The following is a 41,365-nucleotide window of genomic DNA, read 5'->3' as shown; positions in this document are numbered from 1 at the left end:
AGCTAAAGTAGAACTGGCAAAAATTGATAAAACAAAAATTAAAGCACAATTAGCAAAAGCTAAAGCAAAAATAAAAGAAATGAAATTTAATTTTCATACAAAAGGGTCAGATAAATTAATTATTAATGGTAAAGAAATTAAAATTAAAAAAAGACTTGAAATTAAAGTGCCTAAAAAAGCAACTTTCGATTTAAATACACGTCACTGTAAAGTAAAATTACCCAATACAGTTGCTTCCGGAAACGTTAAATACGGTTCTTTTAATGCAAATGATTTGGCTGGCGGAAGATTAACTGTAGATTATTCTCCAGTTACAATCAACAGTTTAAATGCTTGTACACTATTTCTAAACAATGTAACTGATGCAAAAATTGCATCAGTTACAAATACATCCTTAACAAACAATTCTTCTGGAGTTAAAATTGTAAGAATTAATCAGAATGTAAATCTTACAGATAAGTTTGGTGAGTTGTTAATTGAAAGCTTTCACCCAAATTTTGGTGAATTTGTAATCAATTTAAGTCAATCTAATGCTACATTATTGATGGGAAATACCAAAACAAATTTTAAATACAAGGTAAACAAGATTAAACTCGATAATAAGAATGTGGTTCGCATTACTAAAAATGCTCCAAAAAATAATTTGATAAAAGTAAATGGCGAATATAGTAGCCTAGTTATTAAATAATGTTGCTTTTATTATTACCAAACTTCTAACACTTTCCATTTCGCTATTCGCTGCAAAGTGCCTATATTTATCGCCTGTAAATAGTCACTTTTTTAATGGAACTCTACAAAGAAAATCAACTTAAAGTATACAATTCTCTTAGCAAAACGAAAGAGGATTTTAACCCCATAACAGACGGATATGTAGGTATGTACGTATGCGGTCCAACTGTATATAGCAATGCACATTTGGGTAATGTAAGAACGTTTATGTTCTTTGATGTAGTGTACAGATATTTATTACATTTGGGTTATAAAGTACGTTATGTACGTAATATAACAGATGCTGGTCATTTAGAAAATGATGCAGAACAAGGAGAAGACAAAATTGCCAAAAAAGCTCGTTTAGAACAAATAGAACCTATGGAAGTGGTTCAAATGTACACTGTAGATTTTCATAACGTCTTAAAAAACTACAATTTTTTACCTCCAAGTATAGAACCCACTGCAACTGGTCATATTGTTGAGCAGATAGAAATGATTAAAGAAATCATAGAAAGAGGGTTTGCATACGAAGTAAATGGTTCTGTCTATTTCGATGTTCATGAATACAATAAAAAAGAAAATTACGGAATTCTTTCAGGAAGAAAAGTAGAAGATTTAATACATAATACAAGAACTTTAGACGGACAATCAGATAAGAAAAATCCACAAGATTTTGCACTTTGGAAAAAAGCAGACGATAGACATATTATGCGTTGGCCATCTCCTTGGAGTGATGGTTTTCCTGGTTGGCACTTAGAGTGTTCTGTGATGAGTACCAAGTATTTGGGCGAACAGTTTGATATTCACGGTGGTGGAATGGATTTAAAATTTCCACATCATGAGTGTGAAATTGCTCAATCACAAACTTGTTCTGGTGTAAAGCCTGTAAATTATTGGATGCATACCAATATGCTGTCTTTAAACGGTCAGCGAATGGCAAAATCTACAGGTAATTATATTTTACCAAATCAGATTTTAACAGGAGAAAATACAGTACTACCAAAACCATTTTCAGCGTCAGTAGTTCGTTTTTTTAACATGCAAGCCAATTACAGAAGTATTTTAGATTTTTCTGGTGATGCCTTAGAAGCTTCAGAAAAAGGGCATTCTAAATTGATGGAAGCTGTCAACTTTTTATCGAAGTTAGAGGTAGGAAAAACGTCAACCTTTGATGTACAACAATGGAAAGCAGATTGTTATGCTGCCATGAATGATGATTTTAACACTCCAATTTTAATATCTCATTTATTTGAAGCGGTTAAAGTGATCAACCAAATTAGAGAGCACAAAGCAAGTTTAACTGCCGAGGATTTAGAGGAGCTTAAAACAACAATAAACGTATTTGTTTTTGATGTTTTAGGATTGATGAATGAAGCAACTCAAGACAATTCTGAAAAAATTAGTGGAGTTGTGGAGTTGTTAATTAAACTAAGAAAAGAGGCAAGAGAAAATAAAGATTGGGCATTGTCAGATCAAATTAGAGATGAATTGGTTGCATTAGGAATTCAACTAAAAGATGGCAAAGAAGGAACAACTTTTTCAATCAATTAAATTGAAAAAAATCTTGTCATATCCATTTATTTTGTTGGTTCGTTTTTATCAAACAGCAATTTCGCCTTTTACACCAGCAACTTGTAGATATAGTCCAACTTGTTCGCATTATACTATTGAGGCATTACAAAAACATGGTTTATTTTCTGGGGGATGGTTGGCATTAAAAAGAATTTTTAGTTGTCATCCCTGGGGAGGAAGTGGTTATGATCCTGTTCCAGAAAAAAAGAAATAATTAACGTCATTACCAAGAAGAATCATGAAGTAATCTTCTTATAATAAAAATTGCTTCATTACATTCGCAATGACAAGAAATACATAAAATATGAGCTTTTTAGCAATCACTTGGGATCCTTCATTAGGAATAGATCTAGGATTTTTTACCATTCGTTGGTATAGTTTAATGTTTGTAGCTGCCTTTTTATTAGGCTTACGATTGATGAAAAAAATCTATATTGAAGATAAAATTCCACTTGAGAAGTTAGACACAATTTTTATGTATGTTTTTGTTTCTATGCTAATTGGTATGCGTTTAGGAGATGTTTTCTTTTATAGTTGGGATTATTATCAAAACCATTTATTAGAAATTATTTTACCATTTAAACAAGTTAATGGTTCTTGGAAGTTTACTGGATTTACTGGTTTCGCAAGTCATGGGGCTGCAATAGCAATTCCTATTGCAATGTATTTTTATGCTAAGAAACACTTACACAAACCATGGTTATTTATTTTAGATCGATTAGGGATTATGGTTGCATTAGCAGGTTTCTTTATCCGTTTTGGAAACTTTTTCAATTCAGAGATTTACGGAAAAGAAACTGGTTCTAACTTTGGAGTAATTTTTAAAGCAGCAGGAGAAACTGTTCCAAGACATCCAACACAATTATACGAAGCATTTAGTTATTTAGCGTTGTTTTTTGCAATGTGGTATTTATATTGGAAAACGGATAAAAAGAATCAAACAGGTTTCTTATTTGGTTTGTTTATGGTGGTACTTTGGTCGTTACGATTTGTAATTGAATTTCTAAAAGAGCCTCAAGTGCAACAACGTGGTGAAGAATGGTTTTTTAGTCCGTTAAATACAGGGCAAGTTTTAAGTATTCCATTAGTTTTAATAGGAATTTGGTTAATGTTTAGAACATCAAAAAAAGAAGCATAAAAATTAATGGAAAAACTAAAAAAACGTTGGGGAATAGAAAGTAATTGGGCAATCTTTTTTATTTTTTGCGCATTTGCTGTCAATGGTTCTTTTGCAGCTTGGGTTGCAAAGCCAATTACTAATTTTTTAGGCTTAAACCCAGAAACAATTTCTGGTTGGATTTATTGGCCCTTAAGAATTTTACTTATTTTTCCAATATACCAATTAACGTTACCTATTGTAGGTTGGGTATTTGGTCAGTTTAAATTCTTTTGGGGGTTTGAAAAGAAGTTTTTATCGAGATTGGGTTTAGGTTTCTTGTTTAAAAAATAAGGTTAATTTCCTACAATTTCTTGAACTCTTTCTTTGTTAATAATGTAGGTGTAAATCCACATAATTGTAAAGGTTGGTACAATATCAGAAAATGGAATAATTTCTTCGATTAAACTTACAATACCTGCAATTTTCCCTTCTTTTCCTTTGTACATTTTAGTCATAATATAACCAGAAAAAGGTGCCCAAATCACATCAAAAAAAGGAATCGGAACCAGGCCAATGGCATCTAAAACCAAACTTAAAGCTAATTTTTTATATTTTTTACTCATCTTTTTTTTATTAGTTGGATTAAATCAAAATTCTTACCAAATAATGGGTATTTTAAAAGTGGATTCATAAGTTTGTTAAAAATAAATTTTTCTCGTGAATTTTAATGATTTTACACAAAAAATTAAGCAATTAGAAAAAACTAAATTAGGTGGGTTAGATGTGCAATTTAAAATGGCACCCAAATTACGCTTAAGATATGATGCTGATAAAATTAGAGCAAATAATCCCAGAAAAGCAGCAGTTTTGGTGCTTTTTTATCCGAACAATAAAAACGAAACAACTTTTTTATTAACTCAAAGAGCAAGTTATAAAGGAACACATTCTGCACAAATTAGTTTTCCAGGAGGTAAAATAGAAAAAAAAGATAAAAATTTAAAAGAAACTGCACTAAGAGAAGCTTTTGAGGAAGTAGCAATTCACCCCAAATCTGTTCAAGTTTTTAAAGAACTGACAGACGTTTATATTCCACCTAGTAATTTTTTAGCAACACCATTTTTAGGATTTGTTAATGAAGAACCTCAGTTTTTATCCAATCATGAAGTAGAAACATTAATAAAAGTCAGATTGTCTGATTTATTAAACGATGCATCATTAACAACGGTTACCATGAACACTTCTTATATGAAAAATGCAAAAGTGCCTTGTTTTAAATTAAATGATTATATTGTATGGGGTGCAACAGCTATGATGCTTTCTGAAATTAAAGAATTAATTCAGTCTAACTTTTCTAAATAGTTTTGTAATTTAGCCCTCAAACCAAGTAAAACAATAACTAAATGCCCTTATTTAAAAGGAATCCATTTGGACACTATTTAATTCTTAAAAAGTGGCTCATAAGAATACTAGGAATTATATCTCATAGTAGATATAGAAGTTTTAATAGCTTACAAATAGAAGGTTCTGAAATCTTAAGAAACTTACCAGATAAAAAAGTATTGTTTATCTCTAATCATCAGACCTATTTTGCAGATGTTGCAGCAATGTTACATGTGTTTAATGCTTCATTAAAAGGGAGAGATGATAACATTAAAAATGTAGGTTACATTTGGAATCCAAAATTAAATGTTTACTATGTTGCTGCTGGAGAAACAATGCGTTCTGGTTTATTGCCCAAAATATTTGCCTATACAGGCTCTGTTTCTATTGATAGAACATGGAGAGCAGCAGGTAAAAATGTAAACAGACAAGTTAAAAACTCAGATATTTCTAATATTGGTAAAGCTATTGATGATGGTTGGGTAATAACTTTTCCGCAAGGAACAACAACACCGTTTAAACCTATTAGAAGAGGTACAGCTCACTTAATAAAAACCTATAAGCCTATAGTAGTTCCTATTGTAATAGATGGTTTCAGACGTTCTTTTGATAAAAAAGGTTTAAATATTAAAAGAAAAAATGTTTTACAATCTATGGTGATTAAAGAGCCTTTGGATATTGATTATGAAAACGAAGATATTGCAGCTATTGTTACTAAAATAGAATACGCTATAGAACAACATCCTTCTTTTTTAAAAGTACTTTCTCCTAAAGAAGCAGAAGAATATATAAAAGAAGAAGAAAAACTCAATAAAAAACGTGAGTTTTGGAGTTAAAAAACAAAACCTCGAATTTCTTCGAGGTTTTTATATTTTTATCCTTTTGTCTTATTTTTAAAGTCTTCAAACTTATTGGTTTGTTTTTTAGGCCAACTATTATTAGATAAATCTACATCAGCAGTTTCTAAGTTAGGATCTACAACAATACTTTTAATTTCTTTTGTTGAAGAAAAAACTCTTTTAACACTTTTATCATTCTTCATCCAAATTTGTGCAGGAAAGGTTTGTTTTTCTGTAGTTCCATCTGCATAAGTCAATTCAACAATTAAAGGCATTACTAGACCTCCTGGTTTTTCAAATTCTACTGCATAGATATAGCTAGGAATTTCAGTGCCAGCATCAACATATTTATCCATAGCTTTAGGATTTGCTTCTTCTTTTTTATCAGTGATGTAAACTAAATCTCCTAAATTATCAAAATATTGTTTGTATTGTTTTTTAAGTTTTGAAACTCTTTCACTTGGCTTGTCTGTTAAGTACAATGGTTTAACACTTTTAATACCAATATCTGTTACATCAGTTGTGTAAAACCAACCTCTCCAAAACCAATCTAAATCCATTGCAGAAGCATCTTCCATAGATCTAAAGAAATCTGAAGGAGTAGGGTGTTTAAACATCCATCTTTTTGAATACGTTCTAAAAGCATGGTCAAATAATTCAGGTCCCATAATAGTATGACGTAACATATATAAACCAGCTGCAGGTTTTGTATAAGCATTTGGTCCAAATTGTTTTACATAATCTCCTTGAGACATTATTGGAGATAAATTACTCTGATCTCCTCCCATGTAACGTACAATTTTTTTAGGCAAACCTCTTAAAGGATGTTTAGGGTCATAATCTTCTTCTGCTAACATTTCAACAAAAGAATTTAAACCTTCATCCATCCATGTCCATTGTCTTTCATCAGAATTTACAATCATAGGAAAAAAGTTGTGACCTACTTCATGAGTAATTACACCAATCATTCCATATTTTACTCTATCAGAATAAGTTCCGTCTTCGTTAGGTCTACCATAGTTAAAACAAATCATCGGGTATTCCATTCCTTGTCTTTTAGCATGAACAGAAACGGCTTTTGGATAAGGATAATCGAATGTAATTTTAGAATACTCTTCTAAAGTATTGGCAACCACTCTTGTTGAATGTTTTTCCCATAAAGGATTTCCTTCTTTAGGATATAAAGAAGTAGCCATAACAGTTTTTCCGTTAATATTTACAGCCATAGCATCCCAAATGTATTTTCTAGAAGTAGCAAAAGCAAAATCTCTAACCATATCTGCTTTAAAATGCCAAGTTTTTGTTTTTGTAGTACTACCTTTTTCGTTCTTTTCAGCTTCTTCTTGAGTAACAATTAACACAGGATCTTTAAAAGAATTTCTCGCTTTTTCATAACGCTTGCGTTGTTCTTTAGTTAGTACGTTTCGTTCATTTTGTAACTCGCCAGAAGCTTCCATAATATGATCTGCAGGAACAGTTATTTTTACATCATAGTCACCAAATTCTAAAGCCCATTCTGAACGTCCCCAGAATTGCATATTTTGCCACCCTTCTACATTATCATATACTGCTAATCTTGGAAAAAACTGAGCAATGGTATAGTTTTTGTTTCCATCAGGAAAATCTTCAAAACCAGATCTACCACCATCTTTTACAGAATTGTTGATTTTGTAGTTCCATTTAATTCTAAATTTAAATTTAGCCCCAGGTTTTAATGGACTTGGTAAATCTACACGCATCATTGTTCTGTTAATAAAATATTTTAAGGGTCTTCCATTTGTTTTAACCTCCTCAATATTAAAACCAAAACCTTTACCTTCTTTTAAATATGTACTTTTAAAGTTTTTTGGAGTTAAGTAAGCAGAAACATTTTTAGAAGGTTTTGTTAAAGGTGTCTTAGAGTCATCAGCTCTCATATTCTGATCTAATTGTACCCATAAATAATCTAAAACATCTTTAGAATTATTATGGTACGTGATTTCTTCATCACCATATATTTTGTTTGTACTTTCTTCCAAACGAATATCCATTATATAATCCACTTTTTGTTGCGTGTATTGGTGACCAGGAGCTCCAGAAGCTGTTCTTTGATCGTTTGGTGTAGCCAAAACATCTTTCATTTGTCGAAATTTGTTATGGTCTGTGTGTCCTTTTTGCGTTTCTTTCTTCTGTTTTTCTTGCGAAAAAGAAACAAATGTCAAACTAATTGACATTGCTATAAGAATAATTTTTCTCATGAATTGAATTGAATTTATTTTGGTATAAAATTAAAGATATTTAAGAAAATTCTGTTAAAAGTTTGATAGTTTTAACAAACCTTTACAAAAAAAGCAGTAATTTTTTAAATTACTGCTTTTTTTGATTATTGGTGTTTATTATCCTTTAACTTTCTGTTTGAATTTTTCGAACTTATTTTTAGTTTGTTTTGGCCAACTATTATTAGAAGTATCTACATCAGCAGTTTCTTGATTAGGGTCTATTGTAATTTTAGAAACCTCTTTAGATGAAGAAAAAACTTTAGTAACTTCTTTATCATTATACCTCCATATTTGAGCTGGATATACTTTTCGCTCACTTGTACCATCTGTATAATCAAAGTTTACAATAATTGGCATTACTAATCCGCCTGGTTTGTTGTAGGTGATTTCATAGTGATACTTAGACTCTTTTGTTTTGTCTTTTCCAAAAGATAAACCTGGAGTGGTATCTTCTATAAAATTAACTCTATCTCCATTTTCTTTGGTATAAAACTTCTTTACATCTTTAATACCTATGTCTGTTACATCTGTAGTGTAAAACCATCCTCTCCAAAACCAATCTAAGTCAACCCCAGAAGCATCTTCCATAGTTCTAAAGAAATCTGCAGGAGTAGGGTGTTTAAACATCCATCTTTGAGAGTATGTTTTAAAAGCATGGTCAAATAATTCTTTACCCATAATGGTTTCTCTTAAAATCCAAAGCGCGGTTGCAGGTTTACCATATGCGTTGTTACCAAAACTATAAACATTATCACCTTTAGACATGATAGGAGCAATTCTAGATTGATCACCAGCCATATATCTTACAATATTTTTAGGATATCCTCTTGTAATTGGAAAGTTAGGGTCGTAGTCTAATTCTGCTAACATTTCCATGTATGAGTTTAATCCTTCATCCATCCAAGTCCATTGTCTTTCATCAGAATTTACAATCATAGGGAAAAAGTTATGTCCAACTTCGTGAATTGTAACTTTTATCATCCTATATTTTGTTCTATCTGAATAGGTACCATCAGGATTTGGTCTTCCAGGATTAAAGCAAATTTGTGGGTATTCCATACCCATTTGTCCATCAACAGAGATTGCTTTATGGTAAGGATAATCAAAAGTGTATTTAGAATACGTTTTTAAGGTTTGGGCTACTGCTCTTGTAGAATGATCGCCATATAATGGATTTGCCTCTTTAGAATATAGAGAATATGCCATTACATTTTTACCATTAATATCTACAGCCATGGCATCCCAAATAAACTTTCTAGAGGTAGCAAAAGCATAATCTCTAACATTAGTTGCTTTGAATTTCCAGGTTTTAGTTTTCTTAGATTTTGTTTTTTCTAATTTAATAGCTTCTTTTTGAGTTCTAATAACAACTGGATTATCGTACGTTTTTCTTGCTTTTTTTAATCGTCTTAATTCAGTTTTAGATAAAACTTCTTTTTCATTTTGTAAAACTCCTGTTGCACCCAACATGTGGTCTGCTGGTACTGTAATGTTCACGTCAAAGTCTCCGAATTCTAAAGCAAATTCACTTCTTCCCCAAAATTGGTCGTTTTGCCATCCTTCTACATTATCATACACACACATTCTTGGATAGAATTGAGCAATTACATAATTGTTGTTTCCATTCTCTGCAAAATGCTCAAAACCAGAACGACCTCCTTGAGTTCTGTGATTATTAATGTTATACCACCATTTTACATTAAATGAAAAAGTTTCTCCAGATGCTAAAGGTTGTGGTAAATTAATACGCATCATGGTTTGATTGATTGTATGAGACAACTCACTACCATTTGTATTGGTTACACTTGTAATGTTAAATCCACCATCAAATTTTTCTTTAGGATAACTTCTTTCAAATCTACTTTTAGACAAACTTTTTCTAATTTTTCCTGAACTAATGTCTGGAGTTTTAGAATCTTTAGCTCTCATATTTTGGTCTAACTGAACCCACAAATACGCTAATTCGTCTTTAGAGTTATTATGATAGATTATTGTTTCACTACCAGAAATTCTTTGTTTGTCATCATCTAAAATAATATTCATTTTGTAATCTACCTTTTGTTGTGTGTAGTTTACACCAGGTGCACCAGATGCTGTACGTTGACTATTAGGTGTAGCTAACTCTTGTTTAAGTTGTCTAAACTTATTTTGGTTAGTGTGACCTTGTTTGGTTATATTTTTATCCTGAGCAAACCCGCTTGCAATGATAAAAAATATAGAAAAAAGGAATAAAGAGAATTTTTTCATTTGTACTTAATTTGAATTTGTAAGCAAATTAAGGATAAGTGAGTAAAAAAGTTAAAATTAGTTAAAATTTTAACAAACCTTTATCAGTTTTAGCTGTTAACAAAATACTTTTATGTTTTTTTCCAGCTTTTAGCTTAATAAGATTCTGTTGGTCTGGAAAATGATGCATTAAAATTGTATTCTTAATTTCAAGGGTTTCAATATTTTCTATATTTTGAATTTCTAAATAGAAAAAAACTAAATCTCCATCATATTCTTTGCCAATGTAAGTAAAGGTTTTAGGGATGTTATTAATTTTTAAATGAAGTTTTTGATTTAAATATTTTTTAAAATAAACATCATTATTTTGCAATTCTTTTTTTGTAGTAAGTTGTAGATCAATATTGTAATCTTTATTCAGTGCTGTTTCAATATCATCCATAAAAACATTGATTATTATTTGTACAGATTTAGATTCACTTTTAAAGTTAATATCAGTGAGACTCAAATAATATTTATGTGATACAAAGGACAATAGCGGTAATACAAAAAGAAAAAGCCAAAGTTTAGATACTTTCATAGTGGATTATGCTCAATTACTGCGCCAAATTACTCTTTTTTAATGATTTTAAGATAATCGATACTTTCTTGTCTAAATATTTTTATGATTTCTAGTAAGTTTTTTTCTTTATGAAGTTTTTCAATCCCTAAAGGATTACAGTAATCTAAAAAATGAAAGTATTTTTCTATAGGTATTTTTAGTTCTTCAAAAAAGAATTTCTCTCCTAATTCTGACATGATTTTATAAGGGAATGCTTTTTTTCTAGCCAATTCTTTTCTTAATGCCCATAATTTTTCTGAGTATCTAAAAGGCATAATTGCTGTTGCACCAGCACCTGCAAATGCAGCAGTTGGATCTGTGTTATTAATTGGTGGTCTAACTCTTTTATCTATATAATCATCAGCTTCTACTACTTTCATGTTTACTTTAGAAAAATCCATAGTTCTTCTTAAAAGGGAGTCTTTTTTGTTGTTACGAACATCATTAATATCTATACCTAACCTACCAAATAGGTTGTGTCTTTTTAAATCAAATTCATCTAAAACGTAAGTGGTTGCTCCAAGTTTGACGTTGATCGTTTTGTCTGCGATTATTTTTTCATCAATAACAATTTTTTTTGTGATGTGTTGAATCGATGAAATTTGCAAAGAATCTCCTATCGAAACAAAAATTCGAAAGGTACCATCATCAGAAGAAAAAGTACCTTGTCTGTTTTTTAAATTGATAATATGTGCATTTTTCACAGTACTTAAAGAGTCTGTTATTTTACCAGAAATGATAATGTTTTTTTTCTGAGAAAAAATAGTTATTGAAGTAAACAAGAAGAAAAATAGGAATAATTTTAATTTCATTTAGTAATATTATTTCTTAGTTAATAAGCTATCCTCTTTTACTATTTTGTGAGGGTAAAGTTTACTTTCATTAATTAAAAGTTGAGTTAAATTGATCATATTATCTCTTTTAAAAATACGGATTATATTTTTATCTATACAATCATTTAAAAATAAATTGATGTATTCTTTTTTTATTTTTAAATCTGTAATAAAGAAATCATCAGTAAATAGTTTTCTGATTTTTTTTAGTTCATCATCTTCATCTGCTAATTTTTTTAATAATTTTTCTCTTCTATTATTTCCATTTAAAGAGTTTATTAAATTATCTAAATTAACAATGCCACCAGACCTTAATTTTACAATAGATTTGTCTTTTTTTGCTTTAGTATTGGCATAAGGTAATTTTAAGGTTTTTGCATTAATAGTAATGGGAGGAACCATTTGCGGATCTAAATAAAAAATACTTTTAGGTTTCTATAAAACAAATTCCTCTAAAGCATAAGTTTGTTCTTTAAGTGTGATGATTGAGTTCTTGTTTTTAAGATGTTTTTGAGTTATAATAATTAATTTCTCTTGAAGATTTATGTGAGAAAAATAAATACTGTCTCCTAAGGTAACAGGAATTTTAAACCAACCTTTATCATTAGAAATTGTGCCTTTATTGTTGTTTTTATTAAGAATATGGACATCATTTTGAGGAATCTTATTAATAATTATTTTACCAGAAAAAGAAATTGATTTTTCCTGACCAAACGATAATGTAGCGTAAAAAAAGCAGCAAAAAAGTATTTGATATCTCATGTCAACAAAGAAAGTAAGGAAGCTTCTTAAAAATGTATTAACAGATTTGTAAACTTGTGTTAAACAAATTTTAGTGTCAATCTCTATTTTTTATTTTTTTTAAGTAAGAAATACTCTTGTCTTCTAATATTTGTATTACTTCTAACAGCCTTCCTTTTAGATATAATTTTTCTATTTCTAAAAGATTACAGTACTCTAAAAAATCTTGGTATTTTTCTTTGGGTATTTTAAGTTTTTCAAAAAAGTAAGCTTCTCCCAATTCAGCTTTAATTTTTTTAGGGAAATTACTATTAAATATATTTATTTCTTTGTTTTTCTTGGGTTTCTTTTTTTTCTTAAGTTTTATTCGAGATAATAAAGCCATAAAATTAAACCCTTCAAATTTGGTGTTAGGATCTACTTTTACTTCTGGAGGTGTTGCTCTTATGTTCTCATCAATAGTAACATCAATATGATTAAAATTAATATTAGAAAAATCCATAGTTATTTTTAACAAAGAATCTTTTTTATTTTTGGGTACAGATTTAGAATCTATACTTAATCTACCACTAAGATTGTGTCTTTTTAAATTAAAAGAATCTAAAGTGTAAGTCTTAAATTTTAATTGAATTAGAATAATTTTATTCTTATAATTCAAATCATTAATTCTAAAAAAATTTGTTTGATGTTGAATGCTTGAAATTTGTAAGGAATCTCCCATAGATGCATAAATTTCAAATGTTCCAATATCAGAAGACGAGGTTCCCTGTTTACTGTTTATATTAACAATATTAGCATTTTTTATAACACCTGTAGAATCTATTAGCTTTCCTTTTATGATTTTTTTTTGTTCTTGTGAAAATACAGAAAGTGAAAGTAGCAGAAGAAGTAAAATAAATTTTTTCATTCTAACAGAGTTTGTACATTATTAAAATTTAAAGAACTTCTTTTTTGATGTAATAAAAAAAAACATAAAAACTAGTTTGGTTGACGGTTTATCATTACAAAGAAAGATAGATGTTGTCCTAAAACTTTACCAAAAGAATTATAAATTGTTGTTAAAGATTAAATACTAATTTTAATAGTTAAAACTAATTATTCTATTTTTGAACTATGAAAAAAATGATAATTGCCAGTACATCAACGGTTCATGGAAGTGAATATTTATCTTATTTGTTGCCTGTTTTAAAAGAGCACTTTAAAAAAGTTAAAACACTTTTATTTATTCCTTATGCAAGACCTGGAGGTATTACTTACGATGCTTATACAGCTATTGCAAAAAAGGGTTTTTCTGATATTGGAATAGCTGTAAAAGGTATTCATGAATTTGATAATCCTACAGAAGCATTAAAAAATGCAGAAGGTATTTTTACAGGAGGAGGAAATACGTTTGAATTGGTAAATCAATTGTATAAGAATAATGTATTACCAATTTTAAAAGAAGTAATTGAAAGCGGAACTCCTTATTTAGGTACAAGTGCAGGAAGTAATATTTGTGGAGTTACAATGATGAATACGAATGATATGCCAATTGTTTATCCACCAAGTTTTACAACCATGGGATGTATTCCTTTTAACATTAATGCACATTATTTAGACCCTGTTAAAGGTTCTACTCATATGGGAGAAACTAGAGAAACTAGAATAAAAGAATACCATGTCTTTAATGAAATTGCTGTTTTAGGTTTGCGTGAAGGCAGTTGGTTAGAGGTTTTTGGAGATACTGTTAAGTTAAAAGGTAATTTAACTGCACGTCTATTTCAAAAGGATAAAAAACCTACTGAATTGGAAAGTGGAGTAGAGGTGATTCTTTAAATTTTAAAAGCGTAAGTGTGACTTTAACAAAATTAAAATCACACTTTTCGATTTAAGATTTAATATTGAACGTAATCTACAATTTCAAGACCATAACCAATCATACCAACACGTTTGGTTTGTTTAGAATTTGTGATGAGTTTTAATTTACTAATATTTAGGTCGTGTAAAATTTGTGCTCCAATACCAAAATCTTTGTTATCCATTTTAATTTCTGGAGCTTTAATTATTCCATTTTCTTGATTTTCTCTTAGCTTAGATAATCTACTTAATAAGTTTTGAGAAGGACTTTGTTGATTTACAAAAATGATAGCTCCTTTACCTTCTTTGTTAATGACTTTAAACATTTGATCTAATTTTGTATCTGCATCATTAGTTAGTGTTCCTAAAATATCATTATTTACAGATGTAGAATTTACTCTGGTTAAAATTGCTTCGTCTTTAGTCCAAGATCCTTTGGTTAATGAAATATGGATTTGATTATTTGTGGTTTGTTGATATGCTCTTAATCTAAAATCTCCAAATCGTGTTTTAATATCAAAATCTTCTTTGATTTCAATTAAAGAATCATGTTCCATTCTATAAGCTACCAAATCTTCAATCGAAACAATTTTAATATCAAATTTCTTAGCAACTTCTAATAATTGAGGTAAACGTGCCATTGTTCCGTCTTCATTCATAATTTCTACAATAACACCAGCAGGTTCTAAACCAGCTAAACGTGCAAAATCTATGGCAGCTTCTGTATGACCTGTTCTTCGTAAAACACCACCTTCTTTGGCTTTTAAAGGAAAAATATGTCCAGGTCTAGCCAAGTCAAAAGGTTTAGTTCCTTTTTCTATTAAAGATTTTATGGTTAATGCTCTGTCTGATGCTGAAATTCCTGTGGTAACTCCTTTTCCTCTTAAATCTACAGAAACAGTAAATGCAGTTTCCATAGGGTCTGTATTATTATTGACCATCATTCCTAGTTCCAGTTCTTTACATCTAGTTTCAGTAAGTGGTGCGCAAATAAGTCCTCTACCATGAGTGGCCATAAAGTTGATCATTTCTGGAGTCACTTTTTCTGCAGCGGCAAGAAAATCACCTTCATTTTCTCTATTTTCATCATCCACAACAATAATAACTTTACCATTTCTGATATCTTCTATAGCTGTTTCTATAGCATCTAATTGTGTCTTTTTTGTTTTTGGTTCTACTGTCATTATTGTTGAATGTCTTTTTTTGAAAATATTTTTTTAAAGAAATTTGTAATTGGAAGAATTACTGCATCTGTATTAAAAATGCCTTTGTCTTTTGTAGCTCTTCGGGTTAATAAAATTCCTAAAGGTACCATGACAATTGCAGCAACCCAAGATCCTAAAAATGCTGAAACAGAACTTTCTTCTGCCAAGTTTTTACCAAATGTATTTCCAAAGAAATAGATAACATATATGGCTATGGCTAAAATCATGGGTAAACCAAAACCTCCTTTTCTAATAATAGAACCTAATGGTGCACCTATAAAAAATAATATTAAACAAGATAATGAAAATGAAATTCTATTGTAATACTCTGTGTCAAAAAAATTAAGAGTTTTGCGTTTATATTTAATTGACTTTATATTATTTTTTACAGAATTTAAAGCTCTATTGGCTTTAGTAACTGCAGAGTTTAAAATACTAATTTTATTTGTTAAATCGAAGTTTTCTAAAATATCTGGATTCGTATCTTTAGTTTTTAAAGAATCAGGATAAAAGTGTAGGTCTTTGGCACTTGTAGTATTGTACAAGTTTTTAGACTTAATTTTAAGCAATTCATCGTAGTTGTTTTTTAAGTCTGGTATTGTGTCTCCTAATTGTTTAAGACTTAGCATCATATGATTTTTGGTGTGACGTGTTTCATCTAATCCATCATCACCAGATACACTTGAAATATCTATGTTAAACTCATATTCATCAAAATAAGCATTTGATGCAGCCATTTTTTTTCTTTGTAATTGTGTTTTTGCAGATTTAGAATGTTCTTCATAATAATAGCCATCATAAAGCACAAAAGTCATATAACGACTTCCTTCTTCAGTAACAATTTTACCTCTTTCTGCTGTGATTACTTTTAAATTTCCTTTTTTACCAGAAACATCATAGATCAATACTTTCTTTAATAAATTTTTTTCTTCTCCATATTTTTCCTCGAACTTTATTTGATACCCAGGTAAATCACTATTAAAACTACCTGGAACTAAGGCTAGTGCAGGTTTTTTCTTTTTTATGTTTAAATAGAGGTTTTTTTGCTTTAGGGTTGCATAAGGATAAACGTTGTTGAGAAATAAAAAGTTAACTCCACTAAGAAAAATAGTTAATATTACCATAGGTCTTACCAATCGTGGTAGCGATACCCCTGCAGATTTTGCTGCGGCAAACTCATAATTTTCACCTAAATTACCTAATGCCATTATCGATGACAATAAGACCCCAATAGGCAAGGCTTGTGGAATAACTAAGAGTACTGTATAGTATAAAAATTTTAGAATGAAAGGCAAACTAATGCCTTTGCCTGCAATGTTTTCAAACGCTTGCCAAACCAATTGCATCACCAAAACAAACAACACAATTAAAAATGTTGCTACAAAAGGTCTTAAGAATGTTTTTAAGATGTATTTATCTAAAATTTTCATCTTGGCAAAAGTAGTTTCTTCCTAACAAAGATGCTACTAATTTTCTGTTAATTGAAAGATTTAATCAATGAGGTAATTTTGGTCTTTGTATTTTTTCTCATTAAACTTAAAAAAGTTGTCTGATAAACTTTGATTACTCTTAAAATTAGTAATTGTGAGTTTTGTTTTGGCACTGTTTGCACCAGTTTGTATTAACTGATAAATGTGTTTTGTTTTGGCATCTATACCCAATTCTACTTTTATAATTTCAGAATCACTATCTATTGGGTTTAGTGTAATAAATTGAATTTTTTTACCATTAATTGTCTGTAATTTTCCCATTTCAAAATTGTATCCTTCTTTGTAAAAAGTCAATAATTTAGAGGGATATATAAAACCACCATCTTCACTTAAATCATCTTCATTAATACTAATTTCCTTGTCATCATGATTGATGATATATAATTTTTTACCATCGTAAATAAAAGTATTTCCAAGGTAATCAAGGTTGTATTTTTCTCCCTGAAGTGTTATTTTACCTCTAATTGGAGGTTCGTCATTTTCATTAATACCTGCTTCTGGATTGCTTAGTGAAGTACTAAATTGAATAACCATGTTTTTATATGTACCCATTTTAGTAGATACTTCATCTAAAAGAGATTTTGCTTTTGCAGCGTTTTGTGAAAAAGCAATTGTAGAGATAAATACACTTAAAAATAAAATTCCAATTTTCTTCATAATTCTAATCTTTGTTCTCCTAGTTTTAGAAGAGAAACTATATGTTTTTTTCGTTTTCTAATAACTGTTCTAAAGCTATTAAATCTGATACAAGTACTTGTCTTGCTTTACTACCTTCAAATCCACCAACAATTCCTGCTGCTTCTAATTGATCTATTAATCTACCAGCTCTATTGTATCCTAACTTTAATTTTCTTTGCAATAGAGAAGCAGATCCTTGTTGTGCAGTAACAATAATTTCTGCAGCATCTTTAAAGAGTTTGTCTCTATCAGCAATATCAATATCAATACTTGTGCCACTTTCGTCATCAATATATTCAGGTAATTGATAAGCTTCTGCATAGGCTTTTTGCGAGCCAATAAAATCAGTTATTTTTTCAACTTCTGGTGTATCTACAAAGGCACATTGAATCCTTGTAATATCATTTCCTCCAGAATATAATAAATCTCCACGACCAATTAATTGATCTGCTCCAGGAGCATCTAAAATGGTTCTTGAATCTATTTTAGAAGTTACTCTAAACGCAATTCTAGACGGAAAGTTTGCTTTAATAATCCCAGTAATTACGTTTACAGAAGGTCTTTGTGTTGCTACTATTAGGTGAATTCCAATAGCTCTTGCTAACTGCGCTAAACGTGCAATTGGAGTTTCTACCTCTTTACCGGCAGTCATAATTAAATCAGCAAACTCATCAATAACCAAAACAATATATGGCAAAAATTGATGACCATCATTCGGATTCAATTTACGCTTTTTAAACTTAGCATTGTATTCTTTAATGTTTCTAACCATTGCAGCTTTTAACAAATCGTAACGGTTGTCCATTTCGATACATAAAGAGTTTAATGTGGTTACCACTTTTGATGTATCTGTGATAATTGCTTCTTCTTCTCCTGGTAGTTTTGCCAAATAATGACGCTCTATTTTATTAAAAAGAGTCAATTCTACTTTCTTAGGATCTACTAAAATAAACTTTACCTCAGCAGGATGTTTTTTGTAAAGTAATGATGTTAATACTGCATTCAATCCAACAGATTTTCCTTGGCCAGTAGCACCTGCCATTAGCAAGTGAGGCATTTTTGCTAAATCTACCACAAAAGTTTCGTTAGAAATAGTTTTACCTAAAGCAATAGGTAACTCCATTCTAGATTCTTGAAATTTCTTAGAAGAAATGGCAGAATGCATTGAAACTATGGTCGATTTTTTATTAGGTACTTCAATACCAATAGTTCCTTTTCCAGGAATAGGAGCGATGATTCGGATTCCTAAAGCAGATAAAGAAAGTGCAATATCATCTTCTAAATTTTTAATTTTAGAAATTCTAATTCCAGCATCAGGAACAATTTCATAGAGTGTAATTGTTGGCCCTACAGTTGCTTTAATTTCAGAAATACCAATTTTGTAGTTGTTAAGTGTTTCTACAATTCTATTTTTATTCGCCTCTAATTCTTCTGGATCAATAGAAATACTTTCGTTGTATTGCTTTAATAAATTAAAGGTTGGAAACTTAAAGTTTGATAATTCTAAAGTAGGATCAAACTCACCAAAGTCTTTTACTATTTTATCGGATAAGTTTTCTGTAGAGTGTTCTTCTTCAGCCACCTGTTCAACATCAATTTCTACTGATTTTTCTTCTTCTGTAACCTCATTTTTTGAAGTAGGTTCAAGGTTTTCTTCTACTTTAAGTTTAATTTCTTCTTTTTTATCAGAAACTTCAGAATGTTTAGAAATGGTAGGTTTTAGATTTTCTAACGAAAGTTCAAATTCAGATTTTTCTTTTTTATCAGAAGATATTTTTACAGTTTCTGATACTTTTTTGGTATCTTCTTGACTTTCTTTTTCAGCAACTTCATTTTCAGCATCAATAATTTCTTGCGCTCTTCTTTTTTCTCTTTTTAATTTTAGGTTATCTAAATAGTTATCAAATGTAACCTTGTATCTAGTAACTAAATACACAAGAAATAAAAAGACTAAAACAATAAACAAGCCAGTTTTACCGATAAAAGTCTGTAAATAATTATTGATTTCAAAACCAATAATACCAGAGAGTAGAGCATATTTTTTATGTAAAAAGCCTAATGAAACAGAAAACCATAAAGTGGCTAATAAACACCAATTCCATGAGATTATAATTTTGGCAAACTTCTTTTTTAAGAGAATATAAGCACCCGTTAAAAAGACTTGAAAAGCAATTAAAAAAGCACCTAAACCAAAACTTTTATATATAAAAAAATGACTTAAGTTAGCACCAATTTTACCTAATAGGTTTTTGCTTTTAACGGTTTTGTCTGTTAATTTGGTAAGTGTACTTTGATCATCTTGCCAATTAAAAAAGAACGAAATAAACGCAATACATAAAAAAGCAGCAAATAAAATTAAGAAAGTTCCTAAAATAGTTTGAGTCTGTCTTGATTTTAAAAAAGCAATAATATCCGGTTTTTTATCCGAAGAAATAATTGCTTTTTTTGTGCTTTGTTTCCTTTTAGCCATTAATTTTTTTGGTAGATTTTAGCAGTAAATATACATATTTACTTAGAAAAGTAATAGTATTTTAGGAATGTAAATAAAACTCGCAATAATCAAGGAGATTAAAGTAGCAAAGGTTGGTATGCCAGCACCTATATCTTTAATGAGCCCAATTTTTTTATGATATTCTGGGTGTATAAAATCGGCAACAGCTTCAATTGCTGTGTTGGCAGCTTCTGCAGTTAAAACCAATCCAATAGCCAAGAATTGAAACATCCATTCTGAATTGGAAATATCAAAAACAAATCCTAAAATAGTAGCAATACAAGCAACAAATAATTGCACTTTAATACTGTCTTCTGTAGTAACTAATATCCAAAGACCTTTAAATGCATATTTTACACTACGCATTCTTCCTCTTAGAAAGCTATCATTAGGATTCTTCATAAAATTACAACGAATTTAAAGCAGCTTCATAATTTGGTTCGTCTACAATTTCAGCAACTTGCTCAGTGTAAGTTACCTTACCATTTTCATCAACAATTACAATTGCTCTTGAGTGTAAATGAGCTAAAGGTCCGTTTTCGATTTCTAACTGATAAGATTTTCCAAAGTTACCATCAGCAAAATCAGATAACATTACTACATTCTCAATTCCTTCTGCACCACAAAAACGTTTTTGAGCAAAAGGTAAATCTTTAGAAATACACAAAACTACAGTGTTTTCTAAATCAGCTGCTTTTTTATTAAATTCTCTAACAGACATTGCACAAGTTCCAGTATCTATACTTGGAAAAATATTTAAAATCACTTTTTTTCCTGAAAAATCAGTTAAAGATTTGTGAGATAAATCTGTTGTAGTTAGTGTAAAATTAGGTGCTTTAGAACCTACTTCTGGTAAGTTTCCTATTGTGCTAATTGCATTTCCTTTTAGTGTGATGTTTGCCATTTTTAATAAATTTTTTGAGAAATTCAAAAATACATTATTTCAACGAAATGAAACTGTTTATCTTTTGTTAATGTTGTTTTTGATTTTATAAATATCTTCGCAGATTGTAAAACGATTTATCTTTGAACATTTCTCAATATACATCAGAATTTAAATACAATTGGCAACTGGCAGCCCCAGTAATGTTAGGAATGTTAGGACACACTTTTGTGAGTTTTATTGATAATATTATGGTTGGGCAAATTGGTACTGCTGAATTGGCTGCTGTTTCTTTAGGAAATAGTTTTATGTTTATTGCTATGTCTATTGGTATTGGCTTTTCTACTGCTATTACACCATTAATTGCTGAAGCAGATTCTTCAGACAATTTAAAGCAAGCAAGATCTTCTTACAAGCATGGTTTGTTTTTGTGTACGGTTTTAGGAATTGCATTGTTTTTAGGGGTTTATTTTTCTAAACCTTTAATGTATTTAATGCAACAACCCAAAGAAGTGGTTGCTTTAGCAATTCCGTATTTAGATTTGGTTGCTTTTTCATTGATTCCTTTGGTGATTTTTCAAGCCATCAAACAATTTAGTGACGGAATGTCAATGACCAAATACCCAATGTATGCTACCTTACTTGCCAATATTGTAAATGTAATTTTAAACTACATTTTAATTTTTGGGAAATTCGGTTTTCCTGAAATGGGGATTGTTGGAGCAGCCTACGGAACTTTAGCTTCTCGTATTATTATGGTGATTTATTTATGGACTTTATTACGATTTAAAGAACGTTCTGCGAGGATTGTAAAAAACATTAAACTTTTTGTATTGGATATTTTGATGATAAAAAGAATCATCAATTTAGGATCTTTAAGTGCAATGCAAATGTTTTTTGAAGTTGCCATTTTTACAGCTGCCATTTGGTTAAGTGGTTTGTTGGGTAAAAATCCACAAGCAGCAAATCAGATTGCATTAAACTTGTCTTCTATGACCTTTATGGTAGCCATGGGATTAAGTGTTGCTTCTATGATTAGAGTAGGGAACCAGAAAGGATTACGTAACTTTAAAGAGTTGCGAAGAATTGCTTTTTCTATCTTTTTGTTAGGCGTATTGTTTGCTGTTTTCTTTGCCAGTATTTTCTTTATTTTTCATAAAAGCTTGCCTAATATTTATGTAGATTTAAATGATACAGTGAATTATGCAGACAATATGGAAGTAATTTCAATAGCTTCAAAACTACTATTAGCAGCTGCATTTTTCCAAATTTCTGATAGTATTCAAGTTGTAGTTCTAGGAGCTTTACGAGGTTTACAAGACGTAAAAATACCCACTATATTAACCTTTGTCTCTTATTGGGTAGTAGGTTTTCCTGTGTCGTATTTCTTAGGAACTAAAGAAATGTATGGAAGTTTTGGTATTTGGCTTGGACTTTTAGCAGGATTAACTACAGCATCCATTTTATTATTTATTCGATTTAATTCATTAACTTTAAAACTCATTAAACAAAAAAATGAACTTACCTAAATTTTTATTAGCAGATAATAGCAATTATCCAGAAGATATTTTTGTATTGCATACAGAATTCCCACGTTTTATGATTAACTTAAAGGATGATGAAGTAGAATGGTTTGAAGATTTAGCAGGAGAAAAAGAAGATGATATTGCTAACGAATTAGAAGGTTTAATAGAACAAGCAAGTGCTTTTTATGATACTGAAATGGAAGGTTATGAATAGGTTTCGATAAAGGTTTTGTGTATGTTTCAGTTGCTTGGTTAAAGCACTAAAACTAGTAAATAATTACTGAATGAAAAATCCGCCAGGATTTTTCAAAGTAGGCTATAAGCAAGCAATTGAATATACACGTTTTAAGTTAGGCAAAGATTTTATTCTAATTAGGATTCTTATATAAATATGTTATTCTTTTATTCGTTCTTCCAGAAACTTTAGATTCAACTTCAATAGTCATTCGTTCTTCATTAATTTCTATAATTCTTTCTATATAAAATTCAAAATCTATTTGGTCAGATACAGATGTATCATTTGTACCATTTATTATGACTTCTGTATTTTCTTTATTTCCGTAAGTAATTTCATTTCCATTCAAATAATATGTATTACTTAGTTCTTTAATATCAAATGTTTGCATACTACAATTTTCATTCAAAGAAAAACGATGTTTATATTCATTATTCTCTCCATATATTTTGAAATTATCTGTCACGCATTTTTCTCTGTTATACCACTTTCCATAAAATAATGAAGTATCTATCAAATCTTCACTTTCTGTTTCAGAGCAAGAATAAATAGAACAAAAAATAATAAATAAATAGGTGAATCGTGTATAAATTTTTCGGTTTTTTCTCATTTTTTTTAATTTTTGCCTAACTATTTTTGGATATGTAGTGTTTTAATTCATTAAACTCAAAGTTAACGAATTTAGTTTTTTGTTGAGAAGAAAGTCAATATTTAAAAACACATCCAAATAAGAAAACATTATTCTTTTGTGATTTTTCATCTAAAACTTTAAGGCTACTTTACTTAATTACTTATTAACATCAAAATATCATTTTGTTTAAATTAAACAATATCTCATCTACATAAAAAAGCACGATTAAAAAAGTAATTTAGAGTGTTTCTATATAGTTTTTCGTGTAACATTTGTTACAATTTATCAAGTGTTAAGTCAGTAAATTTAACTGTCTATTTAAGGTAATATTAAATAGTTGTAAAATATTTTTTGTAATTAAAAATGATAATAAAATGAGCAAATTAAATTCACTTGCCATTAGTGATAATGGTTTTATTTTTAAGCCTTCTACTGGAGAATCATTTACTACAAATGAAATAGGTTTAATAATTATCAATCTCTTAAAAGAAGAAAAATCTGCTGATGAAATCATTAATAAAATTACAGAAGAGTTTGATATTGATGCTATTTCTGCAGGTAGAGATTTGTATGAGTATTTAGATTTTCTTAAAAGAGAAAAAATGTTAGACTGATATGAACAATCCAAAAACAATAACTGTAGCGGTAACTGGGCTTAATAATATAGATAGCCCTGGACCTGGAGTTTCTGTAATTCGCGGTATAAAAGATTCTGAATTAAATGTTAGAATTATAGGTTTAGCATATGAAAATTTAGAACCTGGTATTTATATGCCTGGGTTGGTAGATAAAACCTATTTAATCCCATTTCCATCTACTGGAAGTGAAGCTTTTTTAAGTCGTTTGGCATATATAAATGAAAAGGAAGATTTAGATCTTATCATTCCTAATTTTGATTCAGAATTGTATTTGTTTATTAAATATAGCGATGAATTATTAAAAATGGGTATTCATACTTTTTTACCAACATTAGATCAATTTGAAGAACGTCACAAAAATAATTTACCTGAATATGGTAAAAAGTACGGAATTAAAATGCCTGTAAGTCAGGCTGTTTTAAATAGTAAAGAACTTTCTAATTTGCCAAAACCTTTATCATATCCTTATTACATCAAAGGAAAATTTTATGAAGCTTATAAGGTAAATACTATTAATGAAGGAGTTGCTTATTTTAATAAACTTTCTGCAAAATGGGGATTACCAGTTGTGGTGCAACAATCAATTACTGGTACAGAAGTAAATGTAATAGTTTTGGGTGATGGAGAAGGAAACACCATTTCTGCGGTGGCAATGCGTAAACAATACATTACAGATAAAGGAAAAGCTTGGGGCGGAATTACTATAAATGATGAAAGATTAATTGAAATTACACATGATATTGTAAGAAAAACAAAATGGCGTGGAGCTATGGAATTAGAAATGATAAAAACGGATGAAGGTGAATATCATTTAATTGAAATTAATCCAAGAATTCCAGCGTGGGTGTATTTAGCAGTAGGAGCAGGACAAAACATCCCAGAAATGGTATGTCGTTTAGCAATGGGAGAGAAAGTAACTGCTTTAACAGACTATGAATATGGTAAAATGTTTATTAGATATTCTTGGGATTTAATTGGTGATATTTCAGATTTTGAAAAAATAATAATTTTTGGTGAACTTTAAAAAGAAAAAAAATGAGCAAAAAAATATATGAACGTCCGGTTTTACGAAAAGTAGTTGAGGGAATTCCAAATAAATTTGGAAGTTTAAAAAGATTACAACCCATTTCTACAATTGATTCTGTAGAAATAGATAGTATAATTGAAGATTATGGTTCACCAGTTTTTGTACTTTCAGAAAGTACTATCAGACAAACCTATAGAACAGCTTATCGTGCATTTTCTACAAGGTATCCAAAAGTACAATTCGCATGGTCCTATAAAACAAATTATTTAGATTCTGTGTGTCGAATTTTTCATCAAGAAGGAGCTTGGGCAGAGGTGGTTTCTGGTTTCGAGTATGAAAAAGCATTAGATAATGGAACTTCTGGAACTCAAATTATTTTTAATGGTCCAGACAAAAGTGAAGAAGATTTAATTAGAGCTATTAATAACAAATCATTAATTCATATTGATCATTTTGATGAATTATATACCATTTTAGGGTTAACTGATAAGTTAAATGAAAGACCACAAGTTGCTATTCGTGTAAATATGGATACAGGTATTATTCCTCAATGGGATCGTTTTGGTTTTAATTATGAAAACGGTGAAGCTTGGAATGCGATTAATCGTCTTCTTTCTGGTGGAACTGTAGATTTAATAGGTTTACATATTCATATAGGTACTTATATTTCCATGTCTAAAGCCTATGCAACAGCTGTAAAAAAATTAGCTGCTTTGGCAAATAAAACGTTCGATCGTTTTAATACAATTATTGGTTATATAGATGTAGGAGGTGGTTTTGCTTCACAAAACACCTTGCAAGGTGCTTATATGCCTGCAACTGATACAACTCCGAGTTTTGATGATTATGCACATTCAATTTCTACTGCAATGATTGAAGCTGATTTTCCTAATAATGAATCACCAATGTTAATTTTAGAAACAGGTAGAGCATTAATAGATGATGCAGGTTGGTTAGCAGGAACCGTTATAGCAAACAAACGTTTAGCAGATGGAAGAAAGTCTATGGTAATTGATGCAGGTGTCAATTTAATGTTTACAGCTTTTTGGTACAATCATGAAATTTATCCTGTTCATGAATCTAGTTTTCAGTCTGAACCAACCACCATTTATGGGCCTTTATGTATGAATATTGATGTGATTAGAAAAAATATTGATTTCCCAATGTTAAATAAAGGAGATCATTTTGTAATAAAAAGAGTAGGGGCGTACACCATGACACAATGGATGCAATTTATTACCTATAGGCCAAATATTGTAATGATAGATAAAGAAAGTAACGTGCATTTGATTAGAAAAGCAGAAGATAAAGAAGTTTTTAGAAGACAAGAATTAGTGCCAGAACACCTTTCATAAACATGAAAAATGACCTGTTAAAAAAAAGTAATTTTATTTTTGAAGCTACATTATCGAGCTATTCTCAAATTTTTTTCACCAACAATAAAATTTTAGCCTTTATATTACTAATGGTTAGTTTTATGAATTGGTGGACAGGTATTAGTGGCTTAATTGCGGTTTTTACAGCAATTGGATTATCGCAACTCTTTGGGTATTCAGAAACACTTACAAAAAATGGATCATATAGTTTTAATGCGTTACTGGTAGGTTTAGGTATTGGTACTTATTTTTCTCCAGGTTTAGAGGTTGTATTGTTAATTTTTTCTGGAGCAGCAATCGCTTTTTTTAGCACAGTGTTCTTAATAGGGCTTTTTACAAAATATGGTTTGCCTTTTTTAAGTATTCCTTTTTTAATAGGAATGTGGGTTTTGCTATTAGCATTTCCTACGTTTTCTAGTATTTCTTTAAATTTAGAAACCTTGTATCCTTCTAATATGTATTTTAAAATAGGAGGTAATGTACTTGTTACTATTGTAGATGGTTTAAATGCTTTTTTTACGGATACTGGTTTTGATACTTATTTTTTGTCTCTAGGGGCTATTTTTTTTCAGTTTAATTTATTGGCAGGTGTGTTAATTTCAATAGGGTTATTAGTTCACTCTAGGGTAAATTTTTTATTATCAATATTAGGCTTTTTTATTGCTTATTGGATGTACTCGTTTTTAGGAATGTATTCAGGATCTTTAAATTACACATATTATGGTTTTAATTTTATACTTTCTACCATAGCAATTGGAGGCTATTTCTTAATTCCATCTAGAACCTCATTTTTTTGGAGTTTATTGTTAATTCCAGTTTTGGTGATCACCACAATAGGTTCAGATAGATTATTTTCCTTTTTTGAATTATCAGCTTTTTCATTACCCTTTAATGTAATTTTATTAGGTTTCTTGTATGCTTTAAAAATTAGATATGATCAAACAAAATCACCTATTCTAACACTTGTTCATCAGAAAAACCCCGAGACAAATGCATACTTATATGATAGTCAACCCGCTAAAAAGTATGTGGCTTTTACAACTTCAATACGTTTACCTTTTATGGGAAAGTGGACAGTTAATCAGGCTCATAATGGTATGTATACTCATAAAGGTTTTTTTAGTTTTGCTTGGGATTTTATAATTAAAGATAGTGCAACAGATAAGGAGTTTTCTGGAGATGGTTATGTAGTTACAGACTATTTTTGCTATGACAAACCTATAATTGCTCCAGCATTAGGCACAGTTGTTTCTGTGTTAAATAACGTTGAAGATAATTTGATAGGAGAAACAAATACACTTCAAAATTGGGGAAATACGGTAGTCATAAAACATGAAGAATATTTGTATTCTAAAATGAGCCATTTAAAAAAAGATTCTATAAAAGTAAATGTTGGAGATGTTGTTGTTGAGGGACAAGCTATAGGTAAATGTGGTAATTCTGGACGCTCACCTTATCCGCATTTACATTTTCAATTACAAAGTACTCCAACAATAGGAGCTGCCACTATTTTTTGGCCAATTTCTGAATATTTAATTGGCAATGATTTGAAGTTAGATTTTGTAGAAAAAGGGATTCCAAATAATCAAGAAACGTTATCAAATATTTCTACTTCACCAATTTTACAATCTGCATTTAAATGGAACCCAGGAGATGAGTTTATTTTAACAATAACTAAAGAGAACAATAATGAAAACATTTTTGCTATAAGAAATGAAATTGATATTTATAATCAAACTTATCTCTATTGTATACAAACAAAAGCAAAATTATATTATGTTAATAATGGTAAAACATTTTCATCAGTAAATTTTTTAGGATCTAAAAAAAGTGCATTATTTTATTTTTACCAAAGTTTTTATAAAGTGGTTTTAAGTGAGAATTCAGATATTTCTGTAAAAACTAAGTTTCCTGTACATCATCTTTATCATTTTCCACTTTTAACAATACAAGATTTTTTAGTACCCTTTACCATATTTTTAAAAGGAAACTATCTCCTTTTGTATAAAGAATCTGAACAAGTTTTTTATTCTAGTAAAATAGAACTGAATTCTAATATTAAAGGACAAAATAATAAACCACTTTTTTCTGCTGAGATTGTTATACATAAAAATAGGGAAATTAATATTTCTTGTAAATCCTTAGAAAAATCTAAAATGACATTAAAATGGGAAAACAAATTGTATGCATAATTTTATTATGGTTTGTAGCTTCTGTAAGTGCTCAAAAACAAACTCAAGTACATGAAAAAATAGATAGCACAACTTATGCTATGTATTTAAATAAAGATTGGATATCAATTATTGCAGAAGGAAAAAAAGCCAACAAAGAAGGCATTGATTTTTATTTATTAAAAGTAAGAATGGGTATTGCTTATTTTAAAGAGCATAAAATGTTTAGAGCTATTCAATTTTTAGAAAAAGCATATGCTTTAGATCCGAGTAATCTTGTAGTACAAGATTACTTATATTGGGCTTATCGTTCTAGTGGTTTAGTTATGGAAAGTCGCTTGTTTTATGATAAAATGGAAACAAGTTTAAAAGAAAAAATAAATTTACAAAAACCATTTATAAGTGATATTAGTTTTAGTGTTTTGGCAACAAATAATATAGATTATGATGATATGATAGCTTCAGAAGGAGATTCTAAAACAATTGATTATCGTTTTATTCGTAAGAATCAGCAAATGTTTTCACTAGCAATGAATCACCCTTTATTTAAAAGGGGCAATTTATATCATCAATTTACATACATACCAACCAACTCAGTTCAGCAATTAAATGTAAATGGAGTTATAGAAAATAAAGCTTATAAAGGTGCAGAATCTCGTTATTATGCAGACCTAACTTTTGCACTTGGTAAGAAATGGTATTTTGATGTTTTTGTAAATGTGATCTCCGGTAAATTCGATAATATAAATCCAATTGATGCATCATCAGCTTCAGAAATAAAATATAATAACTTGGTTTTTGGAGGGGCAATTACAAAGAATTTAAATTTTATGAGAAATAGTATTAATGTTTCTATTTCAGATTTAAATGGATTGAATCAGTTTCAAATCGGTTATTCAATGTCTTTATATCCATTAGGAAGTTCAGTATTAGTACCTTTCGGATCTTTACAATATAAGAATCAAAATGAAGATTCTAGTGTAATTTATACAGCTGGTGCAGTTGTAAGTATAAATAAAATTTTACTTACTGGTTTTGGCACTGTTGGTAATATGAATAATTATACAGCAAATAATGGTTTAATAATTTATAATCAACCAGCTACTGGATTAAATGAATTTGGGGGCACTATTAAATATTTTAGTAAAAACTCAATATTAAAAGTAGGGTATTCATTTATGAATATGGAAGATAATTATTATGATGAAAATTTTACGAAAACATCAAAAAAGTTCGAATTTAATCAACAAAATATATTAGCATCACTCACATGGATATTTTAAGAAAAACAATTATAACTGGAGTATTAATCATTTTAGGAAGCGTAACAATTTATGGTCAAAATAATTTTTCTGATGTACATAATGCATTTAGAAAAAGTTATGAGTTAGAAGCCAATGGTGATTTTAAATTAGCAGCAGATGAAATTAAGATTTTTTACAATGAAAATTCTTATGAAATGAATCTACGTTTAGGATGGTTAAATTATATGGCAGGAAACTTTAGTGAATCAATGGCATTTTATAAAAAAACTTTAAAATTAATGCCATATGCAGATGAACCTAAATTTGGCATTATTTTTCCATTATCTGCATTAGGACGTTGGGATGAAGTCATTGAAATCTATACAAAAATTTTAGAAAACTCACCACATAATACAAAAGCAATGTATTATTTAGGTACCATTTATTACAACAGGTTAGAGTTTGATAAATCTTTGTCTCTTTTTAAACAAATTGTAGATTTATATCCATTTGATTACGATGGAGTTTTAATGTATGCTTGGACAAATTTAAAGCTTGGAAATAAAAAAGAAGCGAAAGAATTATTTCAAAAAGTATTGTTAAACAAGCCCAATGATGCATCTGCTTTAGAAGGAATGTCTTTTATAAAGTAATACAAAAAGCTCTCTGAAATTAGAGAGCTTTTTAATTTAATGGTTTGTTAAATATAATTTACATTGCTTCAGCATAAATAGCCATTGTTTCTTCTAGGTTTACCTCTCTTGGGTTACCACCAGTACAAACATCAGCTAGTGCATTTTTAGACATTTCTTTAAAGTCTTCTTTTTTAACACCTAACTCTTCTAAACCAGAAGGTATACCAACTGCTCTAGATAAAGATTGTATTGCTTTGATTGCTGCATTTGCACCTTCATCATCATTCATATTAGCAACATCTACTCCCATTGCTTTTGCTACATTTTTTAATTTATGAGCACAAGCAGGAATATTAAATTTTTCTACATGAGGTAATAATATTGCATTGGCAACTCCATGTGGTAGATCGTACATACCACCCAACTGATGTGCCATAGAGTGTACATACCCTAAACCAGCATTAGAAAATGCTTGACCTGCAATAAATTGGCCCCAAGCCATTTTACTTCTTGCCTCTAGATCAGTTCCATTTTTAACAGCATCTTCTAAGCTTTCAGAAATTAGTTTAATAGCTTCTAAAGCTAAGACATCTGACCATTCAAAGGCACCTTTAGTAATGTAAGTTTCAATAGCATGAGTTAATGCATCCATACCAGTTGCAGCTGTTAAAGATGCTGGTTTATTTAACATCAATTTAGGATCGTTTACAGCAATTGAAACCAGACAGTTTTTATCAACCATAACCATTTTAATATGTCTTTTTTCATCAGTAATTACATAGTTAATGGTAACTTCACTTGCAGTTCCTGCAGTGGTGTTAATGGCAATTAATGGTAAAGATTTGCTTTTACTCATATGAATTCCTTCATAATCCTCAATATTCCCACCGTTTGTAGCTAAAATACCAATTGCTTTTCCACAATCTTGGGGAGATCCACCACCAAGTGTTAAGATGAAATCACAATTATTTTCTTTTAAGAGTGCTAAGCCATCATTTACATTTTTTACTGTAGGATTTGGCTGAACATCTTTATATAAGACAACTTCTATATTAGAAGCTTCCATAACTTCAATTACTTGTTTAGCAACACCAATTTTTACTAAAACACTATCCGTAACAAAAAGGGCTTTTTTATAGGGAAGACTTTTGAGTTCGTCTCCTAAATCTTGTAATGCTCCTGGACCTATTAGGCTTAATGGAGGTAAATAAATTCTTCTATTTTGTAACATTTTATATTAATTTTAATATTTTAAGTTTTATTGTACAAAAGTATACTTGAGTTAGAAGAAAATAAATGACTAATGTCATAATAGAAAAAATAAACGCAAAAAAAAAGGGTAGTAATTTAAATTACTACCCTTTTTTGATATTCAAAAATATTTATTTTACATCCATCAATTCTACATCAAAGATTAAGGTAGCATTTGGAGGTATTACACCACCAGCACCTCTTTCTCCATATGCCAAATTAGAAGGAATTACAAAACGAGCTTTGTCGCCTACTTGTAATAATTGAATCCCTTCATCCCAACCAGAAATTACTTGTCCAACACCAACATTAAAATCGATAGGTTGTTTTCTTTTGTATGAAGAGTCAAAAACAGTTCCGTCTAATAATTGTCCTTTATAATGTACAGAAACTCCAGCACCTTTTGTTGCTTGTTTTCCTTCACCTTTTTGAAGAATTTTGTAGCGTAAACCACTATCAGTTTCATCGTAACCAGCAGCAACAGAATCTAATAATTCCTTTTGTTTAGCTTTTTCTTCTGCCTCACGTTGTTCTCTGGCACCTTCAAAAGTTCTAAAAGCTTCTACAGCATTAAAATTTTCTGCTTCTTCACCAACTCTAATAATTTCGACGTTCATTTCATCACCTTGAGCTACAGCATCAACAACATCTTGTCCTTCAATTACAGAACCAAAAACAGTATGTTTGCCATCTAACCAAGGAGTGGCAACATGAGTGATAAAAAATTGAGAGCCGTTTGTGCCAGGACCAGCATTTGCCATAGATAATTTACCAGGAGCATCATGTTTTAAATCAGCATGAATCTCATCATCAAATTTATACCCAGGATTTCCAGTTCCTGTTCCTTGTGGACATCCACCCTGAATCATAAAATCTGGAATTACTCTATGAAATTTTAATCCGTTATAATACGGAGTTCCTTGAGGTTTTGCTGAATTTTCTAAGTTTCCTTCTGCCAAAGCAACAAAGTTACCAACTGTTCCTGGAGTTTTTTCTTGTTCTAATTGTACTAAAATATCACCTTTTGATGTGGTGAATTTTGCATATAATCCGTTGTTCATTTTATTTAATTTATTATTTGTAAAGTTTCTGAAACAAGTTCAGAATGTAATTATTTTTTTAAGTTAAGTACTGATAGGCTATAGGTAAAACCAATGTTAATGTTCGTTGAGTTTACATTACCAAAAGGAGACCACATTTGACCTGCTGAAATGTTAAAATTAAAATTATCATTAACATGGTAATTTACACCAGCAGAAGGTCTAACTAAAACACCCTCACCAGAATCTACACCACCACCACCAGCAACACCTGCAGCAGCTTCTGCAAATAAAGAAATTTTATTGTTTAAAAATTTATTTGATTTGATTCCAAGTCCAAATATTCCATGAGCATAACCACCAGCACCTCCTTCATAAGCAAAAGAAGCTTCACCAGAAACATATATTCTATTAGTGATGTCATAATTTAGTTTTAATGCAATTTGTTGCAAGTCTCTATCTGCTCTGTCTAAAATAGCAACATCAAAATAAGTTTGATTTTGAACTCCAATTTGAACACCTTGTGTTTTAATTGATTTCCCCTTTTTATTGTTTGATGGGTTTTTAGAACCACCACTTAATCCATAATATTTTAAACTAACACCAGAGGTAAGGGCTTCGAATGTAGCTCCTAAAGACCTGTGATATCCTCCATGAAAACTCAATCCAAAATTTTCTGTAAACCTCACATCAAAACCAGCACTTGGATACATGGTTAATCCGTTTTCTGGAAAAATTCTACCACCTGCAGCACCAAGTCCAAATTTTGCAAAAAAGTTTACATATTTGGTTTCAATAAAGTTTTTACCTACTCCAAAAAACATATCCATAAAACCTGCTCTTAAACCACTATACATGGTGTCTAGATGAGCATATAAAAAAGTATTGGTATTGATATATCTTTGATATTCAAACCCAATAATGTAAAGCGTTTGGGTAATAGGTTGAGCATTATTAAAGTTACCTCGACCATCTGTTCTTGTTCTTCCCATAGGAAAAAAGAAATCAAATTTAACTTGTTGTACACTTTTAACAGCTGGTTTTTCCCAAAAGTCATCAGTATAATTATCATCTATAATGAATTCTTTTTGAGCATCTTTATAAGAACCTGCTCTAAGTGTTGTTGGTATTTCTACAAAGAAAGAAACATTATTACCTCCTTGAATACCTGTTATAAAATCTAAATAACCATATTGAACACCAAAAGAGATGTTTTCTAATTTGTATTGTAAGCCTGCATTTGCATACACAATGGCACCTCCATTTACCAAACTTCTAAATCCGCCACCACCACCAAAATGAACATTTGCATCAAAAAATAATTTTTTATAAATCGGTAAGTTAACCCCTAAATTCACCCCTAAAGTAAACAAACCTCCTTGATCTCCAATACTTGCAGCATGAAAACCAGCTCCTGTGTATAGCCAATCGTTTAAAGGAATATTATAATTTAATCCTAGGATACCTGTTTTTGGTCTTAAATCATATGTACTTCCATCTCCATAAGTATAGGTGATATCTGGTTGATTGATGAAAATATGATTAAGTCTTATGCTGTTTTTTAATTCAGTTGTTGTAATATCATTAAGCGTTAAATCTTGAGAAAACAATTGAAATGAAGCCATTAATAAAAGTATAAGGAAAAGTTTTTTCATAATAACTTTAATTTTTAAATTCGCTTGTAAAATGTAATTTCACAGTAGGATATTTACTTTGTGTCATTTGAATGGTAAATGCAGAATCTGCTAAAAAAACCAATTGTCCCTGCTTGTCTTTGGCAAGATAACGTTGTTTTACTCTTTTAAATTCTTTAAATTCTTCGTTTTTAACATCCTCTGGCTCTACCCAACAGGCTTTATGAACATTTAAATTTTCATAGGTACATTTTGCTCCATATTCGTGTTCTAAACGATATTGAATAACTTCGTACTGTAAAGCACCAACTGTTCCTATTACTCTTCGTCCGTTCATGTCTAGCGTAAATAATTGGGCAACACCTTCATCCATCAATTGATCTAAACCTTTATACAATTGTTTAGATTTCATAGGGTCTGCATTATTTACATATCTAAAATGTTCTGGAGAAAAACTCGGAATTCCTTTAAAATTCAACTTTTCTCCTTCTGTTAATGTATCTCCAATTTTAAAATTACCTGTATCGTGTAAACCAACAATATCGCCTGGAAAAGATTCGTCTACGATTTCTTTCTTTTCTGCAAAGAAAGCATTTGGGCTCGAAAATTTTACTTTTTTTCCGTTTCTTACATGTAAATAAGGAGCGTTTCGTTTGAATTTACCAGATACAATTTTAACAAAAGCTAATCTATCTCTATGCTTAGGATCCATGTTTGCATGGATTTTAAACACAAAACCTGTTAGTTTTTCTTCTTTAGAATCTACCAAACGTTCTTCTGCTTTTTTGGGTTGAGGTGAAGGTGCAATTTCTATAAATGCATCTAACAATTCTTTAACGCCGAAGTTATTTAAAGCAGAACCAAAAAATACAGGTTGTAGTTTTCCTTCTAAATATTCTTCTTGGTTAAATGGAGGATAAACTTCATCTATCAACTCTAATTCTTCACGTAAGGTTTCTGCAGCAGTTTCACCAACTACCTTATCGAGTTCTGGATTTGATAAATCATCAAACTCAACACCTTCTGAAATGCCTGTTTTATTATCACCAGAAAAGATGTTTAATTTCTTTTCCCAAATATTATAAATCCCTTTAAAATCGTAACCCATTCCAATAGGAAAACTCATTGGAGTAACACGTAAGCCTAATTTTTGTTCAACTTCGTCTAACAAATCGAAAGCATCTTTACCTTCTCTATCTAGTTTGTTGATAAAAACTAACATTGGAATATTTCTCATTCTACAAACCTCAACTAACTTTTCGGTCTGTGGCTCAACACCTTTGGCAACATCAATCACCACAATAACACTATCTACAGCCGTTAAAGTTCTAAAAGTATCTTCTGCAAAATCTTTGTGACCAGGAGTGTCTAGAATATTTATTTTCTTATTCTGATAAATGAACGCTAAGACAGAAGTAGCTACAGAAATTCCACGTTGGCGCTCAATTTCCATAAAATCGGAAGTAGCCCCTTTTTTAATTTTGTTATTTTTTACAGCTCCTGCTTCTTGTATCGCACCACCAAATAACAATAACTTTTCTGTTAATGTAGTCTTACCAGCATCTGGATGCGATATAATTCCAAAGGTTCTTCTGCGTTGTATTTCTTCTAAAAAGCCCATCTACAAAATTTGAGGTGCAAAGATAGGTTTTACAAAGAGAATTATCAATCTAAAATTTCGATAGTCATTCTGATGTCTTCTTGTGGCCATTCATCAACACCAACCTTAACTCTTGAGATTTTATCCATAGTGTCAAAACCAGAAACAACTTCTCCAAAAACAGTATGTTCGTTGTTTAAATGATGAGCGCCTTTTCTACTATGCACCATATAAAATTCAAAAGGATTTGATAATTTATTAGGATTGTCTTCCCAATCTCTTGCAGCTGCTAAAGCACCGTATTTGTGCCTTCTGTTTGATCTAAATTCTGGTAGTAATCTATAATTACCATATAATCTTCTTTGCTTTATGGTGTAGGTTTCATCAGAATTTCCACCTTGAATAACAAAGTTTTTAGCAACTCTGTAGATTTCTGTAGTATTAAAATATTTGATTTTAGTTAAAAAGATAAAATTAGCTCTGTGAATAGGAGTGTCATTGTATAATCTGAGCTTGATGTTTCCAAATCTGGTCTTTATGATCACTTTTGTCTCTTTATTATGTTTACCATATTCAGTAAAAAAAGCTTCAACATTGTTGCTATTTAAACTGTCCCATCGTTTTTTAACTTTTTTCTCAAGTTTTTTTTCCTTCTTTTGAATTGGAGTTTTTATTTCAGTTTTTTTCTTTTCTTTATTGCATTGAAAAAGGAGTGAAGCACTCAAAATAAGGATGATAAACTTAAAAATCTTCATAAAACAGCTACTTTGTAAGAGTTGCAAATATAAATCATCAAAATAAAACAATAGAAAAGAGTTATGGGTTTTGTATTATTTTTATGATTTGATAGCTAATCATTTCACTATTTTTGCAAATATGGAAGAACAAGTAGTATTAGTTGATGAAAATGACAATCCTGTTGGATTGATGGAAAAAATAGAGGCTCATGAAAAAGCAGTTTTGCATAGAGCTTTTTCTGTATTTATTTTTAATGAAAAAGGTGAATTGATGTTGCAACAAAGAGCAGCCCACAAATATCACTCGCCATTATTGTGGACAAACACTTGTTGTTCTCATCAAAGAGATGGTGAGAGTAACCTTGATGCAGGAAGAAGAAGGTTGCAAGAAGAAATGGGTTTTGTAACGGATATTAAAGAGATCTTTTCTTTTATTTATAAAGCTCCATTTGACAATGGGTTGACAGAACACGAATTTGATCATGTAATGGTTGGGAAGTTTGATGGTAAACCTGAAATAAATAAAGAAGAAGTTGAAGCTTATAAGTGGATGACTTTAGAAGAGGTAAAATTAGATATTGAGAAAAATCCTAAAGAATATACAGAGTGGTTTAAAATTATTTTTGATAAATCTTACGAAAAACTAACAAATGCCTAAAGTAACTGTACATAGAAAAGCACACTTTAACGCAGCACACAGATTGTATCGAAAAGATTGGTCTGATGAAAAAAACTTTGCCGTCTTTAATAAATGCTCTAACCCAAATTATCACGGACATAATTACGAATTGATAGTTTCTCTAACAGGAGAAATTGATGCAACAACTGGTTACGTTTATGATTTAGGGAAATTAAAAGATTTAATTAAATCAGAAATTGAAGAGTGTTTTGATCACAAAAATTTGAATATTGAAGTTGACGAATTTAAAGAGTTGAATCCAACAGCAGAAAATATCTGTGTTGTAACATATCAAAAGTTAAGAAAACATTTGCCAACAGATTTGGATTTAAAAATTACCTTGTACGAAACTCCAAGAAATTTTGTGAGTTATTCTGGAGAATAGTCTTGGTACAATAAATTATCCTATTCCTTTTTTTATACTTTTCAATATTCTATTAATAAGCGTACGCTTAATCTAGTAAAGAGAATTCCTATAATTGTATTGAGAGTTATTCATTTGGTTATATATCTCATAGAATCAACTTAGTTAATTTTTTTGATACAGTTTTTCATTGTAAATTTGTTTAAATCCCAAGAAAAGATGAATCAATTATTAAAATTTAAACCCATACTAAAAGATAAAATTTGGGGAGGAGAAAAGCTAATTCAAAAACTCAATAAAAAATCTGATAGAAAAGATATTGGAGAAAGTTGGGAGCTTTCTGATGTTAAAGGAGATACTTCTGTTGTTGTTAATGGAGATTTAAAAGGAAAAGATTTAAAAGAATTGATTTCTGAATACAAATCAGAATTAATGGGAGAAAAAATCTACAATCATTTTGGTGAAAAATTTCCGCTTTTAATTAAGTTTATAGATGCCAAAGAAGCCTTAAGTATACAATTACATCCTCATGATGATTTAGCTAAAAAAAGACACAATTCTTTTGGAAAAACAGAAATGTGGTATGTGATGCAAGCTGATGAAAAAGCAAATTTAATAGTTGGTTTTCAAAAAGAAGTAACTCCAGAAGAATATTTACATCATCTAGAAAATAAAACCTTAACTGATATTTTAAATATAGATGAAGTAAATAAAGGTGATGTTTATTTTATCCCAACAGGAAGAGTTCATGCAATTGGAGCAGGAGTGTTATTGGCAGAAATTCAGCAGACATCAGATATCACTTATAGAATTTATGACTGGGATAGACCAAACCCAGATGGAACCTACAGAGAGTTGCATACAGAAGAAGCTTTAGATGCAATAGATTATTCAGCAAAAGAATCTTATCAAACAGACTATAATAAAGAACAAAACTCATCTTCAGAAATTGTTTCTTGTCCTTATTTTACAACTAGTGTTTTACCAGTTCTAGGAGAAATAACTGTAAATCATTTAAACAAAGACAGTTTTGTAATTTATATGTGTGTTGAAGGTAAAGTAGAACTTACGTATAAGAATCAAAAGGAATCTCTAAAAATGGGTGAAACTATTTTAGTTCCAGCTGCAATTAAAGAATTGCAAATATCATCAGAGAAACAATCAGAATTACTAGAAGTATATATAAAATAAAACCTCAGAATTTCTGAGCTTTTTTTATTTTTTATAAAGGTTTTCTCCCTTTTATAATGTTATAAAGTATCGATATTATTGCAATCACCAATAGAACGTGAATTAAACTTCCAGTTCCTATTCCAGAAACAACTTCGAAAAATCCTAAAATCCAAACGATAATACAAATAACGGCTACTAGCCAAAGTAAACTTCTCATAATAAATATTTTTTTTGGTTCACAACAAAAATATACTCAGAATAAAGTGTTTCTTAACGCTATTCATTTAAATATTATCTTTGATACGAAAATAAAACAGACAAATGAGAGTAATTGCAATGATTCCTGCACGTTATAGTGCCTCACGTTTTCCAGGAAAATTGATGAAAGACTTAGGAGGTAAACCAGTAATTTTAAGAACTTATGAAGCTGCTTTACATACCAATTTGTTTGATGAAGTGTATATTGTAACAGATTCTGATATCATCTTTAAAACCATAGAAAATGCTAGTGGAAAAGCAATTATGAGTAAAAAAGAACACGAATGTGGTTCTGATAGAATTGCAGAAGCTGTTGAAAATATCGATGTTGATATTGTAATTAATGTACAAGGAGATGAACCTTTTATAGATGAAGTTTCTTTGTCTAAATTGATTGATGTTTTTAAGAATGATGAAAAAAAAGAAGTAGACTTGGCCTCGTTAAAAGTACAAATTACCAATAAAGAAGACATTGAAAATCCAAATAATGTAAAGGTAATTACAGATGTAAATAATATGGCAATTTACTTTTCAAGAAGCGTAATTCCTTATCATAGAGATACAACTATTGATGTAAAATATTACAAGCATAAAGGGGTGTATGCTTTCAGGAAACAAGCGTTAATCGATTTTTACAACACACCAATTACACCATTAGAAGCAGCAGAAAAAATTGAAGCTATTAGATATCAAGAAATTGGGAAAAAAATTAAAATGGTAGAAACTGATGTAGAAACAGTAGGTATTGACACTCCTGAAGATTTAGAAAAAGCGATTGAGCATTTAAAATCATAAAAAATGTACAAAATAAGTAAAAACATAAAAGTAATTGCCTTTGATGCTGATGATACTTTATGGGTAAATGAAACTTATTTTAGAGAAGCAGAATTAGAGTTTGCCAAATTATTGGCAAAATATGAAACAGCGAATAAAATAGATCAAGAATTATTTCAAACAGAAATCAAAAATTTAACTCATTATGGTTATGGTGTTAAAGGATTTATGTTGTCTATGGTAGAATGTGCTTTAGAATTGTCTAACTATCAAATTAGTCAAAAAACCATTGAAAAGATTTTGAATATTGGTAAAGAGATGTTAGAAAAACCAATTGAATTGTTAGATGGAGTAGAAGAGGTGTTGCAATCATTGCAGGGAAAGTTCAAGTTAATTGTAGCAACTAAAGGCGATTTATTAGACCAGGAAAGAAAACTTGATAAATCGAATTTGTCAAAATACTTTCATCATATAGAGGTGATGAGCGATAAAAAAACAAAAGATTATCAAAAGTTAATTAAGCATTTAGATATAGAGCCATCAGAATTATTAATGATTGGAAACTCTTTAAAATCTGATGTTTTGCCATTAGTAAAAATAGGAGCCTCTGCAATTCATATTCCTTTTCATACCACTTGGATCCATGAAGAGGTTTCTGAAGCCATTTCATCAAAAGCTGATTATGGCACTGTTTTAAATATCAAAGAAGTTTTATCGCTGTTATAAATAATTAGACTAAATTTGCAGCATTAAATGAATTACAAGTTATGGCAAGTATAAAAAACTTAAAAAAAGACATCAATTATGTTTTAGGTGATGTTATTGAATATGCGTTAGATGCGTCTGCGTTAAAAAATGAACCTAAAAAAGGTGATGCAATTATTGATGAAGCAATTGAAACTTTTGACACTTTAATCGAAAAAGTAAATGCTAATGATGTTGAAAACCCAAAAGCGCATTTTAAAGCGATAAACCAAGAATTAGAAGATCAAGCGAGAGCTTTAGTAGAAAAAATAAATAAACTGTAGTTTATTTAACTTTTTTTAAACAAAATTTTATGACCAACATCAGTTTTTGATGTTGGTTTTTTTATTAAATTTGGTGTAATATAATAATTAAGTCTACCAAACGTTTTATTGTATAACTAAATTTATTAAAAAAAGATGGCGAGAGCAATGTTTGAGTACACAAAAACTGTACTAGAGAAAGTAAGTTTTAATTCAGATTTGTTTTGTAGAGAAGTAGAAAAAGCATTAAAGAGATTGTTACCTTATGAAATTGACGAGTTAACAATATGGTTAAGACAATTTACAGCAAACAAACCTGAATTATATTCTTGTCTAGCGTTAGTGAGACAATAAAAAAAGAAGCCTAAAGGCTAGTCATGGTCGGAAGAAATTCTGGCCATTTTTTTAGGTTTCAAAATGGTCTAAATTTCCTTCACATTTTAGAACTATCAAGGCAATAGCTAAATTTCTGAGTTCCATTTTAAATCTTCTTTTAGCGGTTTTATAGCCTATTTTGTTAGC

Annotated in this window: 44 protein-coding genes; 23 read left to right on the top strand and 21 right to left on the bottom strand. The window is 29.9% G+C overall.

The annotated features are described in order from the left end of the window. The 5 genes from FP421_RS04340 to FP421_RS04320 form a co-directional block, all read left to right on the top strand. A partial coding sequence (locus tag FP421_RS04340; RefSeq protein WP_159947992.1) for a hypothetical protein occupies positions 1-688 on the top strand: 688 nt, incomplete at its 5' end. 95 nt (positions 689-783) lie between these two features. Then, positions 784-2,262 (top strand): cysteine--tRNA ligase, encoded by a 1,479-nt coding sequence (cysS, locus tag FP421_RS04335; protein WP_159947990.1) that lies wholly within the window; start codon positions 784-786, stop codon positions 2,260-2,262. A 1-nt stretch (position 2,263) separates the two neighbouring features. Then, positions 2,264-2,497 (top strand): membrane protein insertion efficiency factor YidD, encoded by a 234-nt coding sequence (yidD, locus tag FP421_RS04330; RefSeq protein WP_159947988.1) that lies wholly within the window; start codon positions 2,264-2,266, stop codon positions 2,495-2,497. Positions 2,498-2,587: 90 nt separating this feature from the next. Beyond that, positions 2,588-3,421 (top strand): prolipoprotein diacylglyceryl transferase, encoded by an 834-nt coding sequence (lgt, locus tag FP421_RS04325; RefSeq protein ID WP_159947986.1) that lies wholly within the window; start codon positions 2,588-2,590, stop codon positions 3,419-3,421. Positions 3,422-3,427: 6 nt separating this feature from the next. Next, positions 3,428-3,733, top strand: coding sequence for a DUF6787 family protein (locus tag FP421_RS04320; protein WP_159947984.1), 306 nt, complete (start codon positions 3,428-3,430; stop codon positions 3,731-3,733). Between the two features lie 2 nt (positions 3,734-3,735). On the opposite strand, the gene FP421_RS04315 is transcribed toward FP421_RS04320, so the two are convergent. Then, positions 3,736-4,005, bottom strand: coding sequence for a hypothetical protein (locus tag FP421_RS04315; RefSeq protein ID WP_159947982.1), 270 nt, complete (start codon positions 4,003-4,005; stop codon positions 3,736-3,738). 94 nt (positions 4,006-4,099) lie between these two features. On the opposite strand from FP421_RS04315, the gene FP421_RS04310 reads away from it, so the two are divergent. Beyond that, positions 4,100-4,741 carry an NUDIX hydrolase gene (locus FP421_RS04310; RefSeq protein ID WP_159947980.1) on the top strand — a complete coding sequence of 214 codons (642 nt, stop codon included), beginning with the start codon at positions 4,100-4,102 and terminating at the stop codon, positions 4,739-4,741. Positions 4,742-4,782: 41 nt separating this feature from the next. Next, positions 4,783-5,598, top strand: coding sequence for a lysophospholipid acyltransferase family protein (locus FP421_RS04305; RefSeq protein ID WP_159947978.1), 816 nt, complete (start codon positions 4,783-4,785; stop codon positions 5,596-5,598). Positions 5,599-5,636: 38 nt separating this feature from the next. On the opposite strand, the gene FP421_RS04300 is transcribed toward FP421_RS04305, so the two are convergent. The 7 genes from FP421_RS04300 to FP421_RS04270 form a co-directional block, all read right to left on the bottom strand. Continuing rightward, entirely contained in the window at positions 5,637-7,838 is a 2,202-nt protein-coding gene (locus FP421_RS04300) for a M1 family metallopeptidase (RefSeq protein ID WP_159947976.1), read from the bottom strand. 138 nt (positions 7,839-7,976) lie between these two features. Then, positions 7,977-10,106 (bottom strand): M1 family metallopeptidase, encoded by a 2,130-nt coding sequence (locus FP421_RS04295; RefSeq protein WP_159947974.1) that lies wholly within the window; start codon positions 10,104-10,106, stop codon positions 7,977-7,979. A 61-nt stretch (positions 10,107-10,167) separates the two neighbouring features. Then, positions 10,168-10,665: a DUF6702 family protein gene (locus FP421_RS04290; protein WP_159947972.1), complete on the bottom strand. Its 498-nt coding sequence runs from the start codon at positions 10,663-10,665 to the stop codon at positions 10,168-10,170. 29 nt (positions 10,666-10,694) lie between these two features. Continuing rightward, positions 10,695-11,498, bottom strand: a complete 804-nt coding sequence (locus FP421_RS04285) for a hypothetical protein (RefSeq protein WP_159947970.1) — start codon at positions 11,496-11,498, stop codon at positions 10,695-10,697. 9 nt (positions 11,499-11,507) lie between these two features. Continuing rightward, entirely contained in the window at positions 11,508-11,921 is a 414-nt protein-coding gene (locus tag FP421_RS04280; RefSeq protein WP_159947968.1) for a hypothetical protein, read from the bottom strand. A gap of 33 nt (positions 11,922-11,954) precedes the next feature. Continuing rightward, positions 11,955-12,281 carry a peptidase associated/transthyretin-like domain-containing protein gene (locus FP421_RS04275; protein WP_159947966.1) on the bottom strand — a complete coding sequence of 109 codons (327 nt, stop codon included), beginning with the start codon at positions 12,279-12,281 and terminating at the stop codon, positions 11,955-11,957. Between the two features lie 76 nt (positions 12,282-12,357). After that, complete coding sequence (locus FP421_RS04270; protein ID WP_159947964.1) at positions 12,358-13,167, bottom strand: hypothetical protein; 810 nt, start codon at positions 13,165-13,167, stop codon at positions 12,358-12,360. 206 nt (positions 13,168-13,373) lie between these two features. Between FP421_RS04270 and pepE the strand changes: the two genes are divergently transcribed. Then, positions 13,374-14,075, top strand: a complete 702-nt coding sequence (gene pepE, locus FP421_RS04265; RefSeq protein WP_159947962.1) for a dipeptidase PepE — start codon at positions 13,374-13,376, stop codon at positions 14,073-14,075. A gap of 59 nt (positions 14,076-14,134) precedes the next feature. Here pepE and ribB read toward each other — a convergent pair whose 3' ends face one another. Genes ribB through tpx form a run of 6 tightly spaced genes read right to left on the bottom strand, consistent with a single transcriptional unit; the run spans position 14,135 to position 20,864 of the window. Further along, on the bottom strand, positions 14,135-15,280 hold the full coding sequence (gene ribB / locus FP421_RS04260; RefSeq protein WP_159947960.1) for a 3,4-dihydroxy-2-butanone-4-phosphate synthase: 1,146 nt from the start codon (positions 15,278-15,280) through the stop codon (positions 14,135-14,137). Next, positions 15,280-16,731 (bottom strand): LptF/LptG family permease, encoded by a 1,452-nt coding sequence (locus tag FP421_RS04255; protein ID WP_159947958.1) that lies wholly within the window; start codon positions 16,729-16,731, stop codon positions 15,280-15,282. Before FP421_RS04255 ends, ribB begins: the two co-directional genes overlap by 1 nt. Before the next feature lie 60 nt (positions 16,732-16,791). Further along, a complete protein-coding gene (locus tag FP421_RS04250) occupies positions 16,792-17,448 on the bottom strand; it encodes a LolA family protein (RefSeq protein WP_159947956.1) in 657 nt (218 codons plus the stop codon). A 37-nt stretch (positions 17,449-17,485) separates the two neighbouring features. Further along, complete coding sequence (locus tag FP421_RS04245) at positions 17,486-19,939, bottom strand: DNA translocase FtsK (RefSeq protein ID WP_159947954.1); 2,454 nt, start codon at positions 19,937-19,939, stop codon at positions 17,486-17,488. A 42-nt stretch (positions 19,940-19,981) separates the two neighbouring features. Continuing rightward, on the bottom strand, positions 19,982-20,362 hold the full coding sequence (locus FP421_RS04240) for a diacylglycerol kinase (RefSeq protein ID WP_159947952.1): 381 nt from the start codon (positions 20,360-20,362) through the stop codon (positions 19,982-19,984). Between the two features lie 4 nt (positions 20,363-20,366). Next, positions 20,367-20,864 (bottom strand): thiol peroxidase, encoded by a 498-nt coding sequence (tpx, locus tag FP421_RS04235; protein WP_159947950.1) that lies wholly within the window; start codon positions 20,862-20,864, stop codon positions 20,367-20,369. A gap of 122 nt (positions 20,865-20,986) precedes the next feature. On the opposite strand from tpx, the gene FP421_RS04230 reads away from it, so the two are divergent. After that, positions 20,987-22,372, top strand: a complete 1,386-nt coding sequence (locus tag FP421_RS04230; RefSeq protein WP_201288791.1) for an MATE family efflux transporter — start codon at positions 20,987-20,989, stop codon at positions 22,370-22,372. Continuing rightward, positions 22,359-22,583, top strand: a complete 225-nt coding sequence (locus FP421_RS04225; protein ID WP_159947948.1) for a hypothetical protein — start codon at positions 22,359-22,361, stop codon at positions 22,581-22,583. The genes FP421_RS04230 and FP421_RS04225 overlap by 14 nt, the downstream gene beginning before the upstream one ends. A gap of 154 nt (positions 22,584-22,737) precedes the next feature. On the opposite strand, the gene FP421_RS04220 is transcribed toward FP421_RS04225, so the two are convergent. After that, the gene (locus tag FP421_RS04220; RefSeq protein WP_159947946.1) at positions 22,738-23,214 is read right to left on the bottom strand and encodes a hypothetical protein; all 477 of its coding nucleotides are present in this window, start codon (positions 23,212-23,214) and stop codon (positions 22,738-22,740) included. Positions 23,215-23,609: 395 nt separating this feature from the next. Between FP421_RS04220 and FP421_RS04215 the strand changes: the two genes are divergently transcribed. Genes FP421_RS04215 through FP421_RS04190 form a run of 6 tightly spaced genes read left to right on the top strand, consistent with a single transcriptional unit; the run spans position 23,610 to position 30,344 of the window. Next, positions 23,610-23,849, top strand: a complete 240-nt coding sequence (locus tag FP421_RS04215) for a PqqD family protein (protein WP_159947944.1) — start codon at positions 23,610-23,612, stop codon at positions 23,847-23,849. 1 nt (position 23,850) lies between these two features. Continuing rightward, the gene (locus tag FP421_RS04210; RefSeq protein ID WP_159947942.1) at positions 23,851-24,897 is read left to right on the top strand and encodes an ATP-grasp domain-containing protein; all 1,047 of its coding nucleotides are present in this window, start codon (positions 23,851-23,853) and stop codon (positions 24,895-24,897) included. 11 nt (positions 24,898-24,908) lie between these two features. Beyond that, positions 24,909-26,255 (top strand): type III PLP-dependent enzyme domain-containing protein, encoded by a 1,347-nt coding sequence (locus FP421_RS04205; protein WP_159947940.1) that lies wholly within the window; start codon positions 24,909-24,911, stop codon positions 26,253-26,255. A gap of 2 nt (positions 26,256-26,257) precedes the next feature. Further along, complete coding sequence (locus tag FP421_RS04200; protein ID WP_159947938.1) at positions 26,258-28,468, top strand: urea transporter; 2,211 nt, start codon at positions 26,258-26,260, stop codon at positions 28,466-28,468. Then, complete coding sequence (locus FP421_RS04195; protein ID WP_159947936.1) at positions 28,444-29,730, top strand: tetratricopeptide repeat protein; 1,287 nt, start codon at positions 28,444-28,446, stop codon at positions 29,728-29,730. Before FP421_RS04200 ends, FP421_RS04195 begins: the two co-directional genes overlap by 25 nt. Continuing rightward, entirely contained in the window at positions 29,718-30,344 is a 627-nt protein-coding gene (locus tag FP421_RS04190; protein WP_159947934.1) for a tetratricopeptide repeat protein, read from the top strand. The genes FP421_RS04195 and FP421_RS04190 overlap by 13 nt, the downstream gene beginning before the upstream one ends. Positions 30,345-30,402: 58 nt before the next feature. Here FP421_RS04190 and FP421_RS04185 read toward each other — a convergent pair whose 3' ends face one another. The 5 genes from FP421_RS04185 to FP421_RS04165 all read right to left on the bottom strand — a co-directional run bounded on the left by FP421_RS04185 (position 30,403) and on the right by FP421_RS04165 (position 36,606). Beyond that, positions 30,403-31,557 carry an iron-containing alcohol dehydrogenase gene (locus FP421_RS04185; RefSeq protein ID WP_159947932.1) on the bottom strand — a complete coding sequence of 385 codons (1,155 nt, stop codon included), beginning with the start codon at positions 31,555-31,557 and terminating at the stop codon, positions 30,403-30,405. Positions 31,558-31,708: 151 nt separating this feature from the next. Further along, positions 31,709-32,638: a peptidylprolyl isomerase gene (locus tag FP421_RS04180; RefSeq protein ID WP_159947930.1), complete on the bottom strand. Its 930-nt coding sequence runs from the start codon at positions 32,636-32,638 to the stop codon at positions 31,709-31,711. Between the two features lie 50 nt (positions 32,639-32,688). Next, positions 32,689-34,272: a hypothetical protein gene (locus FP421_RS04175; protein WP_159947928.1), complete on the bottom strand. Its 1,584-nt coding sequence runs from the start codon at positions 34,270-34,272 to the stop codon at positions 32,689-32,691. Between the two features lie 7 nt (positions 34,273-34,279). Next, a complete protein-coding gene (locus tag FP421_RS04170) occupies positions 34,280-35,872 on the bottom strand; it encodes a peptide chain release factor 3 (RefSeq protein WP_159947926.1) in 1,593 nt (530 codons plus the stop codon). A 44-nt stretch (positions 35,873-35,916) separates the two neighbouring features. Then, the gene (locus FP421_RS04165; protein ID WP_159947924.1) at positions 35,917-36,606 is read right to left on the bottom strand and encodes a peptidylprolyl isomerase; all 690 of its coding nucleotides are present in this window, start codon (positions 36,604-36,606) and stop codon (positions 35,917-35,919) included. A gap of 121 nt (positions 36,607-36,727) precedes the next feature. Between FP421_RS04165 and idi the strand changes: the two genes are divergently transcribed. The 3 genes from idi (at position 36,728) to FP421_RS04150 (ending at position 38,822) form a co-directional block, all read left to right on the top strand. Then, on the top strand, positions 36,728-37,246 hold the full coding sequence (idi, locus tag FP421_RS04160; RefSeq protein WP_159947922.1) for an isopentenyl-diphosphate Delta-isomerase: 519 nt from the start codon (positions 36,728-36,730) through the stop codon (positions 37,244-37,246). Further along, positions 37,239-37,652, top strand: a complete 414-nt coding sequence (locus FP421_RS04155) for a 6-pyruvoyl trahydropterin synthase family protein (RefSeq protein ID WP_159947920.1) — start codon at positions 37,239-37,241, stop codon at positions 37,650-37,652. The genes idi and FP421_RS04155 overlap by 8 nt, the downstream gene beginning before the upstream one ends. Positions 37,653-37,850: 198 nt before the next feature. Next, positions 37,851-38,822, top strand: coding sequence for a type I phosphomannose isomerase catalytic subunit (locus FP421_RS04150; protein ID WP_159947918.1), 972 nt, complete (start codon positions 37,851-37,853; stop codon positions 38,820-38,822). Positions 38,823-38,853: 31 nt separating this feature from the next. Here FP421_RS04150 and FP421_RS04145 read toward each other — a convergent pair whose 3' ends face one another. Next, a complete protein-coding gene (locus FP421_RS04145; protein ID WP_159947916.1) occupies positions 38,854-39,021 on the bottom strand; it encodes a lmo0937 family membrane protein in 168 nt (55 codons plus the stop codon). 104 nt (positions 39,022-39,125) lie between these two features. On the opposite strand from FP421_RS04145, the gene kdsB reads away from it, so the two are divergent. From kdsB to FP421_RS04125, 4 genes are all read left to right on the top strand, one after another. Next, positions 39,126-39,857 (top strand): 3-deoxy-manno-octulosonate cytidylyltransferase, encoded by a 732-nt coding sequence (gene kdsB, locus FP421_RS04140; protein ID WP_159947914.1) that lies wholly within the window; start codon positions 39,126-39,128, stop codon positions 39,855-39,857. 3 nt (positions 39,858-39,860) lie between these two features. Further along, positions 39,861-40,562, top strand: a complete 702-nt coding sequence (locus FP421_RS04135; protein ID WP_201288790.1) for an HAD family hydrolase — start codon at positions 39,861-39,863, stop codon at positions 40,560-40,562. A 41-nt stretch (positions 40,563-40,603) separates the two neighbouring features. Continuing rightward, positions 40,604-40,864 (top strand): hypothetical protein, encoded by a 261-nt coding sequence (locus tag FP421_RS04130; protein ID WP_159947912.1) that lies wholly within the window; start codon positions 40,604-40,606, stop codon positions 40,862-40,864. Positions 40,865-40,999: 135 nt separating this feature from the next. Further along, complete coding sequence (locus FP421_RS04125) at positions 41,000-41,197, top strand: hypothetical protein (protein WP_159947910.1); 198 nt, start codon at positions 41,000-41,002, stop codon at positions 41,195-41,197. Positions 41,198-41,365: the final 168 nt, after the last annotated feature.

Origin of the sequence: Polaribacter septentrionalilitoris, assembly GCF_009832745.1 — a bacterium.
GTDB lineage: Bacteria > Bacteroidota > Bacteroidia > Flavobacteriales > Flavobacteriaceae > Polaribacter > Polaribacter septentrionalilitoris.
The sequence above is the reverse complement of the archived record's forward strand: the minus strand, read 5'-3'. Positions and strand labels throughout refer to the sequence as shown.

Bases quoted from the DNA above. Each gene is read 5' to 3' on its own strand.
- cysS (WP_159947990.1), top strand. From the start codon at position 784: ATGGAACTCTACAAAGAAAATCAACTTAAAGTATACAATTCTCTTAGC.
- lgt (WP_159947986.1), top strand. From the start codon at position 2,588: ATGAGCTTTTTAGCAATCACTTGGGATCCTTCATTAGGAATAGATCTA.
- FP421_RS04320 (WP_159947984.1), top strand. From the start codon at position 3,428: ATGGAAAAACTAAAAAAACGTTGGGGAATAGAAAGTAATTGGGCAATC.
- FP421_RS04315 (WP_159947982.1), bottom strand. From the start codon at position 4,005: ATGAGTAAAAAATATAAAAAATTAGCTTTAAGTTTGGTTTTAGATGCC.
- FP421_RS04305 (WP_159947978.1), top strand. From the start codon at position 4,783: ATGCCCTTATTTAAAAGGAATCCATTTGGACACTATTTAATTCTTAAA.
- FP421_RS04300 (WP_159947976.1), bottom strand. From the start codon at position 7,838: ATGAGAAAAATTATTCTTATAGCAATGTCAATTAGTTTGACATTTGTT.
- FP421_RS04295 (WP_159947974.1), bottom strand. From the start codon at position 10,106: ATGAAAAAATTCTCTTTATTCCTTTTTTCTATATTTTTTATCATTGCA.
- FP421_RS04290 (WP_159947972.1), bottom strand. From the start codon at position 10,665: ATGAAAGTATCTAAACTTTGGCTTTTTCTTTTTGTATTACCGCTATTG.
- FP421_RS04285 (WP_159947970.1), bottom strand. From the start codon at position 11,498: ATGAAATTAAAATTATTCCTATTTTTCTTCTTGTTTACTTCAATAACT.
- FP421_RS04280 (WP_159947968.1), bottom strand. From the start codon at position 11,921: ATGGTTCCTCCCATTACTATTAATGCAAAAACCTTAAAATTACCTTAT.
- FP421_RS04275 (WP_159947966.1), bottom strand. From the start codon at position 12,281: ATGAGATATCAAATACTTTTTTGCTGCTTTTTTTACGCTACATTATCG.
- FP421_RS04270 (WP_159947964.1), bottom strand. From the start codon at position 13,167: ATGAAAAAATTTATTTTACTTCTTCTGCTACTTTCACTTTCTGTATTT.
- pepE (WP_159947962.1), top strand. From the start codon at position 13,374: ATGAAAAAAATGATAATTGCCAGTACATCAACGGTTCATGGAAGTGAA.
- ribB (WP_159947960.1), bottom strand. From the start codon at position 15,280: ATGACAGTAGAACCAAAAACAAAAAAGACACAATTAGATGCTATAGAA.
- FP421_RS04255 (WP_159947958.1), bottom strand. From the start codon at position 16,731: ATGAAAATTTTAGATAAATACATCTTAAAAACATTCTTAAGACCTTTT.
- FP421_RS04250 (WP_159947956.1), bottom strand. From the start codon at position 17,448: ATGAAGAAAATTGGAATTTTATTTTTAAGTGTATTTATCTCTACAATT.
- FP421_RS04245 (WP_159947954.1), bottom strand. From the start codon at position 19,939: ATGGCTAAAAGGAAACAAAGCACAAAAAAAGCAATTATTTCTTCGGAT.
- FP421_RS04240 (WP_159947952.1), bottom strand. From the start codon at position 20,362: ATGAAGAATCCTAATGATAGCTTTCTAAGAGGAAGAATGCGTAGTGTA.
- tpx (WP_159947950.1), bottom strand. From the start codon at position 20,864: ATGGCAAACATCACACTAAAAGGAAATGCAATTAGCACAATAGGAAAC.
- FP421_RS04225 (WP_159947948.1), top strand. From the start codon at position 22,359: ATGAACTTACCTAAATTTTTATTAGCAGATAATAGCAATTATCCAGAA.
- FP421_RS04220 (WP_159947946.1), bottom strand. From the start codon at position 23,214: ATGAGAAAAAACCGAAAAATTTATACACGATTCACCTATTTATTTATT.
- FP421_RS04215 (WP_159947944.1), top strand. From the start codon at position 23,610: ATGAGCAAATTAAATTCACTTGCCATTAGTGATAATGGTTTTATTTTT.
- FP421_RS04210 (WP_159947942.1), top strand. From the start codon at position 23,851: ATGAACAATCCAAAAACAATAACTGTAGCGGTAACTGGGCTTAATAAT.
- FP421_RS04205 (WP_159947940.1), top strand. From the start codon at position 24,909: ATGAGCAAAAAAATATATGAACGTCCGGTTTTACGAAAAGTAGTTGAG.
- FP421_RS04200 (WP_159947938.1), top strand. From the start codon at position 26,258: ATGAAAAATGACCTGTTAAAAAAAAGTAATTTTATTTTTGAAGCTACA.
- FP421_RS04195 (WP_159947936.1), top strand. From the start codon at position 28,444: ATGGGAAAACAAATTGTATGCATAATTTTATTATGGTTTGTAGCTTCT.
- FP421_RS04190 (WP_159947934.1), top strand. From the start codon at position 29,718: ATGGATATTTTAAGAAAAACAATTATAACTGGAGTATTAATCATTTTA.
- FP421_RS04185 (WP_159947932.1), bottom strand. From the start codon at position 31,557: ATGTTACAAAATAGAAGAATTTATTTACCTCCATTAAGCCTAATAGGT.
- FP421_RS04180 (WP_159947930.1), bottom strand. From the start codon at position 32,638: ATGAACAACGGATTATATGCAAAATTCACCACATCAAAAGGTGATATT.
- FP421_RS04175 (WP_159947928.1), bottom strand. From the start codon at position 34,272: ATGAAAAAACTTTTCCTTATACTTTTATTAATGGCTTCATTTCAATTG.
- FP421_RS04170 (WP_159947926.1), bottom strand. From the start codon at position 35,872: ATGGGCTTTTTAGAAGAAATACAACGCAGAAGAACCTTTGGAATTATA.
- FP421_RS04165 (WP_159947924.1), bottom strand. From the start codon at position 36,606: ATGAAGATTTTTAAGTTTATCATCCTTATTTTGAGTGCTTCACTCCTT.
- idi (WP_159947922.1), top strand. From the start codon at position 36,728: ATGGAAGAACAAGTAGTATTAGTTGATGAAAATGACAATCCTGTTGGA.
- FP421_RS04155 (WP_159947920.1), top strand. From the start codon at position 37,239: ATGCCTAAAGTAACTGTACATAGAAAAGCACACTTTAACGCAGCACAC.
- FP421_RS04150 (WP_159947918.1), top strand. From the start codon at position 37,851: ATGAATCAATTATTAAAATTTAAACCCATACTAAAAGATAAAATTTGG.
- FP421_RS04145 (WP_159947916.1), bottom strand. From the start codon at position 39,021: ATGAGAAGTTTACTTTGGCTAGTAGCCGTTATTTGTATTATCGTTTGG.
- kdsB (WP_159947914.1), top strand. From the start codon at position 39,126: ATGAGAGTAATTGCAATGATTCCTGCACGTTATAGTGCCTCACGTTTT.
- FP421_RS04135 (WP_201288790.1), top strand. From the start codon at position 39,861: ATGTACAAAATAAGTAAAAACATAAAAGTAATTGCCTTTGATGCTGAT.
- FP421_RS04130 (WP_159947912.1), top strand. From the start codon at position 40,604: ATGGCAAGTATAAAAAACTTAAAAAAAGACATCAATTATGTTTTAGGT.
- FP421_RS04125 (WP_159947910.1), top strand. From the start codon at position 41,000: ATGGCGAGAGCAATGTTTGAGTACACAAAAACTGTACTAGAGAAAGTA.